The following is a 55061-nucleotide window of genomic DNA, read 5'->3' as shown; positions in this document are numbered from 1 at the left end:
CGTCGGGCTTGTTGTCCTTCATCCATTGTTTGGAGAAGTCGTAGCCCGCGAACACGGGCTTCCAGTAGTCCTCCTGGGTCTTGCCCAGGTCCAGGGCCGCGCCGATGGCGGGCACGTGCGAGGTGAAAACGGATGCGGTGATTTTTGCCATGTTCAGACCTTCTTTCCTGCGGCGCCCTGGGGCTGGCGATGTGCCTGCGCGTCGCCGTCTTCGCCGACGTAGCGGTTGCCTTCGGCGCTGCGGCCGCCCTTGATCATCATGTCGCGGTATTCGGCTTCGGTCATGCCGGTCATGGAACCCGCCATCTGCTGGAAGCTCTTGCCGTCGGTGGCGCCGATCTTGGCCAGGAAGTAGATGTTGCCGCCGGTGCGCATGCACCAGTTGAGGTCGCGCGCCAGCACGGCCTGCTTCTGCTCTTCGGTCATGGCCCACTGATCGAGGTAGGCGCGCTCGTCGGCCTTGAACTTCTCGCGGTTCTCGGCTTTCATGAGCGACATGCAGAACTGGTTGAGCCAGAAGCCTTTGCGAGACTGCTCGGCGTCGAAGATGATCGTGCCGGGCACGTCTTTGTAGGGCTTGTCGAGTGCCATGTTCAAACCTCCTCGGGCCAATAGAGGCGCATCGGGTTGTCCACCAGCAGCTTCTTCTGCAGCTCGGCGTTCGGCGCGATGTGCGGGATGAAGTCCACCAGCAGGCCGTCGTCGGGCATGTGGTCCTTCAGGTTCGGGTGCGGCCAGTCGGTGCCCCAGAGCACGCGATCCGGGAACTGCTCGACGATGCGCCTGGCAAAAGGGATCACGTCCTGGTAAGCATTCTGCTCGCCGTTCAGGGCCTTGGGGCCGGTGACGGACAGGCGCTCCGGGCAGCTCACCTTGCTCCACACGTTGGGGTGCTCGCGCATGAACTTCTCGAACAGCGCGAACTGCGGGCCATCGACCGGCAGCGACACATCGGGCCGGCCCATGTGGTCCACCACCACGGTGGTGGGCAGCGCGGTGAAGAAGTCCCACAGCTCGGGCAGGTCCACCGCCTCGAAGTAGATCACCACATGCCAGCCCCACTTCGCGATGCGGCCGGCGATCTCCAGCAGCTCGTCCTTGGGCGTGAAGTCCACCAGGCGTTTGACGAAGTTGAAGCGCACGCCGCGCACACCGGCGTCGTGCATGGCCTGGATCTCGGCATCGCTCACGCTGCGCTTGACCGTGGCGACGCCACGCGCCTTGCCGCCGCTGTTCACCAGTGCGTCCACCATGGCGCGGTTGTCCGCCCCGTGGCAGGTGGCCTGCACCACCACGTTGCGGGCAAAGCCCAGGTGGTCGCGCAGCGCGTACAGCTCGTGTTTGCTGGCGTCGCAGGGTGTGTACTTGCGCTCGGGCGCGTAGGGGAACTCGGCGCCCGGGCCGAACACGTGGCAGTGCGCGTCCACCGCGCCGGCTGGCAGCTGGAATTTCGGCCTGGACGGACCGGTGTACCAGTCCATCCAGCCAGCGGTTTTGGTGAAGTCACCCGAAGTCGGTTTGCTCATGGGGACTTCCTCAATCGATATATTTCAGACCGGCAGCGGCCAGCGGCTCGCGCATCTTGTACATGTCCAGCCCCAGCACACCCGAGGCCAGCTTGTCGCGCTTCTCGCCTTCGAAGCTCTCGCGCTTGATCGCCGCAGCCAGCGTTTCCGCCGCACGCGCCGCCGGCACGCAGACCACGCCGTCGTCGTCGGCCACGACCACATCGCCGGGCGTGACCAGCATGCCGGCGCACACGATGGGGATGTTCACCGAGCCCAGCGTGGCCTTGATGGTGCCCTTGGAAGAGATGGCCTTGGACCAGACCGGGAAGTTCATTTCCTTGAGCGTCTTCACGTCGCGCACGCCGGCGTCGATGATCAGGCCGCGGGCGCCGCGCGCCTGGAAACTGGTGGCCAGCAGGTCGCCGAAGTAACCGTCGCTGCACTCGGCCGTGACGGCCGCGACCACGATGTCGCCGGGCTGGATCTGCTCGGCGGCCACGTGCATCATCCAGTTGTCACCGGGTTGCAGCAGCACGGTGATCGCCGTGCCCGAGACCTGCACACCGGTCTGGATCGGGCGCATGTAGGGCTTGAGCAGGCCGACGCGGCCCATGGCTTCGTGCACGGTGGCCGAGCCGAGCGCGGCCAGGCCGTCGGCCGCAGCGCGGTCGGCACGGGTGATGTTGCGGTAAACGACGCCGAGTTGATACATGGTCAGATTCCTTTCTGTTTCAAAGCCGCGTCCAGGCGCGGGAACACGCGCCGCGCATTGCCTTCGTAGACCTTGTAGCGGTCGTCGCCCACGACAATGGTCGAGGCTTCGATGTAGCGCTTGGTGTCGTCGTAGTAATAACCGGTCTCGGGGTCGATGCCGCGCACGGCGCCAATCATTTCCGAGGCAAACAGGATGTTGTCCACCGGGATCACCTTGGTCAGCAGATCGATGCCGGGCTGGTGGTAGACGCAGGTGTCGAAGAACACGTTGTTCAGCAGGTGGTCCTTGAGCAATGGCTTCTTCAGTTCCTGCGCCAGACCCCGGTATCGGCCCCAGTGGTAAGGCGCCGCGCCGCCGCCGTGCGGGATGACGAACTTGAGCGTGGGGAAGTCCTTGAACAAGTCGCCCTGGATCAGCTGCATGAAGGCCGTGGTGTCGGCGTTGATGTAGTGCGCACCGGTGGTGTGGAAGCAGGCGTTGCAGCTGGTGCTGACGTGGATCATCGCGGGGATGTCGTGCTCGACCATCTTTTCGTAGATGGGGTACCAGGCCTTGTCGGTCAGCGGCGGGCTGGTCCAGTGGCCGCCCGACGGATCGGGGTTGAGGTTGATGCCGACGTTGCCGTATTCCTTGACGCACTTCTCCAGCTCGGGGATGCAGGTCGCAGGGTCCACGCCCGGGCTCTGCGGCAGCATGGCGGCGGGAATGAAGTGGTCCGGAAACAACTGGCTCACGCGGTAGCAGAGTTCGTTGCAGATCGCGGCCCAGGTGGCGCTGATGTTGAAATCGCCGATGTGGTGCGCCATGAAGCTGGCGCGTGGCGAGAAGATGGTGAGGTCGGAGCCCCGCTCTTTCATCAGGCGCAGCTGATTGGCCTCGATGGTCTCGATCAGTTCGTCGTCGCTGATCTTCAGGTCACTCACTTTCGGCATCGAAGCCGGGTCCTTGATGCCGGCGATCTGCGCGTTGCGCCAGTTCTCCAGCGCCTTGGGGGCCGTGGTGTAGTGGCCGTGGCAGTCGATGATGAGGGGTTTTTGCTGGCTCATGCGGAAGATCTCCTGGTGCGGTTGCGGCCCTTGCCGAGCAGGGGCTGTCGATGGCGGATTGTGAACTTCACCACACCGTCAAACCAGTCCCCCGGCGCGCTAACAGCTAGAACAAAAAACTATACCTATGATGGAGCTATTCCCCAAAATCGCAGGCCATGGACCTCAAACAACTCGAATACTTTGTGCGCGTCGCCGAGCTGGGCAGTTTCACCAAGGCCTCGCTCGCGCTGGACGTGGCCCAGCCCGCGCTGTCGCGCCAGGTGCGGCTGCTCGAGGTGGAGCTGCGCCAGAACCTGCTGGTGCGCAACGGCCGCGGCGCCACGCCCACCGAAGCCGGCAAGCTGTTGCTGGAGCACGGCCGCGGCATCCTGCACCAGGTGGAGCGGGCTCGCGAGGAGCTCGGCCGGGTGCGCGGTGCGCTCGCCGGGCGGGTCGCGATCGGTCTGCCGCCCAGCCTGGCGCGCGTGCTCACCGTGCCGCTCACGCGCGCTTTTCGCACCCAGTTGCCGGAGGCCAGCCTGTCCGTCAGCGAAGGCCTGTCGGCCACCATGCAGGAATGGCTGATCACCGGCCGGCTGGACATCGCCGTGCTCTACAACGCCCAGCCCGCGCCGGACATCGACATCTCGCCACTGCAGGACGAAGAGTTGCTGCTGGTGCAGCTGCGCCCGGCCGGACTGGCCGAAGATCCGCCGCCCCCGCCCGTTCCACTGGCCGAGGTGGCACAACTGCCGCTGGTGATCCCGAGCCGGCCCAACGCGTTGCGCATGCATGTGGAAACCGAGATGGCCAACATCGGCTGCAGGCCACGGGTGGCGCTGGAAATCGACGGGGTTTCGGCCATCCTGGACCTCGTGGCCGACGGCGCGGGCGCCGCCCTGCTTTCACGCAACGCGGTGGCCAGCTCGATCCGGCCGTCGGCCTACCGCACGCGCTCCATCCAGCCACCGCTGCGCACCCGCCTGTGCCTGGCCACCAGCTCGTTGCGCCCCGCCACGCTCACGCAACAGACCACACTGGCCCTGATCCGCCAGACGCTGGACGCCATCAACGCATCAAGCTAGCCAGCCAGCGCTGTGGCGCATCAACCAGAGGATCGCGCTGAGGGTGAAAAACGATGCCGCCGTGGTCGCCAGCAGCGCCGCCGCCGTGAAGCCCTCAAAGCCGTGGCGCTGAGCGAGGATGGAATAGATGCCCAGCATGGGCATGGCGGCCGAGAGCACGGCCGCGGTGCGCAGATCGCCGTCAACGGATGGCAGCCCCAGCAGCGGCAACAGCGAGACGGCGGCGAACACCGCCAGCGGGTGCAGCAGCAGCTTGCCCACCGCGATCAGCGACACCTGGCGGCGCATGCCCTTGACCTGCAAGCCCACCAGCGTGCCGCCGATGATGAACAGCGCCATGCCGCTGCTCGCGGCGGAAAACAGGGTCACGGTGCGCGTGATCACCGCGGGCAGCTGCCAGCCCAGCAGGGCCACCACGAAGCCGGCAAAGATGGCCACGATCATCGGGTTGCGCACCAGGCGCTCGCCCGTCTGTTTCAGCGCCTGCAGCAGCGAAGGCCGCTCGCCTTCGTGCGCGCCCGCGTCGGCCAGCGTGAACAGCAGCGGCAGCTTGATGAGGTTTTCCACGATCAGGTTGAGCGCCAGGATCACGCCGCCCAGGGGCCCGAACAGCAGCAGCATCACGGGGTAGCCCACATAGCCGCTGTTGGAACAGGTCATGCCCATGGCCACGTAGGCGCTCTCGGTCAGGCTCTTGCGTTGCACACTGCGCGAGAACCACAGCGCGCCCCCGATCAGCGCCAGCGACCCGGCGGTGAAGGCCAGCAGGTACCCCGGGTGCACCACCTCGCCGAGCGGGCGTGAAGCCAGCGCGTTGAACAGCAGCGCGGGCAGCGCGATCTGGATCACGAACTTGCCGAACACGCGCATGTCGGCCTTGGTGAACAGGTTCCAGCGCACGCTGGCGTAACCGGCCGCGATGCAGAGGTAGATCGGGCCGGTGATGGCCAGGATGTCGAGCATGTGTGAAAGCGGCCTTATGCGTCGTTGGCGGCGGGACGCGCCGCCAGCAGGCGGTCGGCAAAGGCCTGCCACGGTGGGTTCTGGCCCAGGTCGGCGAAATGCCCGGCGCGCGACTGCGCGGCCATCCAGTCGTGTTTCTCGGCGATGGCCGCGGCCATGAAGGGCTCGAAGCCGGCTTCGCGCACGGTGTTCGCCACCTCTCGCATCTCTTCGGCGCGGCGCTTGCCGTGCTGCGCCACGCGGCTGAAGAAATAGCTGCCCTGCTTCTGCCAGTCGATCGAAGGAAAGGTCTCCTGCAGCGTGGCGATCATGGCGTCTTCGACGCCGTGGTGCCGCGCCGTGGTGTAGCTCTCGATCACCAGCGCCTCCAGGCCCTTGATCATCACGCTGCGGCACATCTTGGTGGCCGAAGCGATGCCCAGTTTTTCACTGGCCACCTTGGCGTCCATGCCCAGCGCGGCCAGCACCGGCAACAGGCGCGCCGCGTGCGGCCCCCCCAGCAACATGGGCACGCGGATGCCATAGGGCGGCACCGAGGTCATGACGCCGGCTTCGACGTAGAACCCACCCGCAGCCTCGATCAGCGCGGCTGCCCGCTGCTTGGTGCCGGGCGAGGCGGAGTTGAGATCGAGGAAAAAACTGCCGGGACGGATGTGGGCGGCTGCGGCCTGCGCCACGGCCAGCGTGTTCGACGCGGTCACGGCCGAGATCAACAGTGTGGACCGGGCACACAGGCTCGCCACACCGTCGCAGGCCTCCATGTCCTGCGCAACGGCATGGGCCAGCGCCTCGTCGCGCTGTGCAGGATCGGCAAACTTGAGATCCCAGGCTGCGGCAGCGTTGAGGCCGGCGCCGAAGATGCGGCCCACCTCTCCAAAGCCGATCAGACCAATACGCAGCGGATCCACAGGCAGGATGTCCATGATCAATCCTCTCTCATTGTTTCGGGATGTTTGCGCGCTCGATCACCGCGCCCCAGCGTTTGATGTCGGTGGCCAGCAGTTCAGCCGCCTGCTCGGGCGTGCTGCCATCGGGGTCGATGTTCAGGTCGGCCAGCTTTTTTCGGACGTCGGGTTTCGCGAGTGCGGCGTTGATGTCCTTGTTCAGGCGCGCGACCACGTCACGCGGTGTCTTCGAGGGCACGGCCAACGCGTTCCAGGACGAGGCCAAAAAACCCTTCACGCCCTGCTCGACGGCGGTCGGCACCTCGGGCAGCAAGGTGGAACGCTTCTGGCCGGTGACCGCGAGCGCGCGGAAGGCACCGGCCTGGATCTGCGTCAGCGCCGGACCGAGGATCTCGACGGCGGCATCCACCTGCTGGCCACGCAAGGCACCGACCAGGTTCGGCGTGCCGTTGAAGGGCACGATCTGGGCTTCCATGTCGGCACTGGACTTGAACAGCTCGGCCGCCAGGTTCTGCGTGCTGCCGATGTTGATGCTGCCGATGTTGAGCTGGTTGGGGTTGGCCTTGGCGAACGCAACCAGATCGCCCAGGGTCTTGTGAGGCGAGTCGGCCGGCACCAGCACCACCAGATCAAAAGTACCGAGCGTGGAGACGGGTGTGAAGTCCTTGAGCGTGTCGTAGGGCAGGCTCTTGTACAGGCTGGCGGTCACGGCGGTGCCGTTGGACATGAGGAACAGGGTGTGGCCGTCGGACTCGGCACGCGCCACCGTTCTGGCGGCCACCACACCACCGGCGCCGGGGCGGTTTTCAATGGTGACCGGCTGGCCCAGCGACTGGCTCAACGCTGCGCCCACGATGCGGGCCGTGAGGTCACCGGCACCCCCGGCGGCGAACGGCACCACGATGCGCAGCGGCTTGCTGGGAAAGGCCTGTGCCATCGCGGGTGTGGCCAGGCCAAAAGCACCCAGGGCGATGGCGGAAACCACCACGGTGCGCCGTGAAAACAAAGTCTTGAGGTTCATGCAGGTCTCCTGTTCCGGGGTGTCGCTCGCCAAAGCCGCCCCAATGGTGCGCCCAGAAAAAGGGCCTGCAATTGCTTGCAGGCCCTTTCAGCTATGCAGGCTTTCAATAACCGGCCTTCACAGACGCAGCACGAACAGCGTGATGCCAGGGAAGGCCACCAGGATCGCGGTGCGGATGAAGTCGCTGGTGACGAAGGGCATGATGGCGCGGTAGGTTTGCGTGATCGGCGTGTCGCGCGCCATCGAGTTGATGACGAACAGGTTCATGCCCACCGGTGGCGTGATCAGCCCCACCTCCACCACGATCAGCACCAGGATGCCGAACCAGATGGCGAACTCCTCGGGCGGCAGGCCGAAGTCGAGCGCGGTCACGATGGGGAAGAACACGGGGATCGTCAGCAGGATCATGGACAGCGAGTCCATGAAGCAGCCCAGCACCACATACAGCAACAAAATAGCGATCAGCACCAGGGTGGGACTCACGCCCCAGCCCGACACCATGCTCGCGGCTTCCTGCGGCAACTGCGACAGGGCCAGGAAAGTGTTGTACAGGCCGGCACCCAGCACGATCATGAAGATCATGCCGGTGGCGATGGCCGTGCCCAGCACCGCACCCAGCAGGGTCTTGCGGTTGAGGCCGCCGCTGAACCAGGCCGAGAGGCCGGTGCCGAACGCACCAATGGCCGCACCCTCGGTGGGCGTGAACAGGCCGGTGTAGATGCCGCCGACCACGGCGATGAAGATCACCATCACCGGCCAGACCTTGACGGTGGCGATCCAGCGGTCCTTCATGGGCATGGGCGCCATGGAGCCCACCTCATGCGGCTTCACGCGGGCATAGATCGCGATCACGATCATGTAGCCGACAGCCGCCAGGATGCCGGGAACGAACGCGGCCAGGAACAGCTTGGCGATGTTCTGTTCGGTCAGGATGGCGTAGATCACCAGCACCACCGACGGCGGGATCAGGATGCCCAGCGTGCCGCCCGCGGCCAGGCAGGCGGTGGAGACGCCACCGGCGTAACCCGCGCGTTTGAGTTCGGGCAAGGCTACCTGACCCATCGTCGCGGCGGTCGCCAGCGAGGAGCCGCAGATCGCACCGAAGCCGGCACAGGCGCCCACCGCGGCCATGGCCACGCCGCCCTTGCGGTGGCCGATCCAGGCCTCGGCCGCCTTGAACAGCGCCTGCGACAGGCCGCCCAGCGCAGCGAACTGCCCCATGAGCAGGAACAGCGGAATGACCGACAGGTTGTAGTTCGAGAAGGTGCTGTAAGTCACCTGCTTGAGCTGGTTGAGGATGGGATCCACGGATCCGTAGACCATCCAGGCACCACCCAGTCCACACACCAGCATGGACAGCCCGATGGGCAGCCGGATGAAGATCATGAACAGCAGGATGGGGAACGACCAGAGAGCGAGTTCGACAGTTGACATGTTCAGTGCCCCGCGTTGGATTCAACGGTCCAGCCCTTGGGCTCGGACCCCAGGCCAAAACGGGTCAGGGTTTTGGTGACATAACAGACGCAGCCGATCACGGCACCCACCAGGCACAGGGCATAGGCCCACCACACCGGCATCTGCAGGATGAAGGTCGTCTCCTGGTACTCCCGCTTCTCCAGCATGCCCTCCCAGAGCTTCCAGGTCAGCACCAGCCAGACCAGGGTCATCAGCACGTCGCTGCCGGTGTCCACGGCCTTCTGCGCCCACCTCGGCGTGTGCATGTAGAGCAGGTCCACCGTGGCGTGGCCACCGCGCAGGTAGCACCAGGGCATGAAGAAGAAAATGGCGATGCCGACACCCACTTCCACCAGCTCAAAGTCGCCCGGCACGGGCCCGAGCCCGATGCCGATCAGCGCACGTCCGGCGACGCTGGCCACGACCATGAGGGTCAGTGCCACGAGCATGATGCCGCCAAACAGGGCGGTCCACCGGGCAAGCCGGTAAATCCAGTCAATCATTTCTGGTCCTTGTTTCGGGATTTGGCGATCGCCAATTGTCTCCCATGGTTTTTCTTCCGTCGCCGCCCTTCGCGCAGCGGCGGACTATAGCCGAAAATTTCTTATTGTTGAATCGATTAACCTTATCGAAATTTTTTCGACCACCGGCCCCGGCAGAAAATGCCTCCGGCAGACCCCGTCAGAAGACGGGGCCCCCAAGGGCGGCCACACCAGACACTTACTTCGAGTGCTTGGCAATCAACGCACGGGCCTCCGACGCCAGCTTGGCGCCGTCGATGTTCTTGCCCTTCATCTCCTTGACCCAGTCGGCTTCCACGGCACCCGCCGTGCGGCGCCAGCGCTGGGTCTCGGCCGCGTCGAGTGCCACGATGTTGTTGCCGGCCTTGACGGCGATGTCGCGGCCCACCTTGTCGGCCTCGTCCATCACGCGGCCGAACATGGCCGCGGTTTCGACGCCCGAGTTGTTGTCGATCACCTGCTTCAGATCGGCCGGCAGCTTGTCGTAGGCGGCACGGTTCATGGTGAAGGCAAAGGTCTGGGTGAACAGGCCTTCCTTGCCCGCGAACGTGGTGTGGTTCTTCACCAGCTCGGTGATCTTGAGCGAAGGCGTCACCTCCCAGGGGATGGTCGTGCCGTCGATCACACCCTTGGACAGGGCCTCGGTCACCGCCGGCACCGGCATGCCCACCGGCGTGGCGCCGAGCTTGCCCAACATGTTGTTGATGATGCGCGAGCCACCACGGATCTTCATGCCGCGCAGGCTCTCCAGCCCCGTCACCGGCTGCTTGGTGTGGAACAGGCCGGGGCCATGGGTGTGCACCGCCAGCAGCTTGACGCTGCGGAATTCGTCGGCCGCGAACTTTTCAACGTATTCCTGGAAGGCGCGCGAGGACTGTTCGGACACACCGCCCATGAAGGGCAGCTCGAAAACCTCGGACTTGTTGAAACGGCCCGGGGTGTAACCCAGCACGGTCCAGGTGATGTCGGCCACGCCGTCGCGTGCCTGGTCAAACAGCTGCGGCGGCGTGCCGCCCATGGCCATGGCATGGAACAGCTGCACCTTGATGCGGCCACCCGACTCGGCCTCGACCTTCTTGGCCCAGGGCACCAGTGCTTTCGAAGGGATGGGTGCCTGGGGCGGCAGGAACTGATGCAGGCGCAGTGTCACGGTCTGCTGGGCCAGCGCGCTGCCAGCCATCAGGGTGGTCAGGGCAGCGCCGAGCGCGGCCAGGGTGGTACGGCGTTTCATGAAACTCATGGGGTTCTCCGGAGGATGAAAAAAACGGTCCGCTGATCAGCGGCGCAGGCGGCCGCGTCATGGCACAGCCATCGTATGGCAAGCCTTGGAACTTTGAACCAGATCGGGGTGGTTGACCAGATCGGATCGCTTCTTTCAGTTATTCCGGGTTGGCATGTACCAACTGGTTCAATGTCAGATCGGCATGACATGAAAAGGCCGGGTCTGGACAGCCCGGCCTTTTCTGCATCCCGAACCGGTGCTTATTTCGCGTGTTTCGCGATCAGTGCACGCGCTTCGGAAGCCAGCTTGGCGCCGTCGATGTTTTTGGCCTTCATGTCATTGACCCAATCGCTTTCGACCACGCCAGCGGTGCGCTTCCAGCGCTGCACTTCGGCCGCATCGAGTTCGGTGATCTTGTTGCCGGCCTTCACAGCCAGGTCGCGACCCACGTTGTCACCCACATCCTGGGTGCGGGCGATCATGGCGCTGAATTCGAGACCCGAGTTGTCGTCGATGACCTTCTTCAGATCGGCCGGCAGCTTGTTGTAGGCGCCCTTGTTCATGGCGACCACAAAGGTCGTCACGTACAGAGCCCGGTCACCGGCAAAGGTGGTGTGGTGCTTGACCAGTTCATGCACTTTCAGGGCTGGCGCCACTTCCCAGGGGATCGTGGTGCCGTCCAGCACACCTTTGGACAAGGCTTCGGTCACGGCCGGCACCGGCATGCCCACCGGTGTGGCGCCCAGCTTGACCAGCATGTCGTTGACCACACGGGTGCCTCCCCGGATCTTCATGCCGCGCAGGCTTTCCAGGCCAACCACCGGCTGTTTGGTGTGAAACAGGCCGGGGCCGTGGGTGTGCACAGCCAGCACGTGGACGTCCTTGTACTCATCCAGGGCGTTCTTCTGCACGTACTCCCACAGCGCACGAGAGGTCTTCTCGGCCGACAGGCCCGCGATGAAGGGCAGCTCGAACACCTCCGATTTGGGGAAGCGGCCCGGCGTGTAGCCCGGCAGCGTCCAGACGATGTCGACCACGCCGTCGCGCGCCTGGTCGTACAGCTGCGGTGGGGTGCCACCCAGCTGCATCGAGCTGAACATCTGGATCTTGATGCGACCGTTCGAGTCGGCCTCGATCTTCTTCGCCCAGGGGGCCAGCGCCTTGGCCGGCACCGTGCCCTGCGGCGGCAGGAACTGGTGCAGGCGCAGGGTCACTTCCTGCGCGAAAGCGGACAGGCTGGTCGAGGCGGCCAGCGCCAACGTGGCGATCTTGAATTTCCATGCAGTCATGCGTTTCTCCGGTGGTGGGACCCAAACAGGGAGCGGTGGCGTGCGTTTCAGTCGATCGCCCCGCTTGGTTATTGTTTATAACCATAAGCACACCGGATTGCATGGGTGTTTTCCCTAGCCAGGGCGATGCGCACCGGGGTTCGGGGCCGGTTCAGGCCAGTCCCAGCAGGCGCACGGCGTTGCCTTTCAGGATGCCGGGCATCACCTCGGGCTTGAAGCCGGCGACTTCAAAATCCTTCATCCAGCGCTCGGGGGTGATCAGCGGGTAATCGCTGCCGAACAGGATGCGGTCTTTCAGCAGCGTGTTGGCGTACTGCACCAGCTGCTTGGGGAAGTACTTCGGGCTCCAGCCCGAGAGGTCGATCCACACGTTGGGCTTGTGCGTGGCGACCGACAGCGCCTCGTCCTGCCAGGGGAAGCTGGGGTGCGCCATGACGATCTGCATGTCGGGGAAGTCGATCGCCACGTCGTCCAGGTGCATGGGATTGCTGTACTCCAGCCGCAGGCCGCCGCCGCAGCGCATGCCCGAACCGATGCCGCTGTGGCCGGTGTGGAAGATGGCGGGCAGCTTGTGGGCGTTGATCACCTCGTAGATCGGCCAGGCCATCTTGTCGTAGGGGTGGTAGCCCTGCACCGTGGGGTGGAACTTGAAGCCCTTGATGCCCTCTTCCTTGATCAGGCGCTCGGCCTCGCGTGCGCCCATCTTGCCCTTGTGTGGATCGATGCTGGCGAAGGCCACCATCATGTCGCTGTTCTCGCGAGCGGCCTGGGCGATTTCTTCGTTCGGAATGCGGCGGCGGCCCAGTTGGCTCTCGCTGTCCACCGTGAACATCACCAGACCGATTTTCTTCTCGCGGTAATACGCCACCGTCTCGGCGATGGTCGGCCGGCGGTTGCTGCCGAAGTACTTGTCCGCCGCGCGGTCGTACTCCTCGCCGTAGTTGTCAAAAGGGTTGCGACAGCTCACTTCGGCGTGGGTGTGGATGTCGATGGCGATGAGGTTGTGGTGGTCCATGGTGGTTCTTTCCTAAGGGTAAACACGGGGGTGAAACCGACGGGTTTTTCTTGATTTAGTTATTGGTTATAACAATAATCACACCACTCAACAAGCAGGTTAAACCTCCTTCATCATGAACGCCATCACCCACCCCGATCTGACCCTGAACCTGCGTGGCGAACAGTCCGAAGTCGCCGTTGTCACGCTCAACCGCGCGGCCAAGCGCAACGCACTGAACGACGGTCTGATCCTCGCGATCCGCGATCTGTTCCAGAACCTGCCCAGGAGCGTGCGTGCCGCGGTCATCGACGGCAACGGTGAACACTTCTGCGCCGGCCTGGACCTGTCGGAACTGAGCGAACGCGATGCGGGCGAAGGCGTGATGCACTCGCGCATGTGGCACGCCGCGCTCGACTGCGTCGAAAAAGGCAGCGTGCCCGTGATCGCCGCGCTGCACGGCGCGGTGGTCGGCGGTGGCCTGGAACTGGCCAGCGCCTGCCACATCCGCGTGGCCGACGAAACCACCTTCTACGCCTTGCCCGAAGGCACGCGCGGCATCTTCGTGGGCGGTGGTGGCGCGGTGCGTGTCCCCAAGCTGATCGGCGCGGCGCGCATGACCGACATGATGCTCACCGGCCGCGTCTACAACGCCGCCGACGGCGAGCGCATCGGCCTGGCGCAGTACCTCGTGCCCACCGGCACCGCGCTGGACAAAGCCATCGAGCTGGCCACCCGCATCGCCACCAACGCGCCCATGACCAACTACGCGCTCATGCACGCCCTGCCCCGCATTGCCGAACAGCCCGCCGACCACGGCCTGTTCACCGAGGCGCTGATGGCGTCCATCGCCCAGAGCGCGCCCGAAGCCAAAGAACGTGTGCGCGCGTTCCTCGAAGGGAAAGCAGCGAAGGTGACGAAGGGATAACCCCCTGCGCGGGGAACAGCCCACCCCTGCGCCGCCTGCGGCGTCACCCCCTCAAGGGGCGCCAGCAAAGGCCCGGCAAAGCCGGTTCCGCGCCGACCTCGGCAACGCAGCCTCTCGTGCGACAGCCAGGCCTCGAAGACGTACAAAGATTTCCTGGAGACAAGACATGACCGCAGCGAAATACCGCCCCCTGAAATTCGGCGTCACCCGCGCCACCCTGCGCGACGGTGACACCGGTGTGCACTACCTGGCCGCTGACCAGGCGTTGTTGCCCATCCCCGATCGCCTGACCGACCGGCTGGTGCACTGGGCGAAAGAACGCCCGGACCAGACCTTGTTTGCGCGCCGCGTGAAGAACGCCGACGGCAGCACCGGCAACTGGCAACACATCACGTTCGCGCAGGCGCTGGACGCGGCGCGTCGCATCGGCCAGGGCCTGCTGAACCGCGGCCTGAGCGCCGAGCGACCGGTGCTGATCCTGAGCGAAAACGATCTGGAACACGCGCTGCTGGCGCTGGGCTGCCTGTACGCCGGCGTGGCTTACTGCCCGACCTCGCCGGCCTACTCGCTGATCAGCCAGGACTTCGACAAGCTGCACCACGTGGTGAAGACGCTGACGCCGGGCCTGGTGTTTGCCAGCGACGCGCTGCGCTACAGCCGCGCCATGCTCGCCACGCTGGGTGACGCCGTGGAACTGGTCACCACCAAAGGCACCGTGCCGGGCCGCGACACCACCTCGTTCGCCGCGCTGCTGGCCACCGAGCCCACGCCCGCCGTGGACGCTGCGATGGCCGCCACCGGACCGGACACCATCGCCAAGTTCCTCTTCACCTCGGGCTCGACCAAGATGCCCAAGGCCGTGATCAACACGCAACGCCTGTGGTGTGCCAACCAGCAGCAAATGACGCAGTCCATGCCGGTGCTCGCCGAAGGCCCGCTGGTGCTGGTGGACTGGCTGCCCTGGAACCACACCTTCGGCGGCAACCACAACTTCGGCATGGTGATCTACCACGGCGGCACGATGTACATCGACGACGGCAAGCCAACGCCCACGCTGATGGGCGAGACGCTGCGCAACCTGCGCGAGATCGCGCCCACGGTGTACTTCAACGTGCCGACCGGTTTCGAAGCCATCGCCAACGCGATGAAGACCGACGACCTGCTGCGCAAGACACTGCTGTCGCGGGTGAACATGTTTTTCTACGCCGGTGCCGCGCTGGCCCAGCCGGTCTGGGACAGCCTCTTCGAGAGCGCCGAGCGCGAGATCGGTGAGCGCATCGTCATGACCTCGGGTCTGGGCATGACCGAGTCCGGCCCCTTTGGCCTGTACGTGACCAGCCCCGAGTTGAAGGCTGGCGATCTCGGCTTGCCCACGCCCGGCCTGGAGCTCAAGCTGGTGGACATGCAGGGCAAGACCGAGGTGCGTTACCGCGGCCCCAACATCACGCCAGGCTACTGGCGCCAGCCCGAGGAGACGGCCGAGGCCTTCGACGAAGAAGGTTTCTTCAAGACCGGCGACGCGGTGAAGTGGATCGACGAAACCGACGTGCACATGGGCCTGAAGTTCGACGGCCGCATCGCCGAGGACTTCAAGCTCGCCACCGGCACCTTCGTGAGCGTCGGCCCGCTGCGCGGCAAGATCATCGCCGCTGGCGCACCCTACATCCAGGACGTGGTGCTCACCGGCATCAACCTCAAGGAAGTCGGTGCCATGGTGTTCCCCACCACGGCCGTGCGCAACCTGAGCGACCTGCCCGCCGATGCCTCGATGCACGACGTGCTCGACCACCCCGCCGTGCTGGCGCAGTTCCAGTCGATCGTGAACGAACTGGCCAAGACCGCCACCGGCAGCGCCAACCGCATCGCCCGCATGTGCCTGCTGGCCGACCCGCCCACCATCGACCGCGGCGAAGTCACCGACAAGGGATCGATCAACCAGCGCGCCGTGCTGACGCACCGCGCCGACACCGTGGCCAAACTGCACTCTGACGGCTTGCGCTACATCATCAAACCTCAAGTCTGAGGAGACACCCACCATGGCACAAAAAGGCTTCTTCAACGCGTTTGCCGACGTGTTCATCCTCGACGGCGTGCGCACGCCGATGGTCGACTACTGTGGCGCGCTCGGCCACATCTCGCCCACCGACCTGGGCATCAAGGCCGCCCGCGAAGCGCTGGCGCGAGCGGGCGTGCCGGGCGATCACATCGGCTCGGTGGTCACCGGCAACATGGCGCCCGGCGACTTTGACCAGTTCTTCCTGCCGCGCCACATCGGCCTCTACGCCGGCGTGCCGGTGGAGGTGCCGGCGATCATGGCGCAGCGCATCTGCGGCACCGGCTTCGAGCTGTTCCGCCAGGCGGGCGAACACATCCAGGGCGGTGCCTGCGAGGCCGCGCTGGTGGTGGGCACCGAGAGCATGACGCGCAACCCCATCGCGGCGTTTGACCACCGCACCGGCTTCAAGCTGGGTGCACCGGTGGGCTTCAAGGACTACATGTGGGAAGCGCTGAAAGACCCGGCGGCCGGCATCAACATGATCCAGACCGCCGAGAACCTGGCGAAGAAATACGGCATCACGCGCGAAGAGGTCGATGCCTTCGCTTCGTCCTCGTTCGCCAAGGCGGTGGCCGCGCAGGAAAGCGGCTTCCTGGCCGGTGAAATCGTGGCGGTGATCAGCGAGAAGTTCGAGCTCGACGGCTACAAGCCGCGCGGCATCCGGCTGCAGGGCAAAGTCACCGAAGTGGCGACCGACACCCACCCGCGCCTCTCACCGCCCGAGGTGCTGGCCAAACTCAAGCCTGTGTACGAGGGTGGCGTGCAGACCGGTGGCAACAGCGCGGCCCTGGTGGACGCGGCGGCCGCCTGTGTGGTCGCTTCGGGTGCCTACGCCAAGGCCCAGGGCAAGACGCCGCTGGCGCGCGTGGTCGCTGCGGCGGCCGTGGGCGTGCCGCCCGAGATCATGGGCATCGGCCCGGCGCCGGCCATCCGCCTGCTGCTGGAGCGCACCGGCCTGAAGCTCGACGACATCGCCCGTTTCGAGATCAACGAAGCCCAGGGTGCGCAGACGCTGGCTGTGGGCCGTGAACTCGGCCTGGACCTCACCAAGCTGAACGTCAACGGCGGCGCCATTGCGCTCGGCCATCCGCTGGCCGCGACCGGCGTGCGCCTGACGCTCACGCTGGCGCGCGAACTGCAGCGCAGCGGCAAGAAGTACGGCATCTCCAGCGCCTGTGTGGGCGGTGGCCAGGGCATTGCCCTCCTCATTGAGAACCTGGAAGGAAACTGAAATGAACATTCAAGGACAAGCCGCCCTCGTCACCGGCGGAGGCTCCGGCCTCGGTGAAGCCACCGCCCGCGAACTCGCCCGCCTGGGCGCCAGGGTCGCGGTGCTCGACCTCAACCTGGAGAACGCCCAACGTGTCGCGGCCGAGATCGGCGGCGTGGCCTGCCCGTGCGACGTGAGCAACCCGGAGAGCATGCAGGCCGCCATCGACGCCGCCGCCGCGGCCCATGGCCCGGCGCGCATCCTGATGCAGATCGCCGGCATCGGCAGCGCCAAGCGCGTGGTGGGCAAGGACGGCAACGCCGCCCCGCTGGAAGACTTCGCACGGGTCATCAACATCAACCTGATCGGCACCTACAACGCGGCGCGCCTGTTCGCGGCGGCCTGCGCCAAGCTGGACCCGATGGAAGACGGCGAACGCGGCGTGATGGTGTTCACCGCCAGCGTGGCCGCGTTCGACGGCCAGGTGGGCCAGCAGGCCTACAGCGCCTCCAAGGCCGGCGTGGCCGGCATGACGCTGCCCATGGCGCGTGATCTGGCGCAGCACGGCATCCGCGTCTGCACCATCGCCCCCGGCCTGTTCCTCACGCCCCTGATGAAGACCCTGCCCGAGCCGGTGCAGCAATCGCTGGCGGCGAGCATTCCGTTCCCGCAGCGCCTGGGCAAGCCCGAAGAGTTCGCGCAACTCGCCACCCACATCGTGACGAACGGCCACCTGAACGGCGAAACGATCCGCCTCGACGGCGCGCTGAGGATGGCCCCAAGGTAAGTACCCCCCGCGCCGCCGCTGCGCGGCGTCACCCCCCAGGGGGCGGCGCTGGCGGCCCGGCAAAGCCGGTTCCGCGGCGCCCTCGGTTCAAGCCCCACTTTCCAGAAACTCCTATGTCAAAAACCGTTGTGTACGAAGTCGACGTGATGTTCGGCGACTGCGATCCCGCCGGCATCGTGTTCTTTCCCAACTTCTCGAAGTGGATGGACGCCTCGTCGCTGAACTTTTTCGTGAAGTGCGGCGTGCCGCCGTGGCGCGAACTGGTCAAGACGACCGGCATCATCGGCACCCCGCTACTGGAGATCCACACCAGGTTCATGCGTCCCGCCACCTACGGCGAGCGCCTGCAGATCCACACCAGCGTCACCGAATGGCGCGACAAAGTGCTGGTCCACAAACATGTCGTGATGCGCGGCGACGAGGTATTGTGCGAGGGTACCGAAACCCGTGCCTTCTGCATCAGGCACCCCGACGACCCGAGCCGCATCAAGGCCATTCCCGTTCCCGCCGACATCCGGGCGCTCTGCTCCTGAGCCCGGCACCCACCGTATCCCGTTTTCCCGCCCCCCCGTTCCTCAACCCCCTGGAGACAAGCCATGACAAACATCAAGACCCTGATTGCGACCGCCGTCGCCCTGCTCGCCACCGGCGCGGCGCAAGCAGACATCAACATCGGTGTGAGCCTGGCGCTCACCGGACCGGGCTCCGGCCTGGGCATCCCGATGCAGAACCAGTTCAAGCTGTTCCCCAAGACCATCGCGGGTGAAAAGGTCAACCTGATCGTCCTGGACGACGCCACCGACCCGGGCAAGGGCGCGGCCAACGCGCGCCGCTTCGTCACCGAAGACAAGGTGGACATGATCATCGGTTCGTGCATCACCGCCGTGGCCGCGGCCATGAGCGACATCGCCACCGAAGCCGGCACCGTGCAGCTGACCGGCTCGCCCGTGGGCCTGCCACCCGGCAAGGACAAGTGGGTGTTCCGCCTGCCGCAGTCCAACACCGTGATGGGCCATGCGGTGGTCGAGCACATGAAGAAGCAGGGCGTGAAGACCCTGGGCTTCCTGGGCTACACCGATGCCTACGGCGAACAGTGGCTCAAGGAAACCGCACCGCTGCTGGAGAAAGCCGGCATCAAGCTGGTGGCCACCGAGCGCTTCGCCCGTACCGACACCAGCGTGACCCCGCAAGCCCTCAAGATCAACGCCGCCAACCCCGACGCGGTGCTGATCGTGGCTTCGGGCAGCGGCGCAGCCATGCCCCACATGGCCATGGTGGACCGTGGTTTCAAGGGCAAGATCTATCAGACCCACGCCGCGGCCACGCAAGACCTGATGCGCGTGGGGGGCAAGGCCGTGGAAGGTGCTTTCGTGGTCTCCGGCCCGGCCGTGATTGCCGAGCAGTTGCCCGACAGCCACCCGTCCAAGGCGGTCGCCGTGGATTTCGTGCAGAAGTATGAAAAGGCCGTGGGCGCGGGCCTGCGCAACCAGTTCGCAGGCCACGCCTACGACGCACAGATCACACTGGAGAAAGTGATCCCGATGGCACTCAAGAAGGCCAAACCGGGCACGCCCGAGTTTCGCGCCGCCATCCGCGACAGCATGGAAAACATGGGCCGCACGATCTTTTCGCACGGCGTGATGAACTGGACGCCCACCGACCACTGGGGTTACACGCTCGAAACCGGCGTGATGCTCAAGGTGGTGAACGGCAAGTTCAAAGTCGAATGATTCGGATCACCCCCCTGCGCCGCTGACGCGGCTTCCCCCCTCTCTGGCGCGCCTTCGGCGCTTGGAGGAGGGACGGCATCTCGGGCCTGCAGGTATGGGAGGGCACCCCCCGCGCGCCTTCGGCGCTCCCCCCTCTCTCGCCTGATGGCGGGAGGGGGGCGACACCTGGGGCCGGCGTAGCCGGACCCTCGGTGTCCCTGGTCTCAAGAGCGCTTCTTTTTTTCGCTAAGGGCTTTTATGGATTTCTCCATTGCCAGCATTCTTCTGCTGGACGGTTTGACCAACGGTGCGGTGTACGCCCTGCTCGGGCTCGCCACGGTGCTGGTGTTCACTGTCACCCGCGTCATCTTCATTCCCCAGGGCGAGTTCGTGGCCTATGGCGCGCTCACCCTGGCCATCTTCCAGACCGGCCAGGTGCCGGGCACCGTGTGGCTGCTGATCCTGCTCGCCGGCGTGGCCGCGCTCATGGAGCTTTCCAGCCGCTGGCAGCACCACCGCAACGCGCTCACGGCGTTCAAGGCCGCGGGCCGCATGCTCATCGTGCCGCTGGTGGTCTCGGGCATCGCCATCTGGGCCGCGCCGCAGCAGTTTCCGCTGGCCGTGCAGGCCGCGCTGAGCGTGGCCATCGTCACCGTCTATGGCCCGCTGGTCTACCGTGTGGCCTACCAGTCGCTGGAAAGCGCCACCCCGCTGGTGCTGCTGATCGTGTCGGTGGGCGTGCACTTCGCCATGACCGGCCTGGGCCTGCTGTTCTTTGGCGCCGAGGGCTTTCGCAACCCCAGCTTCTGGGACCTGCGCCTGAACATCGGGCCGGTCATGCTGTCGGGCCAGGCCATCATCACCGCGCTGGCCACGATCGCCCTGATCGTGTTGCTGTGGCTGTACTTCGAACGCTCGCTGCGCGGCAAGGCGCTGCGCGCCACCGCGGTCAACCGCACCGGTGCACGCCTCATGGGCATTTCCTCGCACGCCTCGGGCCAGCTCACCTTCACCATGGCGGCCTTCATCGGCGCGCTCTCGGGCCTGCTGATCGGCCCGACCACCACGGTGTTCTACGACTCGGGTTTCCTCATCGGCCTCAAGGGCTTCGTGGCCGCGGTGGCCGCGGGCCTTTCCAGCTACCCCGGCGCGCTGGTCGCGGCGCTCTTCGTGGGCGTGATCGAGGCGTTCGGATCGTTCTGGGCCAGCGCCTTCAAGGAAGTGATCGTGTTCACGCTGATCCTTCCCGTACTGCTGGTGCGCTCCCTGCGCAGCGGCCACTCGGACGAAGACCACTGAGATCATGAAGAACATTCAAAACATGGGCCTGCTGATCCTCGCGGCGGCCGTTCCTCTGATCGCGGTCCTGCCCCTGCCGGACTTCTGGATCACACAGCTCAACTACATCGGCATGTACAGCATGACGGTGATGGGCCTGGTGCTGCTCACCGGTGTGGGTGGGCTCACCTCGTTCGGCCAGGCGGCGTTCGTCGGCATCGGGGCCTACACCACAGCCTGGCTCACGCTCAACCTCGGCATCTCGCCCTGGCTCACGCTGTTCATCGGCATGAGCCTGACGGCCGCCAGCGCGCTGCTGGTGGGGCTGATCACGCTGCGCATGTCGGGCCACTACCTGCCCCTGGCCACCATTGCCTGGGGCCTCTCGCTCTACTACCTCATGGGCAACCTGGACGCGCTGGGCAAGTACGACGGGTTGCTGGGTATCCAGAGCCTGTCCATCGCGGGCTTCGACATTGGCCAGGGCCGTGCCTTTTTCGTGCTCACCTGGGCCCTGCTGCTGGCGTTCGCCGCGGCCCTGCTCCACCTGCTGGACTCGCGCGCGGGCCGCGCCATCCGCTCGCTCAAGGGCGGCTCGCAGATGGCCGAGGCCATGGGCATCAGCACCTTCCGCTACAAGGTCACGATCTTCGTGCTGGCCGCGCTGTTTGCTTCGGTGGCGGGCTGGCTGCTCGCGCACTTCCAGCGCACGGTCAACCCCTCGGCCTTCGGCCTGAAGATGGGCATCGAGTACCTGTTCATGGCGGTGGTCGGTGGCGTGGGCCATGTGTGGGGCGCGATCGTCGGCGCCGGCCTGATCCGTGTGCTCGAAGACCAGTTGCAGGTGCTGCTGCCCAAGCTGATCGGCACCAGCGGCAGCTACGAGGTGATCGTGTTCGGCATCGCCCTGGTGGTGGTGCTGAAGTACCTGCCCGATGGCCTGTGGTCCATGGTGGGCAAGCGCGTGCCGCAGAAGCCGCGCGCGGTGGACTGGCAGGACGCCGCCGCCCTGCCCGAACGCGCCAAGCCCACGGCCGGCGAGCTGGTGCTCGACGTGAAGAAGGCGCGCATGCAGTTCGGGGGTCTGGTGGCGGTCAACGACATCAGCTTCCAGATCCGGGCCGGCCAGATCGTGGGCCTGATCGGTCCCAACGGCGCGGGCAAGTCCACCACCTTCAACCTCATCACCGGCGTGCTGCCAGCCACGCGCGGCGAGGTGGTGTTCCAGGGCGGCAACATCAGTGGCAAGCCCTCGCGCGAGATCGCGCGCCTGGGCATGGCACGCACCTTCCAGCACGTCAAGATGATCCCCGACATGACGGTGCTGGAAAACGTGGCGCTGGGCGCGCACACCCGCGGGCGCAAAGGCGTGCTGCCGGCCATGCTGCGCGCCAACCGCGCGGAAGAAAAGCAGCTGTTCCGGGAAGCGCAGCGCCAGCTCGAACGCATCGGCATGGGCGAGTACCTGCACGAGCAGGCCGGCAACCTCGCCATGGGCCCGCAGCGCCTGATGGAGATCGCGCGCGCCCTCTGCGCCGACCCGACCCTGCTCCTGCTCGACGAGCCCGCGGCCGGTCTGCGCCACCAGGAGAAGCAGGCCCTGGCCGGTGTGCTGCGCCAGCTGAAGGGCGAAGGCATGAGCATCCTGCTGGTGGAGCACGACATGGACCTGGTGATGCAGATCTGCGACCACCTGGTGGTGATGGAGTTCGGCACCCTGCTCACACAGGGTCCGCCCGCGCAGATCCAGCAAGACCCGAAAGTCCGCGCGGCCTATCTCGGCACGGAGCATTGAAATGAGCAACCCCATTCTTCAAGTCAAGGGCCTGCGCGCCGGCTACGGCCGCGCCGAGGTGCTGCACGGCATCGACATCCAGGCCGAGCCGGGCAGCGTCATCACCGTGATCGGCCCCAACGGCGCGGGCAAGTCCACCCTGCTCAACACCCTCATGGGCATCCTGCCCGGCAAGGGCCTGATCGAATTCCGCGGCCAGGACATCGGCGCGCTCACGCTGGAAGAGCGTGTGATGAACGGCATGTCGCTGGTGCCCGAGAAGCGCGAGCTCTTCGGCACCATGCCGGTGGAAGACAACCTGCTGCTCGGCGGCTTTCGCCAGATGCGGCTGGGCAACGCGCAATGGCGCAACCGGCTCGACGACGTGTACAGCCTGTTCCCGCGCCTGCAGGAACGCCGCATCCAGCTGGCCGGCACGCTCTCGGGCGGCGAACGCCAGATGCTGGCCGTGGGCCGCGCGCTCATGTCGCGCCCCGACCTGCTCATGCTCGACGAGCCCAGCCTGGGGCTGGCGCCGCTGATCGTGCGCGAGATCTTCACCATCATCGAGACGCTGCGCCAGACCGGCGTGACCATCGTGCTGGTGGAGCAGAACGCGCGCGCCGCCCTGCAGGTGGCCGACCACGGCTACGTGCTGGAGATGGGCGAGCTCAGCGCGCAGGGCCCGGCCAGTGAACTGGCCAGCGACCCGCGCGTGATCGAAACCTACCTGGGCACCGCGCGCCAGGCCGCCTGACCCACCCGCTCTTTTTCACTCACGCCCGACCGGAACCGCCCCGCCATGAACGCCTACCAGCCCCGCCTGGCCGACCACCACTTCATCCTGCTCGACGTGCTGCGCGCGCCGCAGACCCTGGCCGCGCTGCCCGCACTGGCTGAACACGCCGACACCGCGCTGATGCAGCAGGTGGTGGAGGAAGCCGGCAAGTTCGTCGGCGAAGTGGTGGCCCCGCTGAATCGCGACGGCGACGAGATCGGCGCCCGGTGGAAGGCCGGCGCGGTCACCATGCCGCCGGGCTTTCGCGACGCCTACCAGGCCTTCTGGCAGGCCGGCTGGCCTTCGCTGGCCTGCGCGGTGGAAGACGGCGGCCAGGGTCTGCCGGCCGCGCTGGAGGCCATGCTCTACGAAATGCTCAGCGCGGCCAACCACGGCTGGACCATGGCGCCCGGCCTGCTGCACGGCGCCTACGAGTGCATCAAGCACCACGCCTCGGACGAACTCAAGACGAAGTACCTGGAGAAAGTGGCCACCGGCGAATGGCTGGCCACCATGTGCCTGACCGAACCCCACGCCGGCTCCGATCTCGGCCTGGCGCGCACGAAGGCCGTGCCGCTGCCCGACGGCCGCTACGCGCTCTCGGGCACCAAGATCTTCATCTCCGGCGGCGAGCACGACCTCACCGACAACATTGTGCACCTGGTGCTCGCGCGCCTGCCCGACAGCCCACCCGGCCCGAAAGGCCTGTCGCTGTTCCTGGTGCCGAAGTTCTACGAGGACGGGTCCAGAAGCGCGGTCGTGTGCGAACGCATCGAAGAAAAGATGGGCCTGCACGGCAGCCCCACCTGCGTGATGCGCTTCGACGAAGCCCCGGGCTGGATCGTGGGCGAGCCCGGCAAGGGTCTGAACGCGATGTTCGTGATGATGAACGCCGCCCGCCTGCACGTGGGTCTGCAAGGCATCGGCCTGCTCGACGCCGCCTGGCAGAAGGCCGACGCCTATTCGAAGGAACGCCGCCAGATGCGCGCACCCGGCGGCAGCGCGAAAGCGGGCGAAGCTGATTTGATCGAGCAGCACCCGGCCATGCGCCGCATCCTCGACGCCCAGCGGGCCTGGATCGATGCCGGACGCGTGGTCGCCTACCGCACCGCGCTGGAGCTGGACATCCTGAAACACCACGAAGACGCCGCCCGGCGCGAAAGCGCCAGCCGCTGGTGCAGCCTGGTCACGCCGGTGCTCAAGTCCGCCTGGACCGACCAGGCCTTTCACGGCGCGAGCGCCTGCCTGCAGATGTTCGGCGGCCACGGTTACGTGCGCGAATGGGGCATCGAGCAGGTGGTGCGCGACGCACGCGTGGCCATGATCTACGAAGGCACGAACGAGATCCAGGCGATCGACCTGCTGCTGCGCAAGACCCTGCCCGACGGCGGCGCGGGCTTGCTGCAACTGCTGGCCGAGCTGTCGGACGATCTGGGCGACGACGACCAGGGCCAGCGTGTGCGGGCACAGCTGGACCGTTTCAGCGCCTTCCTGCGCGAGCGCCTGCTGCCGCGCGCCACCGCCCAGGACACCCCCGCCGACCTCGCCCACTGGCTGGCCGACGACTTCCTGCGCGCCGTCGCCATGCTGCTCATGGCCTGGGCCTGGGCCCGCATCGGTGTCACCGCCGGGGCCGAGGCGTCGCGCTGGCAAGCCGCGCAGACTGGCTTCTGGCGCTGGGTCTGGCCCGAATTCGACATGCGCCTGGCGATGCTCGACGCCAGCCTGGACGGAACATGACCCCCGTCAAAGGGGCGCCGGCCACCCGCGCTATGCTTGTGTGCCATGCCTGAACCATCCGTTGCCAACACCCTGCGCCGTCCCCGGGCGCCCCGCAAAACCGCCGGGACCGCTCCGGCGAGCCCGTCCGCCGGTGGGCCCGAGGCCTCCTCGGGTCTGGACACCAGCTACCTGGAAACCCTGCTCGGCTACAACGCCCGGCGCGCCGCGCTGGCGGTGATCACCGTGTTCCTGCGGCGCATGGCGCCCTTTGGCCTGCGCCCGGTGGACTTTTCGGTGCTCACGCTCATCGCCCACAACCCGGGCGTGACCTCACGCCAGCTGTGTGCGGAACTCGACATCCTGCCGCCCAACCTGGTGGGCATGATCAAAAACCTCGACAAGCGCGGCCTGATCGAACGCAAGCCCCACCCGTCCGACCGCCGCGCGCAGGGGCTGCATCTCTCAGCCGAAGGCAAGCAACTGCAGAAGCAGGCACAGCTCACCGCCACCCGGCTGGAACACGACGTCTCCGATTCCCTGACCCCCGCCGAGCTGGACACACTCAACGCCCTGCTGCGCAAGGTGTATCAGCGGTAGTCCCCACACGCGCAATCCGGGTATATCCGGAGCGTTGGACATTGCGCCACATTGCTGCAGTGCACACAGCTAGCAAACTGCTAGCAGGCGCCGTATAGTGTTTCTCAAGCCCCGACACAGAGGGCTGCACCAGGAGACACAACATGGGCGCCAAAGACCACCATACCGCCGTGATCCAGCTCTTTGATCTGCTGGAATCCCGCTATGCCATGCGTGTGATCTGGGCACTGAGCGATGGCCACCCCCAGACCTTCCGCCTTCTGCAGGACAGCGTGGGCGGCGTCACCCCCAACACCCTCAACACCCGCCTGAAAGAACTGCGCGCCGCCCATCTGGTGGACCACGGTGGCGACGGCTACCGGCTCACCAGCCAGGGCGCCGATCTCGCCCGCCGCATGAACGACGTGCAGCAGTTCGCCAGCAAGTGGTCGCACCAGCAGGCGCGTGCGGCGGCACACGCAGCCTGAACCTTCAGCCGGAGAAGGGGCACCCTTCCAGCACACACCGGGGAACCGGCCGGGCCACTGGTGTGGTCCCCCTCGGGGGGAAGTCGCGTCAGCGGCTCAGGGGGGCGTCCCTGACCACCTGGCGCTGCTCGCCCAGCCCGCGCCCGCCCAGCGTGATCACGTCACCCGCCTTCAGGTAAACCGGCGGCTTCTGGCCCATGCCCACCCCGGGCGGCGTGCCGGTCGGGATCACGTCACCGGGCATCAGCGCCATGAAGCGGCTCAGGTAGCTCACGATGGTCTTCACGCCGAAGATCATGGTGCGCGTATTGCCGGTCTGGCGGCGCACGCCGTTCACGTCCAGCCACAGGTCCACATCCTGCTCGTCACCCAGTTCGTCGGGTGTCACCAGCCAGGGACCGATGGGGCAGTGGGTCGGGTAGCTCTTGCCCTTGGTCCACTGGCCCTCGTATTCGGTCTGGTAGGCCCGTTCCGACACGTCGTTCACCAGGCAGAACCCGGCCACATGTTTCAGCGCATCCACTTCGCTCACATGGAAGGCGCGCTCGCCGATCACGATGCCCAGCTCCACCTCCCAGTCCAGCTTCTGCGAGCCGGGCGCGAGCCACACACTGTCGTTCGGGCCGCTGATGGCGCCGTTGTGCTTGTTGAACACGATGGGCTGACCGGGCACCTTCAGGCCGGATTCGGCGGCGTGGTCGGCGTAGTTCAGGCCGATGCACACCACGTTGCCCACGGCGCCCACGCAGGCACCCAGGCGGGTGTCGGCGGGCAGCAGGGGCAGCGACGCCGGGTCCAGTGCGGCGAGCCGGGACATAGAATCACACCCCAGGGTGGCCGGGCCAATGTCCGGCACCACGCCCGAGAGGTCGCGCAGCGCACCGCTGGCATCGATCAGACCGGGATGTTCCGTGCCCTGCGGGCCGTGGCGAAAAAGTTTCATGGGCTTGTCTCCGTGAAAAAACGTCGATTCTCACCCGCATCGGGCCCTTTTGCCGCCAGCCCCCTTGAATCCGGCCAGACCGCCCCGAATTACCGCGCACGGCCAGCTTTGCCATCGATTTCACGACCATTCTTCATCGACATGATCCAACCACCGAACCCCGCCACCGCCCCCGAGCACACCTCCCCCCTCAACGCGGAAGAAGCCCTCGCCGCGGCGGCCGTGGCCGAAGCCGATGCGCTGGCCGCCCTGACCAACGAAGTCACCGAACTCAAGGCCAAGAACGCTGACCTGGCCGACCAGTTCCTGCGCGCCAAGGCCGAGGCCGAAAACGCGCGCCGCCGGGCCGAGGACGACATCAGCAAGGCCCGCAAGTTCGCGGTGGAAAGTTTTGCCGAGAGCCTACTGGCCGTGGCCGACAGCCTGGAAGCCGGCCTGGCCATCCAGGAAGCCACCCGCGAACAGCTGCGCGAAGGCTCAGAAGCCACGCTCAAACAGCTCCAGAGCGCGCTGGAGCGGCACAAGGTGGTGCAGATCGCGCCCGCCGGCGGCAGCAAGTTCGACCCGCACCAGCACCAGGCCATCAGCATGGTGCCCGCCGAGCAGGAGGCCAACACCGTGGTCGCCGTGCTCCAAAAGGGCTACCTGATCGCCGACCGCGTGCTGCGCCCGGCCCTGGTCACCGTGGCCGCACCCAAATAACGGCATTTGTGCGGCCCAGCCCTTGAAAAACGGCTGAGTTATCCACACATCTTCCACAAGGGATGCACACCGCATCCACACCCTTTTCAACATTCACTTTTTAGAACCGGAGCACACAAATGGGAAAAATCATCGGCATCGACCTGGGCACCACCAACTCGTGCGTGTCCATCATGGAAGGCAACACCACCAAGGTGATCGAGAACTCGGAAGGTGCGCGCACCACGCCGTCGATCGTGGCCTACCAGGAAGACGGTGAGGTGCTGGTCGGCGCGTCCGCCAAGCGCCAGGCCGTGACCAACCCCAAGAACACGCTCTACGCGATCAAGCGTCTGATCGGCCGCAAGTTCACCGAGAAAGAAGTCCAGAAGGACATCGACCTCATGCCCTACTCCATCGTGGCCGCCGACAACGGCGACGCCTGGGTGGAAGTGCGCGGCAAGCAGATCTCGGCCCAGCAGGTCAGCGCCGACATCCTGCGCAAGATGAAGAAGACCGCCGAGGACTACCTGGGTGAGCCCGTGACCGAAGCCGTGATCACGGTGCCGGCCTACTTCAACGACGCCCAGCGCCAGGCCACCAAGGACGCCGGCCGCATCGCCGGCCTCGACGTCAAGCGCATCATCAACGAGCCCACCGCCGCGGCCCTGGCCTTCGGCCTCGACAAGCAGGAAAAGGGCGACCGCAAGATCGCTGTGTACGACCTGGGTGGCGGCACGTTTGACGTGTCCATCATCGAAATCGCCGACGTCGATGGCGAGAAGCAGTTCGAAGTGCTGTCCACCAACGGCGACACCTTCCTGGGCGGCGAAGACTTCGACCAGCGCATCATCGATTACATCGTCACCGAGTTCAAGAAAGAACAGGGCGTTGACCTGACCAAAGACGTGCTGGCCCTGCAGCGCCTGAAGGAAGCCGCTGAAAAAGCCAAGATCGAACTGTCCAGCTCGGCCGCGACCGACCTGAACCTGCCCTACATCACGGCCGACGCATCGGGCCCGAAGCACCTCAACATCAAGCTCACGCGCGCCAAGCTCGAAGCCCTGGTGGAAGAGCTGGTCGAGCGCACCATCGCCCCTTGCCGCATGGCGATCAAGGACGCCGGCATCAGCGTGGGTGACATCCACGACGTGATCCTGGTCGGCGGCATGACCCGCATGCCCAAGGTGCAGGAAAAGGTGAAAGAGTTTTTCGGCAAGGAGCCGCGCAAGGACGTGAACCCCGACGAAGCCGTGGCCGTGGGTGCTGCCATCCAGGGCCAGGTGCTCTCGGGTGACCGCAAGGACGTGCTGCTGCTGGACGTGACCCCGCTCTCCCTGGGCATCGAGACCATGGGCGGCGTCATGACCAAGATGATCCAGAAGAACACCACGATCCCGACCAAGTTCAGCCAGGTGTTCTCCACCGCCGAAGACAACCAGCCGGCCGTGACCATCAAGGTGTACCAGGGCGAGCGCGAGATCGCTTCCGGCAACAAGGCGCTGGGCGAGTTCAACCTCGAAGGCATTCCGGCCTCGCCGCGCGGCATGCCGCAGATCGAAGTGTCGTTTGACATCGACGCCAACGGCATCCTGCACGTGGGCGCCAAGGACAAGGGCACCGGCAAGGAAAACAAGATCACCATCAAGGCGAACTCGGGCCTGTCCGAAGCCGAGATCCAGCAGATGGTGAAAGACGCCGAGCTCAACGCCGCCGACGACAAGAAAAAGGTCGAACTCGTGCAGGCCCGCAACCAGGGCGAAGCCATGGTGCACAGCGTGAAGAAGTCGCTGGGCGAACACGGTGACAAGCTCGACAGCGGCGAAAAAGACGCCATCGAAGCCGCGATCAAGGACGTGGAAGAAGCGCTCAAGGGCGAAGACAAGGAAGCCATCGAGTCCAAGACCGAAACGCTCATGAGCGCCAGCCAGAAGCTGGGCGAAAAGGTCTACGCCGCATCGCAGGCCGAGGCCGCCGCAGCGGGCGCCAGCGAAGGCGCCAGCCAGGAGAGCGCCAGCAAGGCCGCGGCCGACGACGACATCGTTGACGCCGAAGTGAAAGAAGTGAAGAAGGGCTGATCGCCATTTCGATGGCTTTCAAGCCGCCGCCGCGTCCGGGCAACCCGACGCGGCGTTTGTGTTCAAACAGATCTGCAATAGACCATGGCTAAACGCGATTTTTACGAAGTGCTGGGCGTGCCCAAGAACGCCTCGGACGACGAAATCAAGAAGGCGTATCGCAAGCTGGCGATGAAGCACCACCCGGACCGCAACCAGGGTGATGCGGCCAAGGCGGCCGAAGAACGGTTCAAGGAGGCCAAAGAGGCCTACGAAATGCTGTCGGACCCGCAAAAGAAGGCGGCCTACGACCAGCACGGCCACGCCGGCGTGGACCCCAACATGCGCGGCGGCCCGGGCGCCGAGGGCTTCGACGGCTTCTCGGGCGCGTTCGGCGACATCTTTGGTGACATTTTTGGCGGTGCCCGCGGCCAGCGCAACGGCCGCCAGGTCTACCGCGGTTCGGACCTGTCCTACGCCATGGAAATCAGCCTCGAAGAGGCCGCCACCGGCAAGGAGGCCCAGATCAAGATCCCTTCGTGGGACGACTGCGAAAGCTGCAAGGGCACCGGCGCCAAGCCCGGCACCAGCGTCAAGACCTGCACCACCTGCCACGGCCAGGGTGTCGTGCAGATGCGCCAGGGCTTCTTCAGCGTGCAGCAGACCTGCCCGCACTGCCACGGCAGCGGCAAGATCATTCCCGAGCCCTGCACCAGCTGCCACGGCCAGGGCAAGATCAAGAAGCAGAAGACGCTGGAGATCAAGATCCCCGCCGGCATCGACGACGGCCAGCGCATCCGCAGCAGCGGCAACGGCGAGCCGGGCCAGAACGGCGGCCCGTCGGGTGACCTCTACATCGAGATCCGCCTGCGCAAGCACGACATCTTCGAGCGCGAGGGCGACGACCTGCACTGCCAGGTGCCCGTCCCCATGACCACCGCCTCCCTCGGCGGCGAGATCGACGTGCCCACGCTGCAAGGCAAGGCCACCATCGACCTGCCCGAAGGTACACAGAGCGGCAAGACCTTCCGCCTGCGCGGCAAGGGCGTCAAGGGCGTGCGCAGCAGCTACCCCGGCGACCTGTACTGCCACGTGGCGGTCGAGACGCCGGTCAAGCTGACCGAGCACCAGCGCAAGCTGCTCAAGGAACTCGACGAGTCGTTCAAGAAGGGCGGCCACAAGCACAGCCCGAACGACAAGGGCTGGTTTGAAAAGGCGAAGAGCTTCTTCGCCTGATTTCGGCTGAGCGGTTCAGAAAAACAAAGGGGCGACGGGTGACCGTCGCCCCTTTTTTGTTTTCATCCGATCAACCCGCGGACCTGCTCACCGACTCCTTCTACCCATCAGCCAGCAACCCCAGCGTCTTCGGGCAGCGGGTACCACTGAAGAACTGCCGCAATGCGGCGGAGAACTCGGGTGTTTCCGGTGAGACCGCCTCGAACAGCGTCAGGCAGCTGCGGAACTTGAGAGCGTCAATGGGGCCGAGGATGGACTCGGCGCTCTGGCCAACGTGGTGGCTGATCGCGCGGATGCATTCGATCAGCCGTGGGCCCAGCATCGGATGGGCCAGATAGGCCGCCGCTTCGGCCTTGCCGCTGATGCCGTAGAACTGGGCGTGGTGGCTGTTCCCCAGACCGCGGAGCTGGGGCAACACGAACCAGATCCAGTGGGTCTGCTTGCGACCCTGGTTCAGCTCGGCGAGCGCGGTTTCATGGACGCCGGACTGGGCATCGATGAAACGCTGGAGGTTGAACGGATCGTGCATGCCGGTGATGGTTGACGAAGGCGTTGCAGGATTCAAGGTGACCTGGAGCGGTTTCTCCCGGCGCCGGAGAGGCCAGTGTAGCCAACGACGGGCGCTGCTCGGCAGGGTCCTCTCGGTGGTTCATCCAGACCACCCACCCGCCCATGACAACGAACACCCCAAGCACTTCGCCCGACCGCCTGCGCAGTGGGTCCACACCAGCACCAGGCCAATCCGGCGCGCCGTAACATGCCGGGCATGAGCACCCCAACGCACGACTTCATCATCCTCGGCGCCGGCATCGCGGGCGCCTCCACCGGCCACTTCCTCGCACCGCACGGCCGCTGCGCCATGCTGGAACGCGAGAGCCAGCCGGGCTACCACAGCACCGGGCGTTCGGCGGCACAGTTCATCGCCAGCTACGGGCCGCCCCAGGTGCGCGCGCTCTCGCGGGCGAGCGAACCTTTCTTCCAGCACCCGCCCGATGGCTTTGCTAGCGCGCCGCTGCTCACGCCGCGCGGTCTGCTCACGGTGGCCGGCGAGGCCGAGCTGCCCCATCTGCAAGAGGCCTGGGACGTGCTCAAGGCCATCAGCCCCCGGGGCCGCTGGCTGGGCGCCGACGAAGCGCTGGCGATGGTGCCCGCGCTGCGCCCCGAGAAGGTCAGCGCCGCCATCCTGGAACCCGACAGCTTCGACATGGACGTGCACGCCATCCACCAGGGTTACCTGCGCGGCTTCCGGCGCGCGGGTGGCGAGTTGGTGACGGATGCGGAAGTGGTGTTCATTGATCGAGCAGGCGATCTCTGGCGCGTGCGCACCGCAGCCGGTGCCGAATACACAGCGCCGGTGCTGATCAACGCCGCCGGCGCGTGGTGCGACGCCATCGCCGGTCTGGCCGGTGTGGCGCCCATCGGCCTGGTGCCCAAACGCCGCACGGCCTTCACCTTCGCGCCCCCGGCTGGCGTGGACACGGCGCACTGGCCGCTGCTGCTCGCCGCCGACGAGAGCTTCTACATGAAGCCCGACGCGGGCGCCCTTCTCGCCTCGCCCGTCAACGCCGACCCGACCGTGCCGCAGGACGTGCAGCCCGAAGAGCTGGACATCGCGCTCGGCCTGCACGCCATCGAGACCTGGACCACGCTCACGCCGCGCCCCACGCACACCTGGGCCGGCCTGCGCTCCTTCGTGGCCGATGGCGAGCTGGTGGGTGGCTTCGATGCGAGCGCGCCCGGCTTCTTCTGGTGCGCGGCGCAAGGCGGCTACGGCATCCAGACCAGTGCGGCGATGGGCGAAGCCTGCGCGGCGCTGGCGCGCGGGTGGCCACTGCCGGCGCACATCAGCGCCTGTGGCTTGACCGCGGCGATGCTCTCACCCGGGCGGCTGCGAGACTGAGCCTGGGAACCTAACCCGCACCCCACGCTCACACCGCCCATGCCCACACCGCCCCCCCTCATCGAAACCCACGACCTCAGCATGTCCTACCCCCTGGCGCACACGCGGGTCGACGTGCTGCGCGGGGTCAATCTCCGCATCGAGGCCGGCACGCGGGTGGCGATCGCCGGGCCTTCGGGTTCTGGCAAGACCTCGCTGCTGTTGCTCTTCTCCGGGCTGGAGCGGCCGAGCGGCGGGCGGGTGGTGATCGACGGGGTGGACCTCGCCACGCTGGACGCCGACGGCCTGGCCGATCTGCGGCGCGACCGCATCGGCATCGTGTTCCAGAGTTTCCACCTGCTCGCCAGCCTGAGCGCGCTCGACAACGTGGCCTTGCCGCTGCAGATGGCCGGGCGGCGCGATGCGCGCGACGCGGCCCGCGCCATGCTCGCCCGCGTGGGCCTGGCCGACCGGCTGACGCACTACCCGAGCCAGCTCTCGGGCGGCGAGCAACAACGCGTGGCGATTGCGCGCGCACTGGTGCACCGCCCGAGCCTGCTGCTGGCCGACGAACCCACCGGCAACCTGGACGACCAGACCGCCGAGTCGGTGCGCGAGCTGCTGTTCGAACTGAACCACGACCTCGGCACGACGCTGGTGCTCGTCACGCACGACCTGGAGTTCGCCGCCCGCTGCGACCGCGTGCTGCGCCTGCACGACGGGAAGCTGCACGAAACGCCGGCACCGGCCACCGGGGAGGCCCGCGATGTCCATGCGCTTCCTGCTTGAACTCGCCTGGCGCGACCTGCGCGCCAGCGGACGCAGCCTGTGGATCTTTGTCGCCTGCCTGGTGCTCGGTGTGTCGCTGGTGGCCGCGGGCGGTGGGCTGTACCGCCAGGTGGCCGACGCGCTGCGCAACGACGCGCGCCTGCTCTTCGGTGGCGACGTGGAAGTGCAACACACGCAACCGCTGCCCGCCGACGCGCTGGCCTGGATGCAGCAGGGTGCCACGGTCTCGCGGCTGGTGGAACTGCGCACCATGCTGCGCATGGCCGACGGCCGTTCGCAGCTGATCGAACTGCAGAGCACCGACAGCGCTTACCCGCTCTACGGCACGGTGACGCTCTCACCCGCCGGCACGCTGGCGGATGCGCTGCGCGGCCCCGACTGGGGCGCCGCGATCGACGGCGCACTCGCGCAGCGCCTGGGCCTGGCGCCCGGCGACCGCATTCACATCGGCGACCTCAACCTCGAAGTGCGCGCCCTCATCACGCGCCAGCCCGACCGCAGCCTGCGCGCTGACTGGGGCGGCGCCCCGGTGCTGGTGGCCGACGGCGCACTCAGGGCCACCGGCCTGGTGCAGCCGCTCAGCCGCGTCGAGTACCACTACCGCGTGCGCACCGACGAACCCCCGGCGTTGTGGCGCGACCGTTTCATGGCCGCCTTCCCGGCGCTGGACGCCGAGGTGCAGACCTTCGACGAGCGCAGCGCGCGCATGACCGAGGTGCTGGGGCAGATCGGCTCGGGCCTGCTGCTGATCGGGTTCTCGGCGTTGTTCATCGGTGGCCTGGGCGTGTTCAACAGCGTGCAGGCCTACCTGCAGGGCAAGCTCACGGCGCTGGCCACGCTGCGCGCGCTGGGCCTGCGCGACGGCCGGCTGGCGGCGATGGTGCTGCTGCAGATCGTGATGCTGGCGCTGCTGGCGAGCGGCGCGGGCGTGTTGCTGGGCAACGCGCTGGCGCTGGCCGGCGCCTACGCCACGGCCGATCGCCTGCCGATGTCGGTGCTGCTGGCCGGGCTGTGGATGCCCTCGCTGGTGGCGCTGGGCTTTGGTGTGCTGACGGCGGTGGCCTTTGCGCTGCCGGCGCTGGGCCGGGCGTTGTCGGTCACGCCGGCGGCGCTGTTCCGCGGCGTCAGCGGCATCGCGCTGCAGACACCACGCCGCACCTGGTGGCTCACCGCCGGCGTGGCGCTGCTGCTGTTGGCGGCGCTGGTGCTCAGCCTGCCCGATCCGCGCTTCGGGCTCGCCTTCGTGCTCGCCACGGGCGCGCTGCTGGTGCTGCTGGAAGCCATCACGCGCGGGCTCAAGCGCTGGGCCGCGCGGCTGCAGGCGGGCCGGCTGCCGCTGGAACTGCAGCTCACGCTGGCCGGCCTGCAGCAACCGGCCTCGCCGCTGCGCGCCGCCCTGCTCTCGCTCGGCTCGGCGCTCACCCTGCTGGTGGCCTGCACCCTGGTGGTGGCGACGCTGCTGCGCACCGTGAACGACACCGTGCCGGCCAACGCGCCGGCGCTGGTGTTCTACGACGTGCAGACCGAACAGATCGGCGCCCTGCGCGCGACGCTGCAGGCCGCGCCCGGTCTGCAGCGCGTGCTGACCGCGCCGCTGGTGCTGGGCCGGCTGGCGGCGGTGAACGGTGAGGCGCTGCGCGAGAGCGGCGACGGCGAACGCGTGCGCGAAGCGCGCGACGAACAGAAACTCAGCAACCGCAGCGGCAACATCGACGACGTGGTGATCCAGCGCGGTGCCTGGTGGCCCGAGGGCCACAGCGGCGAACCGCTGGTGGCGATGGAAGACCGCGAGGCCGACCAGCTGGGCCTGAAGGTCGGCGACCGGCTGCGTTTCGACATCATGGGCACACCGGTGGAAGCCCGGCTGGTGGCCATCTACAGCCAGCGGCGCATGCAGTCGCGCCTGTGGCTCGAAGCCATCTTCAGCGACGGCGTGCTCGACCCCTTCATCACGCGCCACGTGGGTGCGGCCTGGCTGCCGGCCGGCGAAGCCCTGGCCGCGCAGGACCGGCTGGCCGCGGTGGCGCCCAACATCGTCAGCGTGCGCACCGAATCCCTGCTGCGCGAAACCCGCGCGCTCATGGGCCGCGCCAGCACCGGGCTGGCGGTGGTGGCCGGGGTCTGCCTGGCGGCCAGCCTGCTGGTGCTCGCCAGCGTGGTCGCGGCCAGCCGCAGCCGCCAGGTGTTCGACGCCACGGTGATGCACGCGCTGGGCGCGCGGCTCTCCAGCCTGCGGCGCGTGCTGGTGTGGGAATTCGCGGTGCTCGCCGGGGTCACCGCCGCCTTTGCCCTGCTCGCCGGCAGCGCGCTCGCCACCGGCCTGCTGCGCTGGCGCCTGGACCTGGACCCGGCCGGCCTCTACTGGGCCGGCGCGCTCACGGCGCTGGGCGTGAGCGTTGTCAGCCTCGGTCTGGGCGCGCGCTACCTGCTGCGGCAGATGCGGCTGAACCCGGCCATGCTGCTGCGCAGCGGGGTCTGAGCGATAGCTCCACAATGTGTGTTCCCCATCGTCAACGCCCCGCCATGAGCCTCATCGTCCACCACCTGAACAATTCCCGCTCGCAGCGCCTGCTCTGGATGCTCGAAGAGCTGGAACTGCCCTACGAAATCCGCGCCTACCAGCGCGACCCTCGCACCATGCTCGCACCACCCGAGCTCAGGCAGGTGCACCCGCTGGGCAAGTCGCCGGTGCTGGAAGACGGTCGGATCAAGCTGGTAGAAACCGGCGCGATCTGCGAGTACCTGGTCGAGAAGACCGGCCGCCTCGGCCCCGGCGACAGCGGTGAAGGCCTGCGCCGCTACCGCCAGTTCCTGCACTACGCCGAAGGTTCGGTCATGCCCATGCTGCTGCTGATGCTGGCCATGGGCAAGGTGCCGCTGATGGGCAAGATCGCGCTCAAGCGCATCCAGCCCATGGTGGACGTGCACCTGGACTACATCGAACAGGAACTGGCCTCGCGGCCCTGGTTTGCGGGCAAAGCCATCAGCGCGGCCGACATCATGATGAGCTTCCCCCTTGAGGCGGCCGTGTCACGGGCCGGCCTGGGCTCCTCGCGGCCGGCCACCATGGCCTGGCTCAAGAAGATCCATGCCCGCCCCGCTTACCAGCACGCGCTGGAAAAAGGCGGCGAATACGACTACGCCTGAAACACACCCCAGGGTCAACGCTTGAACGCTCCGCGCCAAGAACCCTGCGCCAGCGTCCATTGGGCCGGCGCACCGCTTCCACACTTCGGTGGCACCCGCGCGTGGGAGCTGCCCCGCATCGACCCAAGCCCATGAACCTGCAGAACACCCACGGCTACCCCAGCACCCGCCTGCCGCTGTTCGCGCGCAACATCGTCAGCACCTCGCACCCGTTGGCCGCGCAGGCCGGGTTGCGCATGCTGCTGCAAGGCGGCAACGCGGTGGACGCGGCCATCGCCGCGGCGGCCGCGCTCACCATCACCGAGCCGGTGAGCAACGGGCTGGGGTCGGACGCGTTCTGCATCCTCTGGGACGGGCAGCAACTGCACGGCCTCAACGCCTCCGGCACCGCGCCGACGGCCTGGACGCCGGGCTACTTCCACCGCAAGCACGGCAGCGACGCACTCACGCCCCCGAAGCGCGGGATCGATTCGGCCACCGTGCCGGGTGCCGTGGCCGGCTGGGCGGCCTTGAGCGAACGCTTCGGAAAACTGCCGTTCGCCGACCTGATGCAACCGGCGATCGAACTGGCCGAGCGAGGCTATGCGGTGCCGGTGGTGGTGCGGCAGAAATGGGCCGCGGCCACGCCCGAGCTGCAAAGCCAGCCCGGCTTTGCCGAGCACTTTTTGCCCTGGGGCCGCGCGCCGCAGGTGGGTGAACTGTTCAAGTTTCCGGCCGCCGCGCGCGGCCTGCGCGCCATCGCCGAATCCAGAGGCGAGGCCTTCTACCGCGGCCCCATCGCGCAGGCGCTGGCGCGCTTTGCGGCACAGCACGGCGGCGCGCTCACCGAGGCCGACCTGGCGGCCTTCCACCCCGAATGGGTCAGGCCCATCGGCCAGGACTACCGCGGCCACACGCTGCACGAGATCCCGCCGAATGGCCAGGGCATCGCCGCGCTGATCGCGCTGGGCATCCTCTCGAACTTCGACCTCGCGGCGACGAAGGTCGACAGCGTGGCCGCGCAACACCTGCAGATCGAGGCCATGAAGCTCGCCTTCGCCGACGTCTACCGCTACGTGGCCGAACCCGGCGCGATGGACGTGAGCAGCGAACAGATGCTCGACCCCGCCTACCTGCGCGAACGCGCCAGGCTGATCGACCCGCAGCGCGCGCAGGACTTCGGCGCCGGCAACCCCGCCCAGGGCGGCACGGTCTACCTCACCGCCGCCGACGAGCGCGGCATGATGGTCAGCTTCATCCAGAGCAACTACATGGGCTTCGGCTCGGGCGCGGTGGAGCCGTTGTATGGCATCAGCCTGCAGAACCGCGGTCACGGCTTCAACCTCGGCACCGGACCAGGCCGCAACAGCGCCAACCTGGTGGCGCCGGGCAAGCGTCCCTTCCACACCATCATTCCCGCCTTCCTCACGAAAGACGGGCAACCGGTGATGAGCTACGGCGTCATGGGCGCCAACATGCAGCCGCAGGGCCATGTGCAGACCCTCGTGCGTTTGCTCGACCACGGCCAGAGCCTCCAGTCAGCGTGCGATGCGCCGCGCTGGCGCTTCGACGCCGGGCTGCACATCAACGTCGAATCCGCCATGGACCCGGCCACGGTGCAGGGCCTGAAAGACCTGGGCCACCAGACCCGCCTGATCGACGACCCCTACCAGGACTTCGGCGCGGGGCAGTTCATCTGGCGCCTCGGCGACCCGGCGAGCGAGGGCTACGTGGCGGCGAGCGACCCGCGGCGCGACGGGCAGGCGGTGGGATTTTGAGGGGCGTATCCCGGCGGCTCCGCCACTCAGCTTGCAGAGGATGGCGGTGCCGTTTTCAGCGCCACATCATTCAGCTTTTTCCAAGCCTGGAAGCCACCGGCCACCGACAAGGCCTTCGGATAGCCCAGTGAGCGAAGCAGCGATGCCGCGGCGAGGCTTCTCCGCCCGCTGTTGCAGACACACAGCAGCAAGTGATCGCGCGCGTGGTGCAACTGATTGATCATTGAAAAGAAGGACATGGCATCCATGTCTTTCGGCTTGCCCGCGTCCAGAATGTCCTGCTCGTCCTCGGTCAAGGTGTGGCCGAGCATGCGCTTGACCTCGAACAACGGAATGTGCACGCTGTCCGGGATGGCGCCTTTCATCTCGATCTCGAAGGTCTGACGAATGTCGATCATCGAGGCCAGTCCCAGCCGACAAAGCTCCAGCGCGGTGGGCAGCGTCACTTCGAGGGCGGCCAGTTCCTCTTCGGAGATAGCGTCATCCATGTTCATCGTGCGGCCCAGCATCAATGCGGATGCAAACGCGCAGCCGCGCTGGATATTCTGCCTGAGCGCGCAACGGGTCTGATACACAAGGCCCCCGCGCTGGCCAGCGGCTGGATCTGGCTGGGGCTGGCTGGACCGCTGCGCCATCTGAAAAGAAAAAGGCCACAACGCCGACGCGGTTGACGCGGGCCCGCGCTCGGATCAGGCTGCGATTGCGGCATTGCCGTTGGCTCAAACAGGCAGCGACAGCCGCATGGCCGGTGAACCTTTTCAAGGAGATTGCCATGCAACACATCCACCCACCCCCAGACCAGGCGATGTCCAACCACCCGCTGGAATATTCAGACCCGGAGTTGCGCGCGTACGCCGAAGAGCAGGCGGAAGACATCCTTGAGGGAGTCATCCACTACATGCCGCTCATCCTGCCCGGCATGGCGGCCTTGCTGATCTTCATGCTGGCCTTCGTCGCGGTGACCATGGCGTGAGCGCGCCAGTGCCGCCTCAAGCGGCTGCACCTTGCTGACGCAGAAACGCTGATCGGTAGCGATCAGGCCGGCTGCAGGAACACCCGCGCCTTGCGCGGCGACACCACCAGCGTCTCGCCTTCCTTGAAGCCCAGCTCGCGGAACTGCTGCGCGGGGATCTGCGCCTCGATCAGCGGGTCGTGGCCGGCGGGCTGGTTGTTCTCCACCGGCAACAGCTCCAGCCGCGCGATCGGGCCGACCACGATGGCCCTGCTGAGCGTGGCCACGATGCCGCTGGCACCCGGCGTGTAACGTTGCACATCCAGATCGTGCGGGCGCACGTAGGCAAAGGCCTGCGCGTTCTGCGCGTCGGCGTGTTCGGGCGTGTGAATGGCCACGCCGTCCAGGTGCAGCAGGCCTTCGTGTGCGCGACCGTGGAACAGGTTCACGTCGCCCAGGAAACCGTAGACAAAGGGGCTGGCCGGGTGGTCCCACACGTCCTGCGGTGAACCGCTCTGCTCCACCACGCCCTTGTTCATCAGCACCACGCGGTCGGCCACTTCCAGCGCTTCCTCCTGGTCGTGGGTGACGAAGATGCTGGTCACGTGCAGCTCGTCGTGCAGCCGGCGCAGCCAGCGGCGCAGCTCCTTGCGCACCTTGGCGTCCAATGCGCCAAACGGTTCGTCGAGCAGCAGCACCTGCGGTTCGACCGCGAGGGCGCGCGCGAGCGCGATGCGCTGGCGCTGGCCGCCAGAGAGTTGCGAGGGGTAGCGGTCACCCAGCCAGTCGAGCTGCACCAGCTTGAGCAGGTCGGTCACCTTCTGCTTGATCTGCGCATCGCTGGGGCGCTGGTCGCGCGGTTTCACGCGCAGACCAAAGGCCACGTTCTCGAACACGCTCATGTGGCGAAACAGCGCGTAGTGCTGGAACACGAAGCCCACGTTGCGCTCGCGCACGTGCACATCGGTGGTGTCTTCGCCGCTGAAGTGGATGCTGCCGCTGTCGGGCGTTTCCAGCCCCGCGATGATGCGCAGCAGCGTGGTCTTGCCGCAGCCCGAGGGGCCCAGCAGCGCGAGCAGTTCGCCCGAGGCGATGTCGAGGTTGACATCGCGCAGGGCCTGGAACGTGCCGAAGTGCTTGTTGACGTTGCGGATTTCAATGCTCATGGGAATTCCCGTTGAAGGTCAGTTGGCGATGCCGGCAGTAGCGCCCCGCGCAGGGGTGGGCCGCTCGGGCGGCAGCTCGGCCAGGGCCTTGAGTTCGCTTTCCATGCGCCACTCGGCCACCGACTTGATGGCCAGCGTCACCAGCGCCAGCAGGGCCAGCAGCGAGGCGACGGCGAAAGCGGCGACCGACTGGTATTCGTTGTAGAGAATCTCCACGTGCAGCGGCATCGTGTTGGTCTGGCCGCGGATGTGGCCCGAGACCACGCTCACCGCGCCAAACTCGCCCATGGCGCGCGCGTTGCACAGGATCACGCCATAGATCAGGCCCCACTTGATGTTGGGCAGGGTCACGTACCAGAATGTCTGCCAGCCGGTGGCGCCGAGCACCTGGGCCGCCTGCTCCTCGTCATTGCCCTGTGCCTGCATCAGCGGGATGAGTTCGCGCGCGATGAAGGGGAAGGTGACGAAGATGGTGGCCAGGATGATGCCGGGCACGGCGAAAACGATCTTGATGTCGTGCTCCGCCAGCCAGGGGCCGAACCAGCCCTGCGCACCGAACACCAACACGTAGATCAGGCCGGCCACCACGGGCGACACCGAGAACGGCAGGTCGATCAGCGTGGTCAGGAAAGACTTGCCCTTGAACTCGTACTTGGCGATGCACCAGGCCGCCGCCACGCCGAACACCAGGTTCAGCGGCACCGCGACCAGCGCCGTGATGAAGGTGAGGCGGATGGCGGACCAGGCGTCCGGCTCCCGGAGCGCTTCCGCATAGGCGTCCCAGCCCTTGCGCAGGGCCTCGGTGGCCACGGCCGCCAGCGGCAGCACGAGGAACAGGAACATGAAGACCAGCGCGATGCCGGTGAGCGCGTAACGCACCCACGGCGCTTCGGTGGTGCCGCGCTGGGCGGTGCGGATGTTGTTCTGGCCACTCATTGCGAATTCCCTGCTGAACGCTTGCGCTGCCAGCCTTGCAGGCCGTTGATGACCAGCAGCAGGGCGAAGGAGATCACGAGCATCACCGTGGCCACGGCGGTGGCTCCGGCGTAGTCGTACTGCTCCAGCTTGCTGATGATGATCAGCGGCGTGATCTCGGAAATCATGGGCATGTTCCCGGCGATGAAGATGACCGAACCGTATTCACCCACGGCGCGGGCAAAGGCCATGGCAAAACCGGTGAGCAGCGCGGGCGCGATGCTCGGGAAGATCACGCGGCTGAAGGTCTGCCAGCGCGTGGCGCCCAGACAGGTGGCGGCTTCTTCGAGTTCCTTCTCGGCGTCTTCCAGCACCGGCTGCACCGTGCGCACCACGAAGGGCAGGCCGATGAAGATGAGTGCGATCACGATGCCATTGGGGTTGAAAGCGAGCTGGATGCCGTGCGGCTCCAGCAGCGAGCCGATCCAGCCGTTGCCGGCCAGCAGCGCGGTGAGCGAAATGCCGGCCACGGCCGTGGGCAGCGCGAACGGCAGGTCCACCAATGCGTCCACGATCTTCTTGCCCGGAAAGTTGTAACGCACCAGCACCCAGGCCACCAGCAGGCCAAACACCACGTTGACCATGGCGGCGATGAACGAGGCGCCGAAGGTAAGCCGGTACGAGGCCAGCACGCGCGGCCCGGTGACCGCCTCCCAGAACTGCGGCCAGGTCAGGGTGAAGGTCTTGAACACCAGCGCCGACAGCGGGATCAGCACGATCAGGCACAGGTAAAACACCGTGAAGCCCAGCGTGAGGTTGAAGCCGGGCAGCACTCGCACTGGCGTGCGGCGAGCAGCAGAGACGGGGACGGTCCCGGCGGACAGCGTGGCAGAGGTCATGTCGAACGGCAAAAGTTGTGGAGCGAAAGGCCCGATCCAGGGGTGCGGTGGAACCGGCTTCGCCGGGCCACTCGCACCGTCCCCCCTCCCAGCGCCGCAGGCGCGCCTGAGAGGGGGGAAGCTGCGTCAGCAGCGCAGGGGTGTTACCTACTTCGTCGTGTACAGCTTGTCGAACTGGCCACCGTCGTTGAAGTGCACCTTCTGCGCGTCGGCCAGGGATCCGAAGTACTGCTCCACCGTGAACAGCTTGATCGGCTTGAAGGCGGCCGCATATTTCTTCAGCACGGCTTCGTTGCGCGGGCGGATGTTGTGCTTCGCCGCGATCTCCTGGCCTTCGGGGCTGTAGAGGAAGTCGAGGTAGGCCTTGGCGTCCGCCGCCGTGCCCTTCTTGGCCACCGTGCGCTCGACGATCGCCACCGGGTTCTCCGCCACGATGCTGGCGCTGGGGTGGATCACATCGACCTTGCCGGCGCCGAATTCCTTGTCCACCGACACCACCTCGGATTCAAAGGTGATCAGCACGTCACCGATGTTGCGCTGCAGGAAGACGCCGGTGGCATCGCGCCCGCCGCGCGCCAGCACCGGCACGTTCTTGTAGAGCTTGCCCACGAACTCGGCGGCCTGCGCGTCGCTGCCGCCCTTGGCGCGCACCTGGCCCCAGGCGGCCAGGTAGGCCATGCGCCCGTTGCCGCCGGTCTTGGGGTTGACCACCACCACCTGCACACCGGGCTTTATGAGGTCGTCCCAGTCCTTGATGCCCTTGGGGTTGCCGTTGCGCACGAGGAACAGCATGGTCGACGTGGTGGGTGCCGCGTGGTTCGGAAATTTCTGGCGCCAGTCCTTGGCGACCACGCCCTTCTCGGCCAGGAAGTCCACATCGGTGGTGGTGTTCATGGTCACCACCTCGGCCTCCAGGCCATCGGCCACGGCGCGCGCTTGGGCGCTGGAGCCGGCGTGCGACTGGTCGACCTTGATGTCCTTGCCGGTGCTCTTCTTGTGGCTGGCGACGAAGGCGGCATTCAGGTCTTTGTAGAACTCGCGCGACACGTCGTAGGACACGTTGAGCAAGGTGGACTGCGCGGTGGCCAGGGAAGCGGTGGCGAAGGCGATGGCGCCGAGGGTGAGTTTGATGGTGTTTTTCATGGCGATCAGCGTTTGATAGAAGGAATGCATCGCATGGTAGGGAGGCATCTTTTGTTCTCAAACGAATTTGTTCTTCTTTTCATATGCTTCAAACGTATAACGATCAGGCGGCTCGCCGCAGCAGCTCGCCGGGGTCGATGTCAACACCCAGCTGCACCAGCAACTGCAGCCCCAGCGGCCATTCGCCAAAGCCGGCCTCCACGTTGATGTGACCCGCGTGCTCCAGGCGCACGAACTCGCTGCCCCAGGCCCGCGCAAAGGCGCCTGCCAGGCGCACCGGGCAATACGGGTCGTTGCTGCTGGCCACCAGGATGCTGCGGTAAGGCAAACGCTGGTAGGGCACGGGCGCGAAGTCGGCGAGTTGGGCGCGCCGTTCCGGGTCGGCCGGCGCCACCAACAGCGCTGCGCTCACACGTGCCGTGGCCTCGGGCGGCAGGTGGGCGGTGGCGATGCAACCCAGGCTGTGGGCGACCAGCACGACCCGTTCGCCCCGGCTCGACAGGATGTCGTCTGACAGCCGCTCCACCCAATCTTTGCGGCGCGGAAACAGCCAGTCGCCCTGCGCCACCCGATGGCTGTTGGGCAGGCGATCGGCCCACAGGCTTTGCCAATGCCCAGGCTCGGAATTGCGCCAGCCCGGCACGATGAGGATGCGGGTGGTGTTCATTGGCGGCGACTGTAGATCTGGTCGAAGCTGCCGCCGTCGGCGAAGTGCACTTTGGCCGCTTGCTCCCAGCCGCCAAAGGCCTCTTCGATCTTGAACAGGTTGAGCTTGGGCAACTGCCTGGCGTACTTGGCCTGGGCCTTGGCCGAGATCGGGCGGTAGAAGTTCTTGCCGATGATGTCCTGCGCCTCTTCGGTGTACAGGTACTCCAGGTAGGCCTGCGCCACGGCGCGCGTGCCCTTCTTGTCCACGTTTTTGTCCACCACGGTCACCGCGGGCTCGGCCAGGATGGAGAGCGAGGGGTAGACAAAGTCCACCTTGTTGCCGAACTCCTTCTCCAGCAGGTAGGCCTCGTTCTCCCAGCTGATGAACACATCGCCCTGGGCGCGCTGGGCGAAGGTGATGGACGAGCCGCGCGCGCCCGAGTCGAGCACGGGCACGTTGGCGTAGAGCTTGGCCACAAACTCCTTGGCCTTGGCATCACCGCCGTACTTGCGCTTGGCGAATTCCCAGGCCGCCAGGTAGTTCCAGCGCGCGCCGCCCGAGGTTTTGGGGTTGGGGGTGATGACCTTCACGTCCGGGCGGATCAGGTCGTCCCAGTCCTTGATGTGCTTGGGGTTGCCGGCGCGGGTCACCAGCACGATGGTGGAGGTGTAAGGCGAGCTGTTGAGCGGCAGGCGCTTCTGCCAGTCTTTCGGAATCCAGCCGCCGTTGTTGTGCAGCGCGTCGGTGTCACCGGCGAGGGCCAGCGTGGCCACGTCGGCGTCCAGCCCATCGATGATGGAACGCGCTTGCTTGCCCGAGCCGCCGTGGCTTTGTTTGATGCTCACGTCCTGGCCGGTCTTGACCTTCCAGTGTTTGGCGAAGGCGGCGTTGTATTCCACGTACAGCTCACGTGTCGGGTCGTAGGACACATTGAGCAACGTGACCGGGGCGGGCTGCGCGAAGGCCGGCAATGCGGTAGCGGCCAGGGTGCCGGCGATCAGGGTGGTGGTGAAGCTGCGGCGGGTTTTCATGGGTTTTCTCCGGAAATGAATGAACAACGGAGCGGATCATGGAAGCCAATCAATCAAACTGGAACGAATACGTTTTCAGTTACTTATTACTAAAACAGCTGAGTCATATGTGTTTTGGCGTCAAAGACCCGGCGCAGACCTCCGCCGCGGCTATGGGTCTCATCAAAGCAATCAAATAGCGCTGTTTGATAGTTTTTGACAAAATATCCATCCAGAACGGTTGAAAACACCGCCGAACACCCCGCCAGGAGCCCGCCATGACCGCCCTCATCCGCCAGATCCAGCCCGTGTGGTTCCAGATGCAGCATCTGGAGCTGCCGGTGCCACCGCACGCGCTGCGCAACGCCCTGTTCGCTCTGTCTGCCGGCCTGCTGCTGATGGCCGGGCTGGCGGCAGGCAGCACCTTCTGGGCGCCCACCCGCGTCTGGTGGGACGCCACCGGCGCCAGCAGCGCCATGACGGCGGGCGTGCAGGCGTCGCTGCTCGCTGCGCTGGCCACCGCGGTGGGTGCCTTGCCGGTGTTCCTGGTGCAGCGCGTGAGCAAACGGCAGGAGTCGGCACTCATGTCGTTCGCCGCGGGTGTGATGCTGGCCGCGGCCATCTTCGCGCTGCTCCTGCCGTCGATTGATGCCGGGCAGGCCCTGCTCGCCGCCACCGGCTCGGCGCGCACCGGCGCCGCCGGGCTCACCGCCATCGGCCTCACGCTGGGCATGTTGCTGATGATCGGCATCGACCGCGCCCTGCCGCACGAACACGCGGTGTTGCCCCCGGCCGCCACCGGCCACGCCGCGCAATGGACCACGGCCGACGGCCGCGACCCGGGCGCCACCCAGCGCGCCTGGCTCATGGTGCTGGCCATCCTGATCCACAACGTGCCCGAGGGCCTGGCGGTGGGCGCGGCCTACGCAGGCACGGCGCTCGGCGTGGACGGCGGCGACCCGGTGAACGCGGGCGCCTCGGTGGCCTTGGCGATCGGCCTGCAGAACATGCCCGAAGGCCTGATCTTGGCGATGGCCTTGCGCACGCTGGGCCAGAGCGCGGGCAGGTCGTGGGCGGTGGCCGCGCTCTCGGGCCTGGCCGAGCCCTTCGGCGCGATCACGGGCCTGGCCCTGCTCGGCAGCCTGCCGGCCTTCTATCCCATCGGTCTCGCGGTGGCCGCGGGCGCGATGATCTTCGTCGTGAGCCACGAGATCATTCCCGAGACGCACCGCAACGGCTTCGAAGGCATGGCCTCGGTCACGTTGATGGCGGGCTTCATCTTCATGCTGATGCTGGACGCCAGCCTGGGCTGACCGTTGGCCGCCGGGTCAAAACCTCAAGGCGCGGGGCCCAGCACGTCCAGCACCGCCGTCAGGTCAGCGCCGGTGTGGTCGGGCCGCCGGCCGATGGTCTCGAAGGGCAGGCCCTGGCGGTTGATCCAGAGCGTGGTGAAACCGAACCAGGTGGCGCCGAGCACGTCCCACGCGTTGCTGGAGACGAACAGCACATCCGCCTTCTCCGCCGCGATGTGGCGGGCCACCTCGCCATACGCCACCGGCATGGTCTTGAACTGGCGCACGCCGTCAACCGAGATCACATGGTCCAGCAGATCGGTCATGCCCGCGCTCTGCACGGCCGAGGCCAGCATCTCGGGGTTGCCGTTGGAGAGGATCGCGGTCGTCATGCCGCGCCCGCGCAGGGTCTGCAGGACACCGTGGTTTTCCGGAAAGGCGGTGAGCTGTGCGTACTGCGCCATCAGCGCATCTTCGTGCGCGTCCGACAGCGGCAGGCCCAGCCGCTGCAGGGCGTAGCGCAAGGCCTGGCGGGTCAGGTCCCAGAACGGCCGGTAGTGGCGGCTGCCGTTTTCGCCGTCGGGGTCCGACAGGGAAATCAGGCGCGTGTATTCGATCTGCTTGTCGCGCCATATCGTCGAGATCGCCGCACCCTGGCCGGGGTACAGGTGCTCGGCCAGTGCGCTGATCGAATACACGTCGAACAGGGTGCCGTAGGCATCAAATACAACCGCCTGAATGGACATGGACAGGGCTCCGGTGTGTGGTGTTTGAAAGTGCGCCGATGCAGCGGCATCGCGCCGCGTGCTCCCGCATTCTGGGCCGCGCAGCCCGGAATGCCAAAGCCCTGTTGAGGCCCTGCGCATGCAGGGGTTCCCCGCACCCGAGGGGTAAGATGGTTCGCATGAATGTACACATCCGATTCCTCGGCGCGGCCGGCACCGTCACCGGCTCCAAATACCTCGTTGAATTCAACGGTCAGAGCGTGCTCGTGGACTGCGGCCTGTTCCAGGGCTACAAGCAGCTGCGCCTGCGCAACCGCGACCCGCTGCCGGTGATGCCCAACCACATCGGCGCCGTGATCCTGACGCACGCGCACCTGGACCACAGCGGGTACCTGCCGCTGCTGGCCAAGGAGGGTTTTCGCGGCAAGGTCTGGGCCACACCCGCCACGCGCGACCTCGCGCAGATCCTGCTGCCCGACAGCGGCCACATCCAGGAAGAAGACGCCAATTTCGCCAACCGCAAAGGTTTCAGCAAACACGCGCCCGCGCTGCCGCTCTACACCGAAAGCGATGCCCTGGACAGCCTGAAACTGATCCGCACCGTGCCCATGCACCAGGTCTTTGAACCGCTGCACGGCTGGAAGGCGAGTTTCACCAGCGCGGGCCACATCCTCGGCGCGGCCAGCCTGCTGCTGGAAGTGTGTGGCAAGCGCATCCTGTTCTCGGGCGACCTGGGCCGGCCCGACGATTCGCTCATGAACCCGCCCGACAAGCCGCCCGCGGCGGACGTGGTGGTGGTCGAGTCCACCTACGGCGATCGCGAGCACCCGGAGGAAGATGTGCTCGCCGAGCTCGGCCCGGCGCTGGCGCGCGTGGCCGCGCGCGGCGGCACGGCCGTGGTGCCGGTGTTTGCGGTGGGCCGCGCGCAGGAGATCCTGCACGCCATCGTGCTGCTCAAGGCCAACGGCGTTCTGCCGCACAGCCTGCCGGTGTACCTGGACAGCCCCATGGCCATCCACACCACCGACCTCTACGACCGCCACCTGGGCGAACACCGCCTGAACGCCGCGCAATGCCGCGACATGGAGCACGTGGCCAAGATGACGCGCAGCGCCGATGAGTCCAAGGCCATCGCGATGCAACACGGCCCCAAGATCGTGCTGGCCGCGGCCGGCATGGCCACGGGCGGGCGCGTGCTGCACCACCTGGTGCAGTACCTCGGCCACCACCGCAACATGGTTGTGCTCACCGGTTACCAGGCGCCCGGCACGCGCGGCGCCAGCCTGTCGGACGGCGCGACCAAGCTGCGCATCCACGGCCAGGACGTCCCCGTGCGCGCCGAGGTGGTGCAGATGCAATCGGCTTCGGCCCACGCCGACGCCAGCCAGCTCATGGACTGGCTGCGCGCCATACCCGCACCTCCACGCCGCGTGTTCGTGACGCACGGCGACATGGGCGCCTCCGACGCGCTGCGCCACCGCATCGAGACCGAGTTGCGCTGGCAGGCCATGGTGCCGGAACACGGTTCGACATGGGCGGCATGAAGAAATGAAACACCTCCTGCGACGGGCCGCACTGGCCACATTGACGTTCTCCCTGCCCGCGTTCGCCCAGACCGCGCCGCCCGAATTCACCCGCTGCATCGACAGCCTGCAGGGCGCTGCCCGCGCCGCCGGGGTCTCCGAATCGACCTACCGCCGCTTCACCCAGGACCTGCAGCCCGACATGAGCGTGATCGAAAAGCTGGACTACCAGCCCGAGTTCCGCATGCCGATCTGGGACTACCTCAGCGGCCTGGTCGACGAGGAACGTGTGGCCGAAGGGCGCGCCATGCTGGCGACGCACGCCGAGACGCTCGCGCGCGTGCAGCAACGCTACGGCGTGGATCCGGCCACCGTGGTGGCGGTGTGGGGCGTGGAGAGCAACTTCGGCCAGAATTTCGGCAAATACCCGCTGGTGCAGGCACTGGGAACGCTGTCGTGCTTCGGCCGGCGCCAGGCGTTCTTTCGCGGCGAGTTCTATTCGACGCTGCGCATCCTGCAGGGCGGCCACATCGCGCCCGAGCGGCTGGTCGGCTCCTGGGCCGGCGCCTTCGGCCACACGCAGTTCATGCCCACCACCTTTGAACGCCTGGCCGTGGACTTCGACGGTGACGGCCGCCGCGACCTGATGGACAGCACCACCGACGCGCTCGCCTCCACCGCGAACTTCCTGGCCAAGGCCGGCTGGCAGACCGGCCAGCCCTGGGGTTTCGAGGTGAAGCTGCCGGAGGGCTTCAACACCACGCAGGAAGGCCGCCGCAGCAAACGGCCGATCAGCGAGTGGGCCGCGCGCGGTGTGCGCCGCGTGGACGGCTCTCCGCTGCCGGCAGGTCTTGGCTCAGCCGGCCTGATGACGCCCGCGGGCGCACAAGGCCCGGCCTTCCTCGTGTTCAGGAACTTCGATGCGGTCTACAGCTACAACGCCGCCGAAAGCTACGGCCTGGCCATCGCCCACCTGAGCGACCGCCTGCGCGGCGCCGGCCCCTTCACCACCCCCTGGCCCACCGACGACCCGGGCATCTCACGCGCCGAGCGCCGCGAACTGCAAGGCCTGCTGATCCTGCGCGGCCACGACATCGGCGAAGTGGACGGCATGCTGGGTGAAAAGAGCCGCGCCGCGATCCGGGTGGAACAGGCGCGCCTGGGGCAGGAAGTGAACGGGCGCGGTGGGCTGAAGATCTTGCGCGCGCTGAGGGGCAGCTGATCAGGGGCTCAACAAAGCGTCCAGCGACTGGCGCAGCGCCGGTATGTCATCCAGCGCGGTCCGCCACAAGATATCGAGGTCGACGTCAAAGTAGGCATGAATCAGCCGATTGCGGATATCCACCGCCTCTCGCCAGGGAATGGATGATTCGCTTTGGCGCACCTCAGCCGACACGCGCGCAGATGCTTCACCGATGATCTCTAAAGCGCGAACCAGAGCGAAGCTCAGCATTTCGTCCTGATCGAGATCTGGTCGTGACCGTCCCAGCACAAACCGCTCGACGGACAGGCAGGCATCGCGCATGTGCAGGATGCGCACGCGGTCGTCAGGCCGCATATTGCACCTGCGCGGTGTCCAGAACTTCCTGCCGAAAGTAACGGGACAGGTCGCCCGGCGTGCGCAGGTCCACCTTCTTGCCGAGCAGTTGTGTGAGCTCCGACGCCATGCGCACCATGCCAAACATCGACGGAATGTGCTCGGGTTCGAACTCGACCAGCAAGTCCACATCACTGTCCGGACGGTGGCTGCCCTTGGAGCGCGAGCCGAACAGGGACAGGCGGCGAATGTGGTGTTCGCGGCAAAAGTCCCGAAGCTGATCGCTTGAGAGTTCCAGCATGCTGGCGATGATAGCCCTCACAGCCACCCGAACTGCGCCCGCACATCGCGCGCCGTCACATTGACCGGTGCGGTGGGCGCCTGGGTGTATTGCCGCAGGTTGGGCGCGCGCACGCCACCGCCATCCTGCCCGAGCACGGCCACGCCCTTGATGCGCCAGCCCCGCTCGCGCAGGGCAGCCACGTAGGTCTGGGCGTCGGGAAATTCCTCCAGGTCGGTCTTGTGTGCCGTGGGCGAGAGGCAGAACACCACCGCTTCGCAGCGGGAGCGGCTCACTTCCTGGATGAAGTCTTCGATCGAGGTGCGGGTGATCTGCAGGGTGCCCACGCGGGCGTAGAAACGCTGCGGGCGCCGGCTGCCCTGCAGCTGGATGTCGCGCACGCTGCGGTTGAAACAGCCGGTAAGGCTGCGCACCACCGAGGTCTTGCGGGTGTTGGCGTTGCCGATGAGGATGTAGGCATCCATGGGAACAAACCGGGCTTCAGCCCAGCTTCACCGCCGTGCCGCTGACGGCGACCATCATCATGCCGTTGGTTTCGCCCATGACTTCGTAGTCGAAGTCGATGCCGATCACACCGTTGGCGCCCATCTGTTTCGCCGCCTCGATCAGTTCGTCCATCGCCGCGTCGCGCGCACCGGCCAGCGCGCGCTCATAACCGCCGGCGCGCCCGCCGACCACGTCACGGACCGAAGAGAACATGTCGCGAAAGATGTTGGCGCCGATGATGGCCTCGCCGTTGACCACGCCCAGGTACTGCTTCAGCTCGATGCCGGGTGGCGTGGTGGTGCTGAGGAAAAAACTGTCGGTGGATTTCGAAAACCAGCCCATGAAAACTCCCGTTGGATGTGTGAGTGGGATGCACCCGCAGGTGCCTGCGGATTCATTGTGCCAGCGGCCACAAGCCCCCCTCACCCCAACCCTCTCACGCGCGCGGGAGAGGGAGCCAGACCTTCACCAGAGTGAGACCAGCTTCCCGCCCTGCAGCCCCCAGGCGTGTTGCGCCATGGCCCGCGCTTCCAGCTCGTCGTGGGTGACCAGGATGGCGCTCATGCCGGCCTCGGTGATGCGTTCGCGGAACTCGGTGCGCAGCTGATCGCGCAGCGTGGCGTCGAGCGCGCTGAAGGGTTCGTCGAGCAGCAGCGCGCGCGGCTGCGTGATGAGCGCACGCGCCAGCGCCACGCGCTGCTGTTCGCCGCCCGAGAGCGTCCAGACCTTGCCCAGCGCCTGACCGGCGAGGCCGAAGCGGGCGAGCATGGTGTGCGCCCGCTCCCGCGCCTCGCTGCGGCGCACGCCCTGCTCCACCAGACCAAAGGCCACGTTGTCCTGCACGTTCAGGTGCGGGAACAGCGCGAAATCCTGGAACATGAGCGCGAAGCCGCGCTGCTCGGGCGGCAGGGCCGTGATGTCCACGCCGTCGAACCACACACTGCCCGCCTCCGGCGCGTCCAGCCCGGCGACGATCTTGAGCAGGGTGCTCTTGCCGCTGCCCGAGGCACCGAGCAGGGCCACGGTTTCGCCCGCGGCCACGCGCAGGCTCACACCGTCGAGCAGCGGGCGGTGGTCCCATTGTTTGTTGATGTCGCGCAGTTCAAGCATGGGCGTCATTGTCCTTCTGCGCCGGTCCTTCGAGCAGCGTGAACGCCGCCAGCGCCAGTCCCATCAGCACACAGGCCAGCACCAGCGCCGCGTCGAGGTTGGCCGCGCCGGGGCGGCCGAGGTGCTGGTAGATCAGCGTCGTGAGCGTGGTCCATTCGGGGCGCGAGAGAAACAGCGTGACGGCGAACTCGCCCAGCGCGGTGGCGGCGGCGAAGGCCATGCCGCGGCGCAACGCAGGCGCCACCAGCGGCAGCGTGACCCGCCACAACACGCGCCACGGCCGCGCGCCCAGCGTGGCCGCGGCCTGCGCGTAGCTCGCGGGCAGGCTGTCGAGTGCGGCCGTGAGCGACTTGGCCACGAAGGGGTAGGCCAGCAGCGCGTAGGCCGCCACCAGCAGGGCCAGGCTCGCGGTCCAGTCCGGGTAGAGCAGCAGCAGGCCAAACGCGACCGTGACGGGCGACACCACAAAGGGCAGGAAGGCCGCGGCGCGCCAGGCCAGCGCCAGCACACCGCGCGCTTCGCTGGCGTTGCGCTGCAGGCTCGCCACGTCCAGCGCGCGCACCGCCAGCGCGTGTGTGAGGCCGAGCGCGGTGGCCAGGGTCAGCGCCATGGCGGTGAAGCGCAGCGTGTTCCAGAGGGCCGCGCGCGTGTCGGCTTCGAACAGCACATGGGCGCCCTGCCCGCTCCACAGCGCCTGCGCCGCGCGCCACACGATGGCCAGCAGCGGCGCGGCACAGACCACGAACAGCACCGCCAGCGCAGCCCCCACCGCCGCCCACTGCGCCCCGCTGCGCGGGCGCTGGCGCAGCACCGGCGACACGCGACCCGGCGCCGCGAGCCGCTTCTCCAGCCAGGCGTAGGCCAGCGCCACGGCGCCGGTCAGCCCCAGCATCCAGACCGCGAGCACGCCCGCCTGACCCAGTTCCAGTTCGTGCGCCACCAGGGTGTAGATTTCGACCTCGACCGTGGCGTAGCGCTGCCCGCCCAGGATCAGCGCGAGGCCGAAACCGGCGAAGCAATACAGGAACACCAGGCACAGTGCCGAGGCCAGCCAGGGTGCGATCGCCGGCCACTCCACGCGCCAGAAGGCGCGCCAGGGCGTGGCGCCCAGCGTGCGAGCGGCGGCCACGCGCGGCGCACTCACCTGCTCCAGCGCGTCCACACCGGCGCGCACCACCACGCAGAGGTTGAAAAACAGGTTGCCGTAGAGCAGCAGCCAGGGCGTGTCCACCAGCTCGATGCCGGCCCCGGCCAGCGGCGCGCCGAGCAGACCGCGCGGCCCCCAGAGCGCCAGCACGCCGAGCGCGGCCACCAGCGTGGGCACAACAAAGGGCAACATCAGCAGGCGCAGCACGAGCGCCCGGCCCGGAAACTCCAGCCGCGCCAGCACCCAGGCCACCGGCAAACCGAGCACCAGGGCCAGCGCGCAGGTGATCGCCGCCTGGGCCAGGGACCACAACACCCGCCAGCGCAGGTACTCGTCCTGCCAGACATCGAGCCAGCGCAGCGGCTCGCCACCGGACCATTCCCCCGCCCCCAGCCCCTCGGCCAGCAGCCGCATCACCGGCGCCACCAGCAGCAACGCCAGAAAGGCCAGCGGCAACGCGGGCAGCAGCCAGCGGGCTGGCGGGCGCGGCATGGGGTTTATTTGAGGACCACCTTGGTCCAGCGCTGCAGCCAGGCCTTGCCTTTGGCGGAGGCCTCTGCGGCGCTGGGGTTGTCAAACGCCGTCGGCTCACTGGCGTGCTGTTTCATCACGTCCGCCCGGGCCGCGCCGGCTTCGGCCGGGAACATCCACATCGTGGTCTGCAGCGCCTGCTGGGCCGGGGCCGAGCGCAGGAACTCGATGAACTGGCTGGCGGCATCGCGCGCGGCCGGGTTGCCACCCTTCACCAGCGCCACGCCCTCGACCTGGCGGAACACGCCGCCCTTGAGGAACAGGTTGGCGGTGGGTGAAACGCTGAGTTTTTCCTTGGCGTAGAACACCTCGGCGGCCGGGCTGCTGGCATAGCTGACGACGATGGGCCGCGTGCCGCCGTTGCGCGTGAACTCGGTGTAGTAGGCCTCGGTCCAGCCTTTGACCACCTTCACGCCGTTGGCGCGCATCTTCGCCCACCACTGGAACGCCGCCTCTTCGCCCAGGCCGGCGATGGTGGCGAAGACGAAGGCCTGACCGGGGCTGGACGTGGCCGGGTTCTGCACCACGAGCAGCTTGGCGTAGGCGGGTTTGGCCAGGTCTTCGAGCGAGGTCGGCAGCGCCAGGCCCTTGCTGGCGAACCAGGCCTTGTCGACGTTGAGGTTCACGAAGCCGTAGTCCACCGGGACCACGCCCGAAACCACACCGGTCTTGTCGGCGCCCTCGGCCATGGCCGCGGCCGAAACGCGATGGGCGGCGGGGCCGGTGTAGGAGTCGAGCACCTTCGCGGCCGTGGCGCGCGGCAGCAAGGTGTTGTCGATGCCGTAGACCACGTCGGCGATGGGCCGGGCCTTGGTGAGGATCAGCTTGTTGACCATCTCGCCGGCGTCACCGGCCTTGACGATCTGCAGCTTCACGCCCGCGTCTTTTTCGAACTGCGCCAGCAGCTCCTTGGGCAGATCGAACGAACCGTGTGTCAGCACGCGCAGCGGCACCGCCTGCGCCCAGACCGCGGGCGCTGCGCCCAGGGCCGCGAGGGAAACCGAAACCAGTGCCGCAGAAAAAAACCGCCGTTGCATGTGAAGCCGCCTTGTCGAAAAAACCGCCTCGGGAAGCGTCTGACAGGGGCGGCTCGCATGCATCGGCGGCCGGCTGCTCACGCTCCCTACGCTGGCACAACCCAGATCAGGTGAGAGGGGTATTTCTCAGCCGCTGC

Annotated in this window: 55 protein-coding genes and 1 riboswitch (2 of these 56 only partly in view); of the genes, 25 read left to right on the top strand and 30 right to left on the bottom strand. The window is 66.9% G+C overall.

Features of this window, described 5'->3' with window-relative positions:
• The 5 genes in view from AC0GNO_RS05835 to AC0GNO_RS05815 are tightly spaced (at most 10 nt apart) and all read right to left on the bottom strand, a layout consistent with a single transcriptional unit that may run on beyond the window.
• Positions 1–151, bottom strand: partial view of a class III extradiol dioxygenase subunit beta gene (locus AC0GNO_RS05835; RefSeq protein ID WP_472889693.1) — the beginning only. Its footprint begins 728 nt before the window's first position; only the first 151 of its 879 coding nucleotides appear in the window; the start codon lies at positions 149–151; its stop codon lies off the left edge, out of view.
• A gap of 2 nt (positions 152–153) precedes the next feature.
• A complete protein-coding gene (ligA, locus tag AC0GNO_RS05830; protein ID WP_472889692.1) occupies positions 154–591 on the bottom strand; it encodes a protocatechuate 4,5-dioxygenase subunit alpha in 438 nt (145 codons plus the stop codon).
• Between the two features lie 2 nt (positions 592–593).
• Positions 594–1526: an amidohydrolase family protein gene (locus AC0GNO_RS05825; protein ID WP_472903289.1), complete on the bottom strand. Its 933-nt coding sequence runs from the start codon at positions 1524–1526 to the stop codon at positions 594–596.
• Positions 1527–1536: 10 nt separating this feature from the next.
• A complete protein-coding gene (gene ligK / locus AC0GNO_RS05820) occupies positions 1537–2220 on the bottom strand; it encodes a 4-carboxy-4-hydroxy-2-oxoadipate aldolase/oxaloacetate decarboxylase (protein WP_472903288.1) in 684 nt (227 codons plus the stop codon).
• Between the two features lie 2 nt (positions 2221–2222).
• A complete protein-coding gene (locus tag AC0GNO_RS05815) occupies positions 2223–3269 on the bottom strand; it encodes an amidohydrolase family protein (protein WP_472903287.1) in 1047 nt (348 codons plus the stop codon).
• A 158-nt stretch (positions 3270–3427) separates the two neighbouring features.
• Between AC0GNO_RS05815 and AC0GNO_RS05810 the strand changes: the two genes are divergently transcribed.
• Entirely contained in the window at positions 3428–4336 is a 909-nt protein-coding gene (locus AC0GNO_RS05810; protein ID WP_472889688.1) for a LysR substrate-binding domain-containing protein, read from the top strand.
• On the opposite strand, the gene AC0GNO_RS05805 is transcribed toward AC0GNO_RS05810, so the two are convergent.
• The 8 genes from AC0GNO_RS05805 to AC0GNO_RS05770 all read right to left on the bottom strand — a co-directional run bounded on the left by AC0GNO_RS05805 (position 4328) and on the right by AC0GNO_RS05770 (position 12727).
• The gene (locus AC0GNO_RS05805; protein ID WP_472903286.1) at positions 4328–5299 is read right to left on the bottom strand and encodes an AEC family transporter; all 972 of its coding nucleotides are present in this window, start codon (positions 5297–5299) and stop codon (positions 4328–4330) included. The two genes, AC0GNO_RS05810 and AC0GNO_RS05805, sit on opposite strands and share 9 nt — an antisense overlap.
• 14 nt (positions 5300–5313) lie before the next feature.
• Positions 5314–6222: a DUF1932 domain-containing protein gene (locus tag AC0GNO_RS05800; protein WP_472903285.1), complete on the bottom strand. Its 909-nt coding sequence runs from the start codon at positions 6220–6222 to the stop codon at positions 5314–5316.
• 13 nt (positions 6223–6235) lie between these two features.
• A complete protein-coding gene (locus AC0GNO_RS05795) occupies positions 6236–7225 on the bottom strand; it encodes a Bug family tripartite tricarboxylate transporter substrate binding protein (RefSeq protein WP_472903284.1) in 990 nt (329 codons plus the stop codon).
• 117 nt (positions 7226–7342) lie between these two features.
• Positions 7343–8659 carry a TRAP transporter large permease gene (locus tag AC0GNO_RS05790; RefSeq protein WP_472903283.1) on the bottom strand — a complete coding sequence of 439 codons (1317 nt, stop codon included), beginning with the start codon at positions 8657–8659 and terminating at the stop codon, positions 7343–7345.
• A gap of 2 nt (positions 8660–8661) precedes the next feature.
• Complete coding sequence (locus tag AC0GNO_RS05785) at positions 8662–9183, bottom strand: TRAP transporter small permease (protein WP_472889683.1); 522 nt, start codon at positions 9181–9183, stop codon at positions 8662–8664.
• A gap of 217 nt (positions 9184–9400) precedes the next feature.
• Positions 9401–10441, bottom strand: coding sequence for a TRAP transporter substrate-binding protein (locus AC0GNO_RS05780; protein ID WP_472889682.1), 1041 nt, complete (start codon positions 10439–10441; stop codon positions 9401–9403).
• Between the two features lie 242 nt (positions 10442–10683).
• On the bottom strand, positions 10684–11712 hold the full coding sequence (locus AC0GNO_RS05775; RefSeq protein WP_472889681.1) for a TRAP transporter substrate-binding protein: 1029 nt from the start codon (positions 11710–11712) through the stop codon (positions 10684–10686).
• A gap of 151 nt (positions 11713–11863) precedes the next feature.
• Positions 11864–12727, bottom strand: coding sequence for an amidohydrolase family protein (locus AC0GNO_RS05770; RefSeq protein WP_472889680.1), 864 nt, complete (start codon positions 12725–12727; stop codon positions 11864–11866).
• Between the two features lie 124 nt (positions 12728–12851).
• Between AC0GNO_RS05770 and AC0GNO_RS05765 the strand changes: the two genes are divergently transcribed.
• The 12 genes from AC0GNO_RS05765 to AC0GNO_RS05710 all read left to right on the top strand — a co-directional run bounded on the left by AC0GNO_RS05765 (position 12852) and on the right by AC0GNO_RS05710 (position 26012).
• The gene (locus AC0GNO_RS05765; protein WP_472903434.1) at positions 12852–13634 is read left to right on the top strand and encodes a crotonase/enoyl-CoA hydratase family protein; all 783 of its coding nucleotides are present in this window, start codon (positions 12852–12854) and stop codon (positions 13632–13634) included.
• Between the two features lie 166 nt (positions 13635–13800).
• A complete protein-coding gene (locus AC0GNO_RS05760) occupies positions 13801–15657 on the top strand; it encodes a feruloyl-CoA synthase (protein ID WP_472903282.1) in 1857 nt (618 codons plus the stop codon).
• A gap of 13 nt (positions 15658–15670) precedes the next feature.
• Complete coding sequence (locus tag AC0GNO_RS05755) at positions 15671–16921, top strand: thiolase family protein (protein WP_472903281.1); 1251 nt, start codon at positions 15671–15673, stop codon at positions 16919–16921.
• Position 16922: 1 nt separating this feature from the next.
• On the top strand, positions 16923–17687 hold the full coding sequence (locus tag AC0GNO_RS05750) for an SDR family NAD(P)-dependent oxidoreductase (protein WP_472903280.1): 765 nt from the start codon (positions 16923–16925) through the stop codon (positions 17685–17687).
• 113 nt (positions 17688–17800) lie between these two features.
• Complete coding sequence (locus AC0GNO_RS05745; protein ID WP_472903279.1) at positions 17801–18220, top strand: acyl-CoA thioesterase; 420 nt, start codon at positions 17801–17803, stop codon at positions 18218–18220.
• A 63-nt stretch (positions 18221–18283) separates the two neighbouring features.
• Entirely contained in the window at positions 18284–19417 is a 1134-nt protein-coding gene (locus tag AC0GNO_RS05740) for an ABC transporter substrate-binding protein (RefSeq protein ID WP_472903278.1), read from the top strand.
• A gap of 237 nt (positions 19418–19654) precedes the next feature.
• A complete protein-coding gene (locus tag AC0GNO_RS05735) occupies positions 19655–20695 on the top strand; it encodes a branched-chain amino acid ABC transporter permease (protein ID WP_472889674.1) in 1041 nt (346 codons plus the stop codon).
• Between the two features lie 4 nt (positions 20696–20699).
• Entirely contained in the window at positions 20700–22469 is a 1770-nt protein-coding gene (locus AC0GNO_RS05730; RefSeq protein ID WP_472889673.1) for a branched-chain amino acid ABC transporter ATP-binding protein/permease, read from the top strand.
• 1 nt (position 22470) lies between these two features.
• Complete coding sequence (locus AC0GNO_RS05725; RefSeq protein WP_472889672.1) at positions 22471–23205, top strand: ABC transporter ATP-binding protein; 735 nt, start codon at positions 22471–22473, stop codon at positions 23203–23205.
• Between the two features lie 45 nt (positions 23206–23250).
• On the top strand, positions 23251–24966 hold the full coding sequence (locus AC0GNO_RS05720; RefSeq protein ID WP_472903277.1) for an acyl-CoA dehydrogenase family protein: 1716 nt from the start codon (positions 23251–23253) through the stop codon (positions 24964–24966).
• A 45-nt stretch (positions 24967–25011) separates the two neighbouring features.
• Positions 25012–25545 (top strand): MarR family winged helix-turn-helix transcriptional regulator, encoded by a 534-nt coding sequence (locus AC0GNO_RS05715; protein WP_472903276.1) that lies wholly within the window; start codon positions 25012–25014, stop codon positions 25543–25545.
• Positions 25546–25688: 143 nt separating this feature from the next.
• Positions 25689–26012, top strand: coding sequence for a winged helix-turn-helix transcriptional regulator (locus tag AC0GNO_RS05710; protein ID WP_472889669.1), 324 nt, complete (start codon positions 25689–25691; stop codon positions 26010–26012).
• An 88-nt stretch (positions 26013–26100) separates the two neighbouring features.
• Here the strand turns inward: AC0GNO_RS05710 and AC0GNO_RS05705 are convergent, their stop codons facing one another.
• Positions 26101–26955, bottom strand: coding sequence for a fumarylacetoacetate hydrolase family protein (locus AC0GNO_RS05705; protein ID WP_472903275.1), 855 nt, complete (start codon positions 26953–26955; stop codon positions 26101–26103).
• Positions 26956–27096: 141 nt separating this feature from the next.
• Here AC0GNO_RS05705 and grpE point away from each other — a divergent pair, with 141 nt between their 5' ends.
• The 3 genes from grpE to dnaJ all read left to right on the top strand — a co-directional run bounded on the left by grpE (position 27097) and on the right by dnaJ (position 30929).
• Positions 27097–27657, top strand: coding sequence for a nucleotide exchange factor GrpE (gene grpE, locus AC0GNO_RS05700; protein WP_472889667.1), 561 nt, complete (start codon positions 27097–27099; stop codon positions 27655–27657).
• A 119-nt stretch (positions 27658–27776) separates the two neighbouring features.
• Positions 27777–29714 carry a molecular chaperone DnaK gene (gene dnaK, locus AC0GNO_RS05695; RefSeq protein ID WP_472889666.1) on the top strand — a complete coding sequence of 646 codons (1938 nt, stop codon included), beginning with the start codon at positions 27777–27779 and terminating at the stop codon, positions 29712–29714.
• Between the two features lie 84 nt (positions 29715–29798).
• The gene (dnaJ, locus tag AC0GNO_RS05690; RefSeq protein ID WP_472889665.1) at positions 29799–30929 is read left to right on the top strand and encodes a molecular chaperone DnaJ; all 1131 of its coding nucleotides are present in this window, start codon (positions 29799–29801) and stop codon (positions 30927–30929) included.
• 100 nt (positions 30930–31029) lie between these two features.
• Here the strand turns inward: dnaJ and AC0GNO_RS05685 are convergent, their stop codons facing one another.
• Positions 31030–31458, bottom strand: coding sequence for a DUF1810 domain-containing protein (locus AC0GNO_RS05685; protein WP_472903274.1), 429 nt, complete (start codon positions 31456–31458; stop codon positions 31030–31032).
• Between the two features lie 237 nt (positions 31459–31695).
• On the opposite strand from AC0GNO_RS05685, the gene AC0GNO_RS05680 reads away from it, so the two are divergent.
• The 5 genes from AC0GNO_RS05680 to AC0GNO_RS05660 all read left to right on the top strand — a co-directional run bounded on the left by AC0GNO_RS05680 (position 31696) and on the right by AC0GNO_RS05660 (position 38501).
• Positions 31696–32829, top strand: coding sequence for an NAD(P)/FAD-dependent oxidoreductase (locus AC0GNO_RS05680; protein WP_472903273.1), 1134 nt, complete (start codon positions 31696–31698; stop codon positions 32827–32829).
• Positions 32830–32868: 39 nt separating this feature from the next.
• Positions 32869–33597: an ABC transporter ATP-binding protein gene (locus AC0GNO_RS05675; RefSeq protein WP_472903272.1), complete on the top strand. Its 729-nt coding sequence runs from the start codon at positions 32869–32871 to the stop codon at positions 33595–33597.
• Entirely contained in the window at positions 33575–36076 is a 2502-nt protein-coding gene (locus AC0GNO_RS05670; protein WP_472903271.1) for an ABC transporter permease, read from the top strand. Before AC0GNO_RS05675 ends, AC0GNO_RS05670 begins: the two co-directional genes overlap by 23 nt.
• Positions 36077–36120: 44 nt before the next feature.
• Positions 36121–36744, top strand: coding sequence for a glutathione S-transferase family protein (locus AC0GNO_RS05665; protein ID WP_472903270.1), 624 nt, complete (start codon positions 36121–36123; stop codon positions 36742–36744).
• Between the two features lie 131 nt (positions 36745–36875).
• Positions 36876–38501 (top strand): gamma-glutamyltransferase family protein, encoded by a 1626-nt coding sequence (locus AC0GNO_RS05660; RefSeq protein ID WP_472903269.1) that lies wholly within the window; start codon positions 36876–36878, stop codon positions 38499–38501.
• Between the two features lie 26 nt (positions 38502–38527).
• On the opposite strand, the gene AC0GNO_RS05655 is transcribed toward AC0GNO_RS05660, so the two are convergent.
• A complete protein-coding gene (locus tag AC0GNO_RS05655; protein ID WP_472903268.1) occupies positions 38528–38995 on the bottom strand; it encodes a rhodanese-like domain-containing protein in 468 nt (155 codons plus the stop codon).
• Between the two features lie 278 nt (positions 38996–39273).
• Between AC0GNO_RS05655 and AC0GNO_RS05650 the strand changes: the two genes are divergently transcribed.
• Complete coding sequence (locus AC0GNO_RS05650) at positions 39274–39474, top strand: hypothetical protein (RefSeq protein WP_226462773.1); 201 nt, start codon at positions 39274–39276, stop codon at positions 39472–39474.
• Positions 39475–39536: 62 nt separating this feature from the next.
• Here AC0GNO_RS05650 and AC0GNO_RS05645 read toward each other — a convergent pair whose 3' ends face one another.
• The 6 genes from AC0GNO_RS05645 to AC0GNO_RS05620 form a co-directional block, all read right to left on the bottom strand.
• Positions 39537–40619, bottom strand: coding sequence for a sulfate/molybdate ABC transporter ATP-binding protein (locus tag AC0GNO_RS05645; RefSeq protein ID WP_472903267.1), 1083 nt, complete (start codon positions 40617–40619; stop codon positions 39537–39539).
• An 18-nt stretch (positions 40620–40637) separates the two neighbouring features.
• On the bottom strand, positions 40638–41555 hold the full coding sequence (cysW, locus tag AC0GNO_RS05640; protein WP_472903266.1) for a sulfate ABC transporter permease subunit CysW: 918 nt from the start codon (positions 41553–41555) through the stop codon (positions 40638–40640).
• A complete protein-coding gene (cysT, locus tag AC0GNO_RS05635) occupies positions 41552–42433 on the bottom strand; it encodes a sulfate ABC transporter permease subunit CysT (protein ID WP_472903265.1) in 882 nt (293 codons plus the stop codon). Before cysT ends, cysW begins: the two co-directional genes overlap by 4 nt.
• A gap of 147 nt (positions 42434–42580) precedes the next feature.
• Complete coding sequence (locus AC0GNO_RS05630) at positions 42581–43576, bottom strand: sulfate ABC transporter substrate-binding protein (protein ID WP_472903264.1); 996 nt, start codon at positions 43574–43576, stop codon at positions 42581–42583.
• A gap of 103 nt (positions 43577–43679) precedes the next feature.
• Positions 43680–44243: an RBBP9/YdeN family alpha/beta hydrolase gene (locus tag AC0GNO_RS05625; protein ID WP_472903263.1), complete on the bottom strand. Its 564-nt coding sequence runs from the start codon at positions 44241–44243 to the stop codon at positions 43680–43682.
• Positions 44240–45256 carry a sulfate ABC transporter substrate-binding protein gene (locus AC0GNO_RS05620; protein ID WP_472903262.1) on the bottom strand — a complete coding sequence of 339 codons (1017 nt, stop codon included), beginning with the start codon at positions 45254–45256 and terminating at the stop codon, positions 44240–44242. The genes AC0GNO_RS05625 and AC0GNO_RS05620 overlap by 4 nt, the downstream gene beginning before the upstream one ends.
• 257 nt (positions 45257–45513) lie before the next feature.
• Here AC0GNO_RS05620 and AC0GNO_RS05615 point away from each other — a divergent pair, with 257 nt between their 5' ends.
• The gene (locus AC0GNO_RS05615) at positions 45514–46548 is read left to right on the top strand and encodes a ZIP family metal transporter (protein WP_472903261.1); all 1035 of its coding nucleotides are present in this window, start codon (positions 45514–45516) and stop codon (positions 46546–46548) included.
• A 23-nt stretch (positions 46549–46571) separates the two neighbouring features.
• On the opposite strand, the gene AC0GNO_RS05610 is transcribed toward AC0GNO_RS05615, so the two are convergent.
• Positions 46572–47273, bottom strand: coding sequence for a haloacid dehalogenase type II (locus AC0GNO_RS05610; RefSeq protein WP_472903260.1), 702 nt, complete (start codon positions 47271–47273; stop codon positions 46572–46574).
• 158 nt (positions 47274–47431) lie between these two features.
• On the opposite strand from AC0GNO_RS05610, the gene AC0GNO_RS05605 reads away from it, so the two are divergent.
• A complete protein-coding gene (locus AC0GNO_RS05605; RefSeq protein ID WP_472903259.1) occupies positions 47432–48796 on the top strand; it encodes an MBL fold metallo-hydrolase RNA specificity domain-containing protein in 1365 nt (454 codons plus the stop codon).
• A 4-nt stretch (positions 48797–48800) separates the two neighbouring features.
• The gene (locus AC0GNO_RS05600; RefSeq protein WP_472903258.1) at positions 48801–49997 is read left to right on the top strand and encodes a lytic murein transglycosylase; all 1197 of its coding nucleotides are present in this window, start codon (positions 48801–48803) and stop codon (positions 49995–49997) included.
• On the opposite strand, the gene AC0GNO_RS05595 is transcribed toward AC0GNO_RS05600, so the two are convergent.
• From AC0GNO_RS05595 to AC0GNO_RS05565, 7 genes are all read right to left on the bottom strand, one after another.
• A complete protein-coding gene (locus AC0GNO_RS05595; RefSeq protein ID WP_472903257.1) occupies positions 49998–50315 on the bottom strand; it encodes a HepT-like ribonuclease domain-containing protein in 318 nt (105 codons plus the stop codon). It abuts the gene before it with no gap.
• Between the two features lie 7 nt (positions 50316–50322).
• Positions 50323–50613, bottom strand: a complete 291-nt coding sequence (locus AC0GNO_RS05590) for a nucleotidyltransferase family protein (protein ID WP_472903256.1) — start codon at positions 50611–50613, stop codon at positions 50323–50325.
• A gap of 17 nt (positions 50614–50630) precedes the next feature.
• Complete coding sequence (locus AC0GNO_RS05585; protein WP_472903255.1) at positions 50631–51077, bottom strand: hypothetical protein; 447 nt, start codon at positions 51075–51077, stop codon at positions 50631–50633.
• 16 nt (positions 51078–51093) lie between these two features.
• The gene (locus AC0GNO_RS05580; RefSeq protein WP_472903254.1) at positions 51094–51441 is read right to left on the bottom strand and encodes a YbjQ family protein; all 348 of its coding nucleotides are present in this window, start codon (positions 51439–51441) and stop codon (positions 51094–51096) included.
• Positions 51442–51564: 123 nt separating this feature from the next.
• Positions 51565–52209 (bottom strand): ABC transporter ATP-binding protein, encoded by a 645-nt coding sequence (locus AC0GNO_RS05575; protein ID WP_472903253.1) that lies wholly within the window; start codon positions 52207–52209, stop codon positions 51565–51567.
• The gene (locus AC0GNO_RS05570) at positions 52202–53848 is read right to left on the bottom strand and encodes an ABC transporter permease (protein WP_472903252.1); all 1647 of its coding nucleotides are present in this window, start codon (positions 53846–53848) and stop codon (positions 52202–52204) included. Before AC0GNO_RS05570 ends, AC0GNO_RS05575 begins: the two co-directional genes overlap by 8 nt.
• Before the next feature lie 5 nt (positions 53849–53853).
• Positions 53854–54924: a thiamine ABC transporter substrate-binding protein gene (locus tag AC0GNO_RS05565; protein ID WP_472903251.1), complete on the bottom strand. Its 1071-nt coding sequence runs from the start codon at positions 54922–54924 to the stop codon at positions 53854–53856.
• A 65-nt stretch (positions 54925–54989) separates the two neighbouring features.
• Positions 54990–55061, bottom strand: a riboswitch (TPP riboswitch) (it continues 37 nt past the right edge of the window).

Source organism: Hydrogenophaga sp. L310, assembly GCF_055703065.1.
Note: the sequence above shows the minus strand (reverse complement) of the source record. Positions and strands in the feature narration are given on the sequence as shown.

Excerpts from the sequence above, each read along its gene's own strand:
- AC0GNO_RS05680 (WP_472903273.1), top strand. The coding sequence starts at position 31,696 with ATGAGCACCCCAACGCACGACTTCATCATCCTCGGCGCCGGCATCGCG.
- dnaK (WP_472889666.1), top strand. The coding sequence starts at position 27,777 with ATGGGAAAAATCATCGGCATCGACCTGGGCACCACCAACTCGTGCGTG.
- AC0GNO_RS05775 (WP_472889681.1), bottom strand. The coding sequence starts at position 11,712 with ATGACTGCATGGAAATTCAAGATCGCCACGTTGGCGCTGGCCGCCTCG.
- AC0GNO_RS05645 (WP_472903267.1), bottom strand. The coding sequence starts at position 40,619 with ATGAGCATTGAAATCCGCAACGTCAACAAGCACTTCGGCACGTTCCAG.
- AC0GNO_RS05755 (WP_472903281.1), top strand. The coding sequence starts at position 15,671 with ATGGCACAAAAAGGCTTCTTCAACGCGTTTGCCGACGTGTTCATCCTC.
- AC0GNO_RS05815 (WP_472903287.1), bottom strand. The coding sequence starts at position 3,269 with ATGAGCCAGCAAAAACCCCTCATCATCGACTGCCACGGCCACTACACC.
- AC0GNO_RS05735 (WP_472889674.1), top strand. The coding sequence starts at position 19,655 with ATGGATTTCTCCATTGCCAGCATTCTTCTGCTGGACGGTTTGACCAAC.
- AC0GNO_RS05665 (WP_472903270.1), top strand. The coding sequence starts at position 36,121 with ATGAGCCTCATCGTCCACCACCTGAACAATTCCCGCTCGCAGCGCCTG.
- AC0GNO_RS05710 (WP_472889669.1), top strand. The coding sequence starts at position 25,689 with ATGGGCGCCAAAGACCACCATACCGCCGTGATCCAGCTCTTTGATCTG.
- ligK (WP_472903288.1), bottom strand. The coding sequence starts at position 2,220 with ATGTATCAACTCGGCGTCGTTTACCGCAACATCACCCGTGCCGACCGC.
- AC0GNO_RS05580 (WP_472903254.1), bottom strand. The coding sequence starts at position 51,441 with ATGGGCTGGTTTTCGAAATCCACCGACAGTTTTTTCCTCAGCACCACC.
- AC0GNO_RS05745 (WP_472903279.1), top strand. The coding sequence starts at position 17,801 with ATGTCAAAAACCGTTGTGTACGAAGTCGACGTGATGTTCGGCGACTGC.
- AC0GNO_RS05600 (WP_472903258.1), top strand. The coding sequence starts at position 48,801 with ATGAAACACCTCCTGCGACGGGCCGCACTGGCCACATTGACGTTCTCC.
- AC0GNO_RS05715 (WP_472903276.1), top strand. The coding sequence starts at position 25,012 with ATGCCTGAACCATCCGTTGCCAACACCCTGCGCCGTCCCCGGGCGCCC.
- AC0GNO_RS05565 (WP_472903251.1), bottom strand. The coding sequence starts at position 54,924 with ATGCAACGGCGGTTTTTTTCTGCGGCACTGGTTTCGGTTTCCCTCGCG.
- AC0GNO_RS05760 (WP_472903282.1), top strand. The coding sequence starts at position 13,801 with ATGACCGCAGCGAAATACCGCCCCCTGAAATTCGGCGTCACCCGCGCC.
- AC0GNO_RS05790 (WP_472903283.1), bottom strand. The coding sequence starts at position 8,659 with ATGTCAACTGTCGAACTCGCTCTCTGGTCGTTCCCCATCCTGCTGTTC.
- AC0GNO_RS05780 (WP_472889682.1), bottom strand. The coding sequence starts at position 10,441 with ATGAGTTTCATGAAACGCCGTACCACCCTGGCCGCGCTCGGCGCTGCC.
- AC0GNO_RS05630 (WP_472903264.1), bottom strand. The coding sequence starts at position 43,576 with ATGAAAAACACCATCAAACTCACCCTCGGCGCCATCGCCTTCGCCACC.
- AC0GNO_RS05785 (WP_472889683.1), bottom strand. The coding sequence starts at position 9,183 with ATGATTGACTGGATTTACCGGCTTGCCCGGTGGACCGCCCTGTTTGGC.
- AC0GNO_RS05585 (WP_472903255.1), bottom strand. The coding sequence starts at position 51,077 with ATGGATGCCTACATCCTCATCGGCAACGCCAACACCCGCAAGACCTCG.
- AC0GNO_RS05655 (WP_472903268.1), bottom strand. The coding sequence starts at position 38,995 with ATGAACATGGATGACGCTATCTCCGAAGAGGAACTGGCCGCCCTCGAA.
- cysT (WP_472903265.1), bottom strand. The coding sequence starts at position 42,433 with ATGACCTCTGCCACGCTGTCCGCCGGGACCGTCCCCGTCTCTGCTGCT.
- AC0GNO_RS05620 (WP_472903262.1), bottom strand. The coding sequence starts at position 45,256 with ATGAAAACCCGCCGCAGCTTCACCACCACCCTGATCGCCGGCACCCTG.
- AC0GNO_RS05810 (WP_472889688.1), top strand. The coding sequence starts at position 3,428 with ATGGACCTCAAACAACTCGAATACTTTGTGCGCGTCGCCGAGCTGGGC.
- AC0GNO_RS05675 (WP_472903272.1), top strand. The coding sequence starts at position 32,869 with ATGCCCACACCGCCCCCCCTCATCGAAACCCACGACCTCAGCATGTCC.
- AC0GNO_RS05800 (WP_472903285.1), bottom strand. The coding sequence starts at position 6,222 with ATGGACATCCTGCCTGTGGATCCGCTGCGTATTGGTCTGATCGGCTTT.
- AC0GNO_RS05795 (WP_472903284.1), bottom strand. The coding sequence starts at position 7,225 with ATGAACCTCAAGACTTTGTTTTCACGGCGCACCGTGGTGGTTTCCGCC.
- AC0GNO_RS05605 (WP_472903259.1), top strand. The coding sequence starts at position 47,432 with ATGAATGTACACATCCGATTCCTCGGCGCGGCCGGCACCGTCACCGGC.
- dnaJ (WP_472889665.1), top strand. The coding sequence starts at position 29,799 with ATGGCTAAACGCGATTTTTACGAAGTGCTGGGCGTGCCCAAGAACGCC.
- AC0GNO_RS05825 (WP_472903289.1), bottom strand. The coding sequence starts at position 1,526 with ATGAGCAAACCGACTTCGGGTGACTTCACCAAAACCGCTGGCTGGATG.
- AC0GNO_RS05670 (WP_472903271.1), top strand. The coding sequence starts at position 33,575 with ATGTCCATGCGCTTCCTGCTTGAACTCGCCTGGCGCGACCTGCGCGCC.
- AC0GNO_RS05705 (WP_472903275.1), bottom strand. The coding sequence starts at position 26,955 with ATGAAACTTTTTCGCCACGGCCCGCAGGGCACGGAACATCCCGGTCTG.
- grpE (WP_472889667.1), top strand. The coding sequence starts at position 27,097 with ATGATCCAACCACCGAACCCCGCCACCGCCCCCGAGCACACCTCCCCC.
- AC0GNO_RS05720 (WP_472903277.1), top strand. The coding sequence starts at position 23,251 with ATGAACGCCTACCAGCCCCGCCTGGCCGACCACCACTTCATCCTGCTC.
- AC0GNO_RS05615 (WP_472903261.1), top strand. The coding sequence starts at position 45,514 with ATGACCGCCCTCATCCGCCAGATCCAGCCCGTGTGGTTCCAGATGCAG.
- AC0GNO_RS05610 (WP_472903260.1), bottom strand. The coding sequence starts at position 47,273 with ATGTCCATTCAGGCGGTTGTATTTGATGCCTACGGCACCCTGTTCGAC.
- AC0GNO_RS05685 (WP_472903274.1), bottom strand. The coding sequence starts at position 31,458 with ATGCACGATCCGTTCAACCTCCAGCGTTTCATCGATGCCCAGTCCGGC.
- AC0GNO_RS05770 (WP_472889680.1), bottom strand. The coding sequence starts at position 12,727 with ATGGACCACCACAACCTCATCGCCATCGACATCCACACCCACGCCGAA.
- AC0GNO_RS05575 (WP_472903253.1), bottom strand. The coding sequence starts at position 52,209 with ATGCTTGAACTGCGCGACATCAACAAACAATGGGACCACCGCCCGCTG.
- AC0GNO_RS05805 (WP_472903286.1), bottom strand. The coding sequence starts at position 5,299 with ATGCTCGACATCCTGGCCATCACCGGCCCGATCTACCTCTGCATCGCG.
- cysW (WP_472903266.1), bottom strand. The coding sequence starts at position 41,555 with ATGAGTGGCCAGAACAACATCCGCACCGCCCAGCGCGGCACCACCGAA.
- AC0GNO_RS05625 (WP_472903263.1), bottom strand. The coding sequence starts at position 44,243 with ATGAACACCACCCGCATCCTCATCGTGCCGGGCTGGCGCAATTCCGAG.
- AC0GNO_RS05725 (WP_472889672.1), top strand. The coding sequence starts at position 22,471 with ATGAGCAACCCCATTCTTCAAGTCAAGGGCCTGCGCGCCGGCTACGGC.
- AC0GNO_RS05650 (WP_226462773.1), top strand. The coding sequence starts at position 39,274 with ATGCAACACATCCACCCACCCCCAGACCAGGCGATGTCCAACCACCCG.
- ligA (WP_472889692.1), bottom strand. The coding sequence starts at position 591 with ATGGCACTCGACAAGCCCTACAAAGACGTGCCCGGCACGATCATCTTC.
- AC0GNO_RS05740 (WP_472903278.1), top strand. The coding sequence starts at position 18,284 with ATGACAAACATCAAGACCCTGATTGCGACCGCCGTCGCCCTGCTCGCC.
- AC0GNO_RS05590 (WP_472903256.1), bottom strand. The coding sequence starts at position 50,613 with ATGCTGGAACTCTCAAGCGATCAGCTTCGGGACTTTTGCCGCGAACAC.
- AC0GNO_RS05730 (WP_472889673.1), top strand. The coding sequence starts at position 20,700 with ATGAAGAACATTCAAAACATGGGCCTGCTGATCCTCGCGGCGGCCGTT.
- AC0GNO_RS05660 (WP_472903269.1), top strand. The coding sequence starts at position 36,876 with ATGAACCTGCAGAACACCCACGGCTACCCCAGCACCCGCCTGCCGCTG.
- AC0GNO_RS05750 (WP_472903280.1), top strand. The coding sequence starts at position 16,923 with ATGAACATTCAAGGACAAGCCGCCCTCGTCACCGGCGGAGGCTCCGGC.
- AC0GNO_RS05570 (WP_472903252.1), bottom strand. The coding sequence starts at position 53,848 with ATGCCGCGCCCGCCAGCCCGCTGGCTGCTGCCCGCGTTGCCGCTGGCC.